Raw genomic sequence first — 57671 nt, 5'->3', positions numbered from 1 at the left:
GAATATTGGCGATCTGCGAGCCCAGATGAAAGTGCAGTAATTGGAAAGCGTCGGTCATGTTGGCGGCTTTCAGTGCATCGACCACGCGCAGCACTTCGGCAGCGGTCAGCCCGAACTTGGATTTTTCGCCCCCGGTGTTCTGCCAGTTACCCTTGCCAATGGATGACAACCGGGCCCGCACGCCAATGCGCGGCCGCACGTTCAGCTCCTGAGCGATCTGAATCACCCAGTCGACTTCGCTGGCTTTCTCCACCACCAGAAACACCCGGTGGCCGAGTTTTTCAGCCAGCAGCGCCAGTCGAATGAACTCGCGGTCTTTGTAGCCGTTGCAAACAATGGTGGTCTCACCTTTATGGGCCTCGGCCATCACCGCCAGTAACTCCGGCTTGCTGCCGGCTTCCAGCCCAATGCGACCATTGCAGGCTTTTTGCTGGCCGTTAATGATTTCCTCAACAACCCGGCGTTGCTGGTTCACCTTGATCGGATACAACGGCTGGTACTGGCCCTGATAGGCTTCACTGGCGATGGCCTTGTGAAAGGCATCCACTATGGTGCCAACCCGGTCATGCAGAATATGCGGAAAACGCACCAGCAGTGGCATTTGCAAACCCTGGGCTCGAGCGGCGTCGACAATACGCGTGAGCGGAACCGGCTGGGCGGCGTGGTTGACACTGACTCGACCATCACTGGTAATGCCAAAGTAGTCTTCCGACCAGCGGCTGACGTTATACAGTTCAAGAGCGTCGGCAACGGACCAACTCATAGTAAGCGTTTTCCTTATGATCAAATAACGGCAATCGGTAGTGGTAGCCTAGCAGCATTCACCGGGATGTTCGAAAAGAGGCGATTGTAGAACGTTGTGCTCAGCGCGCAATCAATCATAATGGCGGGCTGCGTAAATTGATGAAATGGAGTGACCGAGCATGAACAAGAGCATCATCAGCACCGATCAGGCCCCGGCCGCCATTGGCCCCTACTCACAGGCTGTTAAAGTGGGCGATACCGTCTATCTGTCCGGCCAGATCCCGCTCGACCCGGAAACTATGGCGCTGGTGGAAGGCGACATCGCAGCCCAGGTGCACCAGGTGTTCAAGAACCTGACCGCGGTCTGCGAAGCGGCTGGTGGCAGCCTGCAGCACATTGTTAAGCTGAATATCTTCCTGACCGACCTTGGCCATTTCAACACCGTCAACGAGATCATGAAGGAGTATTTCGAGGCACCGTATCCGGCCCGTGCGGCCATAGGTGTGGCTCAGTTGCCGAAAGACGCCCAGGTTGAGATGGATGGGGTGATGGGGCTTTCCTGAAGCAGGGATCTTATTAATTAAGCGTTGTGAATTGGCAACCATGTGAGTGACAGGTGCCGTGTGAGCCTCTCCGGGGGAGTCCGCAGGAGGGATCCTGCGGTCTAGCCTCCATGGATGGATTCACGGCGACCCCGGAGAGGCTCACCCGGTGCCTGTCACGGACTCATGCCACGTCACTTGCCCCTCTTGTGTTTGGCCTTTAGCGCGCTGCGTGCGTCTTTGTAGCCTTGCCATCTTACCTGCATGGCAGCCAGCCAGCTTAATAGCTTGTGGGCAGCGCGGCGGCGAGTTAGGAATTTGGGCAATGCTTTGGCCATGTTGGCGAATCCTTGACGGGAATTGTTCGAAGGTTAGTGGAAAATTTTGATAAACTGCCGGTCCATTTAACGATTCATGAGCCCGATGCGTCAAGCGAACCCCTCATCACCGACCCCGCCCAAGCGTCCGGGTCGCCGTCAGCGCGATTCGCGCGTTACCGAAGGCACTCAGTATAGCGACTTTCTGGCGCCCAAATACTGGGGAGCCTGGCTCTTCATCGGCTTTATGTACGTGATTGGGTATGTACCCGGTAAGGTTCGCATTGGCTTGGCCCATATGCTGACGCCCGTGGCCATGCGCCTCGCCCGTAGCCGGCATCACGTTGCCAAAACCAATATCGATCTGTGTTTCCCGGAGAAAACCGAAGCCGAGCGTAAGAAACTGGTTCGGGATACCTTTTTCGCCAACGTACTGGGCTTTTTCGAAACGGCCGATTCCTGGGTACGCCCGATAGAGCGAATGCGCTCTCGCGTGCACTGGGAAGGCGTGGAACATCTGGATGCGGCCGAGAAAGACGGCCAGGGCGTTTTGCTGGTCGGGGGGCACTTCGCTATTCTGGACATGGCCGGTGCGCTGTTCGGGCTGATCAAACCCTACGATCTGGTCTACCGCAAACACGACAACGCCCTGCTCAACTACTTTATGACCCGCTCGCGCGAGCGCTGGTGCGAACGCACCCTGGCCCGCCGCGACATGAAAGGCCTGATCCGTTCATTGCGCGAAGGCCGCATCGTCTGGTACGCACCCGACCAGGATTATGGCCGCAAGGCGAGCGAGTTTGTGCCCTTTTTCAATGTTCAAACCGCAACCGTCACCATGACCAGCAAGCTGGCCAAATCGGGCAATGCTCGGGTGATACCGGTGTTTTTCTACCGCAACCCGTCACTGCTCGATTACGGCGCCCGCTTTGGCCCGCCACTGCCGATCCCCAGTGGAGATGACATCGCCGATGCGGCCTGTTTTAATGCCTGGCTGGAAGGCTGTGTACGGGAAGCGCCAGACCAGTATTTGTGGTTGCACAAGCGTTTTAAAACCCGGCCTGAGGGCGAGCCTTCAGTGTACTGATGTCATTACCCGGCGTTCGGCCCGGACGAATGACAACCCGGTAAACCATACTTGAGCAATCTCAATGACAACGATTACCGCAGCCCTCTGAGGCTCCCAACCAGGGTGACTATGAAAGCCTTCGATTATCCCGTTTTTGATGTCCAAATCGCCGCCGAAGTGCCAACCGACAGTGATGCCGTGCTGGAATGGCGTGAACGCAGTGTTTTGACCGTCATGGCCGACCGAAACCGGGAGCGGGATCAGACGCTGGCGCCGGTTGAAGCGCCAAATGGGCAGTGGACCTTTGTTAAGCTGGCGTCGGCCAGTTCGGTATTCGAGCGCCTGACTCAGGCGCGCAAAGCACTGGCAGGGGCCTGGCAAGTGGGTGATCAGCATCTGACGCTGGTGGCCGACAGTACCGAAGCATTGGACGCCTTGCTCAGCGCGGCATTGGCGGCTTTGTCTGTGTTGCCTACCTTCAAGCAGGACCCCGCCCCCGCCCCGACGGTAACGCGTATTACGCTGGTTGGGCCGATCGCCGATGCTGACGTGCGCATTCGCTGTGCCGAGGCCGAAGGCAATGCCCTGACCCGGTTTTTGTCAACGATGCCTGCCAACGAGCTGACGCCCTGGTCCTATCGAGACTGGGTGGAAGACCTGGCTGAAGCCGAAGGCTGGGGTTTTCGGGTATACGATTACAAAGAGCTGCAGCAAATGGGCGCAGGCGCCTTTCTGGCCGTAGCCCAGGGCTCGGAAAATCAGGATGCCTCCATCGTGCGGGTGCAGTATCGCGGCAAGCCGGAATCAACCGACACCCTGGCCCTGGTTGGCAAGGGCGTTTGTTTCGATACCGGGGGCTATAACCTGAAAATCAGCGGCAGCATGTTTGGCATGCACGGTGATATGGGCGGCAGCGCGGTAGTACTGGGCAGCCTGCTGACGGCTACCCGACTGGGTTTGCCGTTCAACATGACCGGCTGGCTGGCACTGGTAGCCAACCACCTGGGGCCCAATGCCTACCATGCCAATCAGGTGGTGCGGGCGTTGAACGGCACTACCATTGAAGTGGTGGATACCGATGCCGAGGGCCGTATGATTCTGGCCGATACCCTGACGCTGGCGTCGCGCGAACGGCCAAAATGGGTATTTGACTACGCAACCCTGACCGGCACCTGCATTGCTGCCCTTTCTACCCGATACAGTGGCGTTTTTACCAACCATGATGCCTGGTGGATGCCGCTGATCAGTACCGGCCAGCGCAGCGGAGAGCGGGTCTGGCCTTTCCCGATCGACCCGGATTACGACGACCAGATCAAAAGCGACATTGCCGATATTCAGCAGTGCAACCCGGGCAAGTCGTCCGACCATATTGACGCAGCGCGGTTTCTGAGCCGGTTTGTGGAGGCGGGCGTACCCTGGGTGCATGTCGACCTGGCGGCCGATAACCACAAAGGAGGCCTGGCCCATGTTCCAACGGATGTGACGGGCTTTGGTGTTCGCCTCACCCGGCAGTGGCTGCAGGACTGGTCGTCCGGTGCAGACTGAGTCGGTCAGAAATCGTCATCGGGCTGTCATCTGGCCCCCGGGTTGACTGCGTACAACCCGGTAACCCCACCTAATTGCAAAGAGTGCCCTCCCATGTTGAGTAACGAAGCCGCAGCTGTCCGTGAAGCACTGGTGCACCAGGGTCTGGAGACCCCTATGGTCGACAATGGCCTGAGCAATGAACAAAAACGAGAGCGCATCACCGGGCTGATGGCGGAAGTGGCAGGTACCCTCGGGCTCGATTTAACCGACGACAGCCTGATGGAAACCCCGGCGCGTATCGCCAAGATGTACGTTGAAGAGATTTTCTCCGGTCTCGATTACAGCACCTTCCCGAAGATCACCCAGATCGAGAACAAGATGGGCCTGCATGAGGTAGTTAAGGTGCGCGACATCGGCGTGCTCAGCACCTGCGAGCACCATTTCATCACCATCGATGGCTGCGCCCGTATCGCCTACATTCCCAAAGACACCATTATTGGCCTGTCGAAACTGAACCGCCTGGTGCGCTTCTTCGCCCAACGGCCTCAGGTGCAGGAACGTCTGACCCGTCAGATTATGGTATCGCTGCAAGTGCTGCTCGGCACCGATGACGTGGCCGTGCATATTGATGCGAAGCATTACTGTGTAAAAGCACGCGGCGTAATGGATGAGCAGTCCCAGACCGAGACTATAGCGCTGGGTGGGGTATTCAAAAAAGACGCCGGGTTGCGCACTGAGTTTTTAAGTTAAAACCCAGGGTTCGAAGATTGCCCAAGATTCCAGCGGCGGGTGCCGGGTAGGCCTCTGTGGGGTAGTCCGCAACATGGATGTTGCGGGCTAGGCTACATGGACGTATCTACGCCGACCCCACAGAGGCCTACCCGGTACCCGGCGCGGACCACCACCTCCCAAGTGACCCCAGCAAGGGTAAAACCTGGCGCAGTCAAGACGCCAGGCAGAAAGATAACTGTTCATTCTCAGTGCAGTTTCAACCGCGGCCGAATCGCATGATTTAACCGGTCGATTACCGTCAGCAGTGCCGTTCTGGCCACACCATGCAGCGCCACCTGATGCTGCCGATACAGGCTGATGTAGACCATCCGGGCAATGCGCCCTTCGATCATCATACTGCCCCGGGTAAGATTGCCCATCAGTGAGCCTACGGTGCTGAAGCGGCTCAGGCTGATCAGCGAACCATGGTCCTTGTACCGGTACTCAAGCAGAGGCTTCTGCTGGCGCTGACGCAGCATGTTCTTATAAACATGGCTGGCCATCTGGTGTGCCGACTGGGCGCGGGGCGGTACCCAGCGATCGCCCGGTTGCGGGCAGGCGCTGCAGTCGCCAATGGCCCAGATGCGGTCGTCTCTTGTTGTTTGCAGAGTCGCACTGACCAGCATCAGGTTGTTGCGGGTGGTTTCCAGCCCGGCCAGATCTTTAAGAAAACCCGGGGCACGCACGCCGGCCGCCCATACCATGATCGACCCTTCAATGCGTTCACCATCGTCTGTTTCCAGCGCACCCTCATGGCCTTTGACGACCTTGGTCTGGGTGCGCACGGTAACGCCCAGTTGACCCAGTTCGTGGGTGACCGTCTGGCTGATGCGATCGGGCAGGGCGGGCAAAATGCGCGGCCCGGCTTCGACCAGGGTGACGTCCAGATGTTCCGGGCCTACGTGGCCGAGGTCGTAGTCTTTCAGTACGCTGGCGGCGTTGTACAGCTCGGCCGATAGCTCAACCCCGGTGGCGCCACCGCCGACGATGACCAGCTTCAAGCGTTCATCCAAACCCTGGGCCCGAGCCCGGTCGAGTCGCAGAAAGGCGTTGAGCAGGTGCTGGTGGAAGCGCTCGGCCTGGGCCGGGGCGTCGAGCACCATGCAGTGCTCCTTGATGCCGGGAATGCCGAAATCGTTGGTGACGCTGCCCAGAGAAAACACCAGTTGATCGTAAGGGACGCGGCGTTCATTGAGCACGGTGGTGCCTTCGCTGTCGACCAGCGGCGCCAGAATCACCTCGCGTTTTTCCCGGTCCAGATCGCAGACGGTGCCCAGCGTAAAATGAAAGCCGTTACGGCGCGCCTGGCCCCGGTAGTTTACCTCATCGACACCCGCATCCAGTGAGCCGGCGGCGACTTCGTGCAGCAGCGGTTTCCACAGGTGGGTGTTGTTGCGGTCGATCAGCGTAATGTGCGCTTGCTTGCGCCGCCCCAGCTTTTTGCCCAGGCGCGTGGCCAGTTCAAGGCCACCGGCACCGCCACCGATGATGACAATGTTCTCCGGTTGAGTGGTTGTGTTTTGAGTCACACTGGACTCCTTTGGTCATGAATAATCGGTTCGGGGCCGGTCTCAATTCAGGAGGACTGGTCATCCTGCTCCCATATATCGAACCCGTTGCCCCGGGGATTCAGTGTTAGTGCCGTGCCGTAGGGTACTGGCCACTGCCAGGTGTGCTCAAACGGCTGCCCGAGCAGCGTTGCTGCCAGTGCGCGCAGGCTGCCCGCGTGGGCTATCACGATGCTGCGCTCATCAAATGAGGTCTGCAGCGCCCAGGCATGCACCCGGTTGAACAGATCACGGCCGGATTCTCCGCCCGGCATGCAGTAGTCGAGCGGTTGTTGTGCCCAGTCGTCCAGAGCGTCGCGATCAATATCGGACCAGGGGCGTTGCTCCCAGTCGCCAAAATTCAGTTCTCGCAGCGCCTCTACTTCCATTATCTGATCAGCCGGGGCCAGGGCCCGGGCAATGGCCAGACAGCGAGGCGACGGGCTGCAATACAAGGGCCCTGGTCGCTGCGCGAACCTGGCAGGCAGCGACCGGGCGGTCTGTTCCGCCGGCTCTGCCAGAGTCGGGTCGCTGTGCCCGTAACAGACACCGGTTTCGGCCGGTGCGCCGTGTCGAATCAGTATCACCGGTATCCTTCCATGATGACGGTTAGGGTTTCTATCCCTGCTCAGGCAATGAACGCCAGCAGGATCAGCACGGCCAGCGTTTCCTGCAGTTGCTGGGCAGCGCCCAGGCAGTCGCCAGTGTAGCCCTGAATGCGGCGCATAAACCAGCGGTTCAACAGGGCGCGAAGCAACAGGGCTCCAAGCGCTAGGCCGAGCAGCTGCATTGGGCTTAGCCACCAGACTAACCCCATTACGGGCACCAATGCCAGCACCGAGGCGCCTGTGTCAAAGCGGGTGGCCAGGGGTTTGCTTTTGCTGTTGTCGTCGCGGGCGTAGGGGAGCGTCCAGAGGGTTGAGATGGCCCAGAACCGGCTCCAGGCAGCGATCAGTGGCAGCGCCCACCAGGGCGATAGGCCTTGCTCGAACAGGGTTGTCCAGGCTAGCCAGCGAATCAGTAGGGTGACTACAAGGGCCGCCGCACCGTAAGTGCCCAGGCGGCTGTCTTTCATGATGGTGAGCACGGCCTCGCGGGTGAAGCCACCGCCAAAGCCATCGAAGGTGTCGGCCAGGCCGTCTTCGTGAAAGGCGCCGGTCAGCAGCAGGCTGAAAGCCAGCATCAGTGCAACCGCCACGGGCCAGGTCCATAAGGTGCCTGCGGCCATCACGACCAGGGCCAACATCAGGCCGAGAATCGCCCCGACCCAGGTAAAATAACGGCTGCTGTGGTTCAGCAGCGCGTCGTCAAAGCGGATACCCGGGGGCGGGGGCAGGCGGGAGAAGAAGACCCAGGCGTTGAAGAAACTGTGCCACTGGGTGACGAGCCAGGGTTCCGTTCGGGGGGTATCCGGTGATGGCATTGCGCTCAATCACCCCCAGCGGTATCGACGCCGGCACTGTCGAAGCTGGCCATTTCATCGAGCATGGCAACGGCGGCCCGAATCAGCGGCCAGGCCAATACCGCGCCGGTACCTTCGCCCAGACGCAAGTCGAGCTGCAGCAGGGGTGTTACGCCCAGAGCAGTGAGCATGCGCTGGTGACCCTGCTCGCCGGAAACATGGCTGAACAGGGCGTAGTCGAGGATCTCGGGGTGATCGCACCAGACGGTCAGCAGTGCGGCCGTTGCCAGAAAGCCATCGACAATAAAGGGTTTACCCAGCTCTGCCGTAGCCGCCATGGCCCCGGCGATCATCGCCAGTTCAAACCCACCCAGATGCTGCATGATGGCGCGACCCGAGGTCAAACCTGCCTGGTGCAATGCCAGCGCCTGGCGAACAACCTGGGTTTTGTGTTCAACAAGTGTGGTGTTGGCGCCGGTTCCGGCACCTACGCAGTCGGCGGGGTCGAGCTTCAGGCAGGCGGCCATCAGAGCCGCGCCGGCGGTGGTATTGCCAATGCCCATTTCACCAAAGCTGAGAATGTCGGCGCCTTCGGCCAGTTGCATTTCTATGATGTCGGCCGCTTTGTCGACGGCTAGCTGGTAGTGCTCGCGGCTCATAGCAGGCTGGCGCATAAAATTCGCGCTGCCCTCGCCCAGCCTGGCGTCAATCAGGTTTGGGTGGGCGGGCAGTGGTTCACCCTTGAGCCCGGCATCGACCACGGTCAAGCGAACGTCCTGCTGCCGGCAAAACACGTTGATGGCGGCGCCACCGGCCATAAAGTTCAGCACCATCTGGCGCGTTACGTCACTGGGGTAAGGGCTTACACCTTCCTCACAAATTCCATGGTCGGCCGCAAACACACAATGATTCAAGCGGCTGAGCTGCGGGCTTAAACTGTGTTGAATACGAGCGATCTGCGCCGCCACCGCTTCCAACTGACCCAGTGATCCGGGCGGCTTGGTCTTGTTATCGAGCGTATTCTGGATAACAGCATCAAGACTGTTGTCTACAGCGGTGATGGTAAAGCGGTCCTTGGGCATGGGTTGCTGTTCCCTCTGGTGGGTGAGTTTGGGCCCCGGGTTGCCCGCCGGGTTTGCTTCGTTGGCGGTCGTTCGTGTCAGCTACCGGATAGGCCACTCCGGGGTCGGCGTAGATCCATCCATGGAGCCTAGACCGCAACATCCCTGTTGCGGACTACCCCGGAGAGGCCTACCCGGCAGCTAACACTTGAATTGTTGCCATCTTGAAAATTTACTGAACCATTCAGTTATTTCAATTTTTGCGGTAACCCAGCCACAACCCAGGTGACCTGATAAGCCTGTTCTGCAATAGCCTGATGTAGCCAGCCGGCCTCATCAACAAATCGTCGGTTCAGTGCGCCTAGGGGCACAATGCCCTGGCCGACTTCATTGCTCACCAGAAGAACATCAGCCTGTGTTTCTCGCAATTGGCCTAACAGGGCTGCACGCCTCTCAGCCCAGGAATCAGGTGTGGTTTGCAGGCAATTGCTAAGCCATAAGGTCAGACAATCTACCAGAAGAGTGTGGCCAGGTTGATCTCTTTTGGCCAGTTCCTCGGGTAGCGTCAGCGGGCATTCACAGGTTTCGAATCGGGGAGAGCGCAGGGTCTGGTGTCGTTCCAGGCGGTCTGCCATTTCTGCATCGCCGGCTTCGGCTGTGGCCAGATAGTGAAGTGGGCCGTCGGCTGCAAGAGCAATGCGTTCGGCATAACTTGATTTACCGGAACGGGCTCCGCCGAGGATCAGGTGCACAGTCAAATGAAATCTCCGGTTTTGAACGATAGACCACACATGCCGAGATACCTTTGATGTGGGCAGTTAATAGTTGGTAAATCTATAGCCTTTGGAGGCAATCTAAAAATCGATGCTGAGCGAGCGTTGGCGATTGGGTGTCCCTGTCTGGGGCAGTCCGCAACATGGACTAAAACGCCAGGAGCGTTTTAGCATGAGCGAAGCGAGCCCGTATGGGTGAATCCCATGGAGGGGATTCATATCATCCGGTCTAGGCGCGAAGCGTCGGACCGCCATGGAGAGATTCACGCCGACCCCGGACAGGGATACCCGGCCGGGAACACGTACTCAAGGCACTCAAGCCGGAGTAGCCGTCAAACGGAGATGTCAGCCAGATTACCCTTGGATTCCAACCAGTTTTTACGGTCACCGGAACGCTTTTTAGCCAGTAACATGTCCATCATCTCGACAGCGACGTCGTTGTCGTCGATGCGCAGTTGCACCAGGCGCCGGGTGTTCGGGTCCATGGTGGTTTCGCGCAGTTGCAGCGGGTTCATTTCGCCCAGGCCCTTGAATCGGGTGACCTGAACTTTGCCGCGTTTTTTCTCGGCCTTGATGCGGTCGAGAATGCCGTCGCGTTCATCGTTGTCCAGGGCGTAATAGATCTCCTTGCCGATGTCGATCCGGTACAGCGGAGGCATGGCGACATAGACGTGGCCGTTGTCGACCAGGGCGCGGAAGTGGCGCATGAACAGGGCGCACAGCAGGGTGCAGATGTGCAGGCCATCCGAGTCGGCATCGGCGAGGATGCAGACCTTGCCGTAGCGCAGGCCTTCGAGGTTGTCGGTATCCGGGTCGACGCCCAGGGCGATGGCGATGTTGTGGATTTCTTCGCTGGCCAGCAATTCATCGCTGGCGACCTCCCAACTGTTCAGAATCTTGCCGCGCAACGGCATGATCGCCTGAAAGGTCCGGTCGCGGGCCTGTTTTGCAGAACCGCCAGCGGAATCACCCTCCACCAGAAACAGTTCGCTGCGGCTGGTTTCGCTGCCGGAACAGTCCGCCAGTTTGCCGGGCAGGGCAGGGCCCTGGGTGACTTTTTTGCGCGCGACTTTCTTGGCTTGCTTGAGGCGGCTCTGGGCGTTGCTGACCACCAGTTCGGCGATCTGTTCGGCGATGTCGGTGTGCTGGTTCAGCCACAGGCTGAAGGCATCTTTAACCACGCCGGAAATAAAGGCTGAGGCCTGGCGTGACGACAGCCGCTCTTTGGTCTGGCCGGAGAACTGTGGATCGCGCAATTTGAACGACAGCACGTAGTGGCATTTGTCCCAGACGTCTTCGGGGCTGAGTTTGACGCCGCGCGGCAGCAGATTGCGGTATTCACAGAAGTCACGCAGGGCGTCGAGCAGGCCCTGGCGCAGGCCGTTGACGTGGGTGCCGCCGAGGGCCGTCGGGATCAGGTTAACGTAGCTTTCTTGTACGCCTTCGCCACCTTCCGGCAACCACTGCACGGCCCAGTCGACCGCCTCGTCCTCGCTGGTGAAGGTACCAGTGAAGGGTTCAGCGGGAATCGGGTCGTAGACCACGGTGGCGTTGTGCAGGTAATCGCGCAGGCCGTCGGCGTAGTGCCAGGTGTCGGTTTCGTCTTTTTCTTCGTTGTAGAAAGTAACTTTCAGGCCGGGGCACAGCACCGCCTTGGCGCGCAGTACATGGCGCAGACGGCTGGCGAGAAATTTGCCGCTGTCGAAGTATTTGGGGTCGGGCATAAAGCGCACGGTGGTGCCGGTGTCTCGCTTGGCACAATTGCCGATCTCTTCAAGCTCGGAGGCTTTGTCGCCGTTGGCGAAGCCCATGCGGTAGAGTTTGCCGTCGCGTTTTACCGAGACTTCCAGCAGCGTCGACAGGGCGTTAACCACCGAGATGCCTACGCCGTGCAAACCGCCCGAGAACTGGTAGTTCTTACCGGAAAACTTACCCCCGGCGTGCAGCCGGGTCATGATCAGTTCGATGCCGGGTACGCCGTGTTCGGGGTGAATATCCACTGGCATGCCGCGTCCGTTATCGGCCACCGAGAGCGAGCCATCTTTATAGAGCACCACTTCCATGCTGGTGGCATAGCCGCCGATGGCTTCGTCGACGCTGTTGTCGATGACTTCCTGGGCCAGGTGGTTGGGGCGGGTGGTGTCGGTGTACATGCCGGGGCGTTTGCGCACCGGGTCAAGGCCGCTCAGGACTTCAATGGCGTCGGCCGAATAATTGCTCTGACTCATGCTCGGGAGTGCCTCATCAATCTGTCTCGCAAGGTGCTTGCTGAAAGTCAGCCAGGAAGGGGCTGAAGAATGGGGTTAGGATACTGGCTAAGCGGCACTGGCGTCGAGTGCCAGGGGGTATTGCGCGCATGGCGGGCATGAACCAAACCGCTACCAGGCGGGCTACAGACCGGCAATACCGGGCCAGTCAGTAGCCTTTGACGGAGTAGTCGATCTCGAAGTCGACCCCTTCAACGCGGGTGAGGCCGGTGTCTATGCTGCCATCGGCATGCAGGTCGAGCCAGCGGTAGCCGGGGCCTTCTGTGTCGATCGAGAAGTCTTTGCTTTTCGGTTCGAACTGAACGCAGGTTGAAGGCGTGGAGATGTATCGCAGGCCATCTCGCACTTCGTCGCTGCTCTGATGTACATGCCCCCACAGTAGGGCGCGCACGTTGGTGTGGCGGCCCAGCACGGCCATCAGATCCGCTTCGTTGTGAATGCCGATTTTATCGATCCAGCGGCTGCCCATCGATTTGGGGTGGTGGTGAAAGGTCACCAGAGCGTGTTTGTCGCTGTGTTGGGTCAGGGCGCGGTCGAGCAGGGCGAGCTGGTCAGTGGCGAGGTGCCCGTAGACCTTACCGGGCACGGTGCTGTCGAGCAGTACAATGACCCAGTCGTCGGTGGTAAAAACGCTGCGTGCCATGGATTGCCGGCCGGTCAGTGCCAGGGCCTGGCTCATGTGCTCTCGGTCGTCGTGGTTGCCTGCGGTCCAGAAAACGGGGGCGCCAAGACGATCCATCCGCCCGATGAAGGTGGTGTAGGCGCCGACGGATCCATCCTGTGCGATGTCCCCGGTGGCGAGCACAACGTCGATCTCCGGGCGCTCCGCGACCACGCGGTCGAGCACCAGGTCCAGGCTGTTCAGGGTGTTCATGCCCAGCAGAGTGCCTTCCTGGCTGGCATGAAGATGGCTATCGGTGATTTGCACCACACGTACTGTCTGCTGTTTCAACATGTCAATCCGCAGTCAACGGTTATGATTCCATTTTTACACAAAGTCCAGGCTAAATGTAACACGCCCTGTGCATTTCGCGACCTGGCTCTCATCAATGAGTGGTTTTAGGCCTATTGCTCCGGCGACGCAGGCTGCCAGCGCTCTTCAGTAACGCCGTGTTGCATCAAATGCGCGAGCCATTCGCCCAGGTACTGGTTGGCCTGGGCTTTTTCATCGATCTGGTACATCTGTTCGTTCGGGTAGGGGTATACGCCCGACATCTGCTTGCCCTTGGCCCAGGTGACGACTTCAGCCATGCGCGCATCGTGGTACATGCGCAGCGTCAGCTGCACCTGGTTGAGCGGTTCGGGCAGGGCGGGGTTGTCTTTGCTCAGGGTGAGGGTTGTGGTGAACTTGAATCGCTCCTGCACATCAATTTGCACGCGCACCGGTGCCTGCCCCTTCTCGCCGCCCCATTGAAAGGCGTAGTGGCTTTTGCTCATATCACCGAGCAGCCGTTCCAGGCGCAGGAAGTTGGCCTCAGACAGGGCATTTTGCTCCGGCAAATCCGGGATGTAGCGTTTATTGATCAAGGTGGCGATGGCCTCCGGGTGGTACGGGGTTCATTTAACTTACGGACCAGTGGTCTCTTAACCAGGTCAGGTTCAGTTGCACCCATTGCAGGGCGATCAGGCTGGCGGCATTGTTGATGGTGCCGTCTTTACACCAGGCGAAGGCTTGCTCCAGCGGCACCCGGTGGACGCGAATGTCTTCGCCTTCCTCGTCGAGGCCGTGTACGCCGCCGACCCCCTGGCTGTCGACTTCGCCAACGAACAGAAACACCCGTTCATTGGTGCCGCCCGGCGAGGGCAGATATTCGGTGATGGGGTGTAGCCGACCCAGTTCAACCCCGGCTTCTTCCTGGGCTTCACGGTGGGCAACCTGCTCGGGAACCTCGTCTTTATCGATCAGCCCGGCCACCAGTTCCAGTAACCAGGGGTTGGCCAGGCGCAGGGCGCCGACCCGAAACTGCTCGACCAGCACCACATGGTCGGTGGCCAGGTCGAGCGGCAGCACGCACACGGCATCGTGACGGTCCATCAATTCGCGCTGTATGGTCAGGGTCTGGCCCGCGAATGTCTGGTGCGTCAGAGTGTAGCGGTCCATGCGGTAGAAGCCTTCGTAAAGATGCTCAACCTGGTCAATGGTGTGGCGGAACGTCAGGGTGTCACGGCTCATGGGCATCCTCTGGGTCAGCGTCGTGATTCAGGCCGGTAGGGTCGGCACGCGTATGGCGCGACAGTATGGCACAGTCAGCACCGGCGTCGAGTTGGGTTCCTGGCAGATGGTGACTTTTGGGGCTTCTGATTGTCGGGAATTCGAGTCACACTGGCGCAATAATCCGTAAAGCCCGGGCCGATGACTGTAAACCTTCACCCCAGGCGGCATAATGACGGTTCGATACCAGAACAGTACCGGTCACGGCGGTGTACCGGCCTATTACCGGGTTCGCCGACACACGTTTAACCAAGAGACAGGAACAATGGCAGTGAATCGATTTGTAGCAAGCATCACCCTGGCGCTGGCCTCCGCCGGAGCCTGGGCCGAGGTGTCGCTGATGGATGTTTATCAGCAAGCGCTCGAGAACGACCCGGAGCTGGCAATCCAGTCGCTCAACCAGCGAGTATCGGCCGTGCAGGTAGAGACGGGCTTCAGCGAACTGTTGCCGAGCGTTAATGCCTCGGCGGGTTACACCGTATCGAGCACACCTGGCAATGGTGTCGGCCCCGATTTCGACAATGGCCAGAGCGTCAGCGCCCGGGTGACCGCGAGCCAGAATATTTTTGCACTGGCGGCGATTGACGCCTATGAAGCGCTGAAGTTGAATGCGTCACGGGTTGAAATAGAATCCGTGGCTGCCCAGCAGTCGTTAATGGTGCGTGTGGCTGAGGCTTACATCAGTGTGTTGCGCGCCAAAGAAGGCCTCGATTCAGCCCAGACACAGCTGCGCGCTGTAGAGCGTCAGGCCGAACAAACCGAGCAGCGCTATGAAGTGGGTTTGGTGACCGTGACGGACGTGCTGGACGCGCAGGCAACATTGGACCAATCCCGGGTGGCCCTGATCAGCGCCAACAGCGAGTACGACATCGCCCTGCAGAACCTCTCGGTATTGACCGGCGAAGTGCCGGATTCCGTTATGGCCATTGGTACCCGTCTGCCGATCAACATGCCGGTCGAGAATGGGCAGGATCGCTGGATCGATTACGCCCTGGAAAATCACCCGAGCATTCTCGCGGCCCAGAAAGGCCTGGAATCCGGCGAACGCGAGTTGCAGGCTCGGCGCAACAACCGACTGCCCGTGCTCAGCGCCAGTGCATCGGTCAATTACCAGGACAACGCGAGCGATGGTATCGACTTTGACGACCGGCTGGGCAGTTCAATCGGCCTGTCACTGTCGGTGCCGCTGTACACCGGTGGCGCTACCTCGGCACAAATCGTTTCAACCGGTTTGCAAAACAACATTGCGGAACAGCGCCTTGAACAGCTGAAGCGCAATACCCGCATTCAGGTGGGCACTTATTACCGTCAGCTGCGCACGGCGGCGCAGAATATTGATGCTCAGGCACGCGTTGTGGAATCCCGCGAGAGTGCTCTGCAAGCGACTGAGGTAGGCTACGAAGTAGGAACCCGAAACATCGTTGAAGTACTGAATGCCCAACAGGCTGTGTTTGCCGCCCGGCAGGATTTCGCCAATGCCCGTTACGATTATGTGATCAGCGGGTTACTGTTGAAGCAGTCGGCCGGTCAGTTGTCAGTGAGTGATCTGGAGCAAATTGAGTCTTATCTGATCAGTTTTTAAGGCAGACCCGGTTCTTGATTGGCCTTTTCTGCCTTCAACTCCTTTCCGACACAGAGTACCGTTGTTAAGTTAGCCAGCGTCCGCTGGCTTTTTTGTGTTTAACCAGTATCAGGCAGGAGTCCCTGAATTATGTTGACGGTTCATCACCTGGAAAAATCGCGCTCGCACCGGGTGCTGTGGTTGCTTGAAGAATTGGGGCTGGAGTACGAGTTAAAGACTTACCAGCGAAACCCAAAAACCATGCTGGCTCCGGCTGAGTTGAAAGCCGTGCATCCGCTCGGTAAATCGCCGGTGATTACGACGGGCGACATGACCCTGGCAGAGTCCGGCGCCATTCTGGAGTGGTTGACGGAGCAACATCCGCAAAAGGCGCTATCAATACCAGCGGCCGAGCCCGCCCGAGCCGATTATCTGTACTGGTTGCATTATGCAGAGGGCACACTGATGCCCTTACTGGTCATGACGCTGGTGTTTCGGCGCGTGCCCAAATCCCGCATGCCGTTTTTTGCCAAACCGGTGGCGAAAAACATCACCCGTCGCGTAATTGGCAGTTACATCCAGCCCCAGGTGGACACCCAGCTCAAGGTGTTGAACGATCACTTGCAGCAGCGTGACTGGCTGGTTGCCGACCGCTTTACCTGTGCCGATATCCAGCTCAGCTACCCCTTGGAAGCGGCAGCTGGTCGCTACGGGTTGGGCGATGCCTACCCGGCGCTATCGGCCTACCTGGAACGGTTGCGGGCACGCCCGGCGTATCAGGTGGCTATCGACAAGGGTGGCCCGGTCACCTTGTGAGCGGTGCACCGCGAAAGTGCTGTGGAAATGGGTTTGCATCAAAATCAATCACTTTCCGATTGATGATTGGTTCACGCTATGACGTTGATTGCAATAAGTCGATTTCTTCGTTACCGGAATACCCATAACATTACTCCTGTAGTCGGCGCATCGCCGAAATGTTTCTAACCGTTACATTCACAGACTAGGGAGTCTTGACACATGGCACGTTACATCAATTCCGAATTGGCCCCGTTTACCGCTCAGGCATTTCACAACGGTGAATTTGTGGAAGTCACTGAAGCGACGCTGAAAGGCAAGTGGGCCGTATTGTTCTTCTACCCGGCCGACTTCACTTTTGTTTGCCCGACTGAACTGGGTGACCTGGCCGACAACTACGACGAGTTCCAGAAGCGCGGCGTCGAAGTGTACTCAGTGTCTACTGACACTCACTTCACCCACAAGGCCTGGCACGATTCGTCAGAAACCATCAACAAGATCCAGTACCCGATGATTGCGGATCCGACGGGCAAGCTGACACGCAGCCTGAATGTCATGATCGAAGAAGATGGCATTGCCGATCGCGCTACGTTCGTCATTGACCCTGAAGGCATCATTCGTGTGGTGGAAATCACCGACGGCGGCATTGGCCGCGACGCTAACGAACTGCTGCGCAAGATCAAGGCGGCTCAATACATCGCTGCACACCCCGGCGAAGTATGCCCGGCCAAGTGGAAAGAAGGTGAAGAAACACTGGCTCCGTCACTGGACCTGGTAGGCAAGATCTAAGCACAGCCCTTTGGCTGAATAACCAGATCGACCTTCAAGAGGGGGCGGGCTCGCCCCTTTTTTTATCGCGCACCCGCCCCTCGTTTCTACTTTTCCAAACAAACAGGACACACCGATGTTGGATGCCACGTTAAAACAGCAATTGGACACCTACCTGCAAAAGATTGTGACCCCAATCGAAGTCAGTGTGTCCACCGACGATACTGCCAAATCCAAAGAACTGGACGCGCTCGCCACGGAGATCATTGATCTTTCGGGCAACATCAGCCGCGGCCAATTCACCGGCCAGCGGACACCGAGCATGGGCATAGCTCCGGCGGGCGAAACCCCCCGGGTGAGCTTTGCCGGCATTCCCATGGGCCACGAATTTACCTCCCTGGTGCTCGCCTTGTTGCAAGCCGGCGGTCACCCGTCGAAAGCCGACCCCGAGGTGCTCGATCAGGTACGTGCACTGACCGGCGAGTTCCATTTTGAAACCTACATTTCGCTGTCGTGCCAGAACTGCCCCGATGTGGTTCAGGCCCTGAACCTGATGGCGACGCTGAACCCGAACATCACCCACGAAATGATCGACGGTGCCCTGTTTCAGGACGAAGTCGACCAGCGCCAGATCATGGCCGTGCCGTCTGTCTATCTGAACGGAGAGCACTTTGGCCAGGGCCGGATGACACTGACCGACATCGTCGCCAAACTCGACACCGGCGCCGCCGAGCGCCAGGCCGAAGCACTGAACGAGCGCGACCCCTACGATGTGCTGATTGTTGGCGGTGGCCCGGCGGGCGCAGCCGCCGCGATTTATGCCGCACGCAAGGGCATCCGCACCGGGCTGGTGGCTGAGAAGTTTGGCGGCCAGGTCATGGATACCGTGGGCATCGAAAACTTCATTTCAGTGCCTTACACCGAAGGTCCGAAACTGACCGCCGGTCTTGAACAGCACGTGAAAGAATACGGCGTTGATCTGATTACCGGGCAGCGTGCCGCCGAACTGAAACGCGATGGCCAGTTGCAACTGGCGCTGGAAAGTGGGGCCACCTTGTCGAGCCGCTCCGTGATTCTGGCCCCGGGTGCCCGCTGGCGCGAACTGGGCGTGCCGGGTGAAGCCGAATACCGTAACAAGGGCGTGGCCTATTGCCCGCATTGCGATGGCCCCTTCTACAAGGGCAAGCACGTTGCCGTGATTGGCGGCGGCAACTCCGGCATCGAAGCGGCGATTGATTTGGCGGGTATTGTCAGCCACGTGACCGTGCTGGAATTCGCTGACACCCTGCGTGCCGATGACGTGCTGCAACGCAAGGCGCGTTCGATGAGCAACATAACCATCATCACCAATGCGCAGACCACGGAAGTCGTCGGCAATGGCAAGACCGTTACTTCGCTGAAGTATACTGACCGCGCGAGTGGCGAATCGCACTCTGTCGAACTGGCCGGTGTTTTTGTTCAGATTGGCCTGGTGCCCAACACAGAATGGCTCAAAGACAGCGACCTGGCATTGACCCGCTTCGGTGAAATTGAAATCGACGCGCGCGGTGAAACCTCAATGCCCGGTGTCTTCGCCGCCGGCGATGCCACCACAGTGCCGTACAAGCAGATTGTGATCTCAATGGGCGCTGGTGCCACCGCTGCCCTGAGCGCTTTCGATCACCTGATTCGCTCGGATGTGCCAGCTGCGACGGTCGAAGAAAAGGTTGAGGTGGCGGAACCAGCCTAAGCCACAAACTTCGGAGTTTGGGTTACTCTGGTGCCCGGCGTGGACCAATGCCTCTCAGGCAACCCGAACTCCGGAACTTGAATTTAAAAACCCGCCGAGGCGGGTTTTTTAGGTTTGGGACTCGGATGAAATGATCGGCTGGGTCATCAGTTCATCGCGAATCATCTCGTCGATCAGCCCTTCGCGAATGGCTTTGAACGACAGTCGCATGCTGTCGATATCGAAGGCATGGAATACCCGGTGCAGAATCACATAGCCGGCGGCGAAGACCGCAATTCGACGCGGGTTCAGTTCGAGTAGTTGTGATAACTGATGTTGGCTGTCGGCCTGTGTCAGCACCGGGTGCAGTCGGTCGAGCTGCGCCCGGCTGATGCTGCCGTCGCGGGTCAGACCGAGATTGCTGAGTGCCCAACTGATCGCCTTGATGCTGCCTGAAGACCCCATCACATCGGTCCAGTCGTGGCCCTCGAAGCGGGGTTTGACGGCCGCGATCTGTTCATCGACATAAGCCTCACAGGCCGCCAGGTGCTTGGGGTCGAGCCGGTCGTGATCCAGAAAGCGGGAGGTCAGGGTGACACAACCGATCTCCAGACTGGCCACCACTTCAGGTTGTCTGCCATGGCCAACGATCAGCTCGGTACTGCCACCGCCAATGTCCAGCACGAAACGTCGGTCTTGTTCGGGTTGTCCCTGAGAGACGCCCCGGTAAATGTAGTGAGCCTCGTCTTCGCCGCTGAGAATTCGTATGGGTTGGCCCAGGGCTGACTCGGCCCGTTTAATGAACTGGGGGTCGCCACTGAGGTGGCGAAAGGCACTGGTGCCGACGGCGGTGACCTGAACGTCGGGCAGGTTTTTGAGGGTATTGCTGAATTGAGCCAGACAGCGCAAGGCCCGGGTTTTGGTATCCCGGTTGAGACGGCCGGTGCTGATGTCGACGCCCGCGGCGAGGCGCACCAGCTGGCGTTTGCAATCCACCGATTGCAGCGAGTGTCCATCCGACTTCATGATCACCAGATGGAAGCTGTTCGAGCCGAGGTCAACCGCGGCATAGAGTGCAGGTGCGTTCATGGGACAACTGGGGTTTTTATTATTACGGAAATATAGCGGGTATCTCGCCAGATTGACACTCTGGCAATGAAAAGTTCAGTCAGGCGGGGCGTACGGCAAAGCTGTCAGGGCGTTCGAACACCTGCCGGGAGGCAGGTGTTCGGTTCGATAACCGGGTTCAATCCAGACGGGCAGCGAGGAAATCCTGCAGCGCTTCCCAGGAAGCCCGATCGGCGTTCAAATCGTAATCGCCACTGCCAAATACCGTAAAGGAATGGCGTGCACCGCCGTGAATTTGGGCAGAATGCTCAACGCCTGCGGCTTGCAGATTATCGAGCAGGGCCGCGACATCGGCCATGCCCGACACCGGGTCGGCCGAGCCATGCTGTACCATCACTGGGGCAGCAACCTGGCTGTAGTTCTGGCCATCGGGTAAGCCAAGGCCGCCGTGAAACGATACAAAGCCTTCGGTGTCCGCACCAGTGCGCGCCAGTTCCAGAACACCGGCACCGCCGAAGCAATAGCCAATGACCACGATGTCGTCAGTCGCACCGGGAATCCACTCCGCTTCTGCCAGAGCGCCCTGCAGGCGCTTCTGAAATTCTGCCCGGTCGGCATACATCTCGCCCGAACGTTGCTGGTTTTCTTGCATTGACGTTGGGTTGCGGCCGGCCCCGTATACATCGATGGCGAAGGCGGTGTAACCCTCGGCGGCCAGCATTTCGGCGCGGCGTTTTTCGTAGTCGGTTAGGCCGTCCCAGTCGTGAATGATCAGCACGGTGCCACGAGATTCTTCCAAATTGCTGTTGTGAGCCACATACCCTTCGAATTCCATGCCATCGACGCTGTAGGTATGGGCCTGGCCCATTACTTCGGCCTGGGCAGACAGCGTAAACAGAGCTGTACCCACCAGGGTGGCGAGACTGTGGTGCAGTTTCATATCGCGTCCTCTCTTTGTTGTGGTTACTGAAGCGTGAAGAGTGTCCGGCCCGGTCCTCGCGTACTGTCAGGCCAAGGCGCCGGGCCGCGCCTTATTACCTACGGCCAGGCTGCCATACTGGACCGATTCGTTCAGTCAGATCGCACTTAGGGTAGTACAGGAATTCCCGGAGGCACTGCGAGGCGTGAGACAAGCCGGTATACTCGGCACCTACATGAATAATCGATTGAGGCTCAGTGAGATGGCATCTTCACCTGAACAGGCAGCCAAGCTGTTACCGGCACTGGAAGTGGAAACGGGCGATCAGCCGGATGCGACCGTTATCTGGTTACACGGATTGGGAGCCGACGGTCACGATTTCGAACCCATCGTTCCGGAGCTGCAGTTGCCGGCATCGATGTCGGTGCGGTTTATCTTTCCGCACGCACCCCAAATTCCGGTGACGATCAACGGCGGCTTTGTGATGCCCGCCTGGTACGACATTCTGGAGATGTCGATAGACCGCAAGGTCGATACCCCTCAGTTGGAAGCCTCAGCGTCGGCGATCGACGCGTTTATCGAGCGCGAACGCAGCCGCGGTATCGACAGTCGACGCATCATCGTGGCCGGCTTTTCCCAGGGCGGAGCCGTGGCCTACGAATGTGCTCTGCGGCATGCCGAGCCCCTTGGTGGATTGATGGCGCTATCGACCTATTTCGCGACTCAACATACCGTAAAACGGTCTGAGGCGAATCAGTCAGTGCCCATTCTGGTGTGTCATGGGGTGATGGATCCGGTCGTGCCCGAGGTATTGGGTCGACAGGCTGTGATGGCGCTGACCGAAAACGGGTATACACCTGAATACCAGACTTACCCAATGGAGCACAGCGTGAATGCGGCCGAGATCAAAACGATCTCGGCCTGGTTGCAGAAAGTGCTAGCGGTCCATGAGTGACGTTCTGTTGCTAAGGAACGAAGCTCTGAGCTTGCTGGCACCGTGAACAGTGACAGAACCTTGCGCATGGACCACTAGACGCTACTTCAGTTTGAAGTACGACACCGAATGCAATAGGTCTTTACTCAGCTGATTCAGCGACTCGGTTGAGCCCACCGACACCTGAGCACGCCGGGTGTTGTCTTCGGTGATCTGGTTTATGTCGTTGACGGTGTCCGACAGGGTGCTGAGGGTGACGTTTTGTTCCTCGGCAGCGGCTGAGGTTTGCAGTGTCCAGTCGCGAATTTTTTCGACGGCCACAACAAAGCGTTGAATGGCCTCACCGGCCTCGCTGACCTTGTCGACCGACGCGATAGACTGGTCGTGGCTGTCGTTGATGACGCTCACGGCGGCTTGGGTGCCTTGGCGCAGCTCCTCCAGTGTTTTCTGGATTTCCTCGGTCGACTGTTGGGTTCGGTGTGCAAGCTGGCGCACCTCGTCGGCAACGACGGCAAAGCCTCGACCCTGCTCACCGGCGCGAGCGGCCTCGATGGCGGCATTAAGCGCGAGCAGGTTAGTTTGCTCGGCAATGGCCTGAATGGAGGTGATAATAGTCGTGATGTTTTCCGCCTGGCCGTCCAGTTTTTTGATCACATCCACGGATTGTTCAATGTCACCGGCCAGCTTCTGAATGGCGGCAATGGTCTGGGTAACCGTCTCGTTGCCTTCGGCAGCGGCTTCATTGGCGCTTTCCGATACGTTGAGCGATTCGACCGCCGCTTCGGATACCTGCTGTGAAGCGGTTTGCAGTTCACCAATGGCATGGGCCAGATGCTGCATCTTCTCCTGCTGGTTTTCCGTGTCTTTAAAGCGGGCCTCGGTGTCTTCCATAATGCTGCTGGCTGAGGTGCCCAGGTGTTCGGAAAGCTCCACCACCGAGGTGAATATCTCGTTGAGTTTGGTGTTCATCTGGCTGACGGCCAGTTTTACCTCATCGACTTCATCGCCCTGTTCACGGGCATCGATAACGCCAGTCAGGTCGCCGCTGGCGAGCTGGCGGGTAATATCGACCACCGAATGCAGGTCGCGCTTGAGTTTGCGCAGCACGAAAAACGCCACGGCAACGGCAAGCAGAATGATCAGCGTCAAGCCAATGACCAGGGTTTGCACGGTGCTTTGTTGCGATTTGATCAGATCGTTGGACCGGGTGCTGACCAGGGTGTTGTAGTGCTCGGTAAACAGATCGATGCTCTCCTCAACGGGCAGGGTGCGCTCTTCCAACGCCGTTTCTGCTGCGCGCCGTACGTTGAAACCACCCTTGGTGATCCAGACCTCGGCCGCTTCGTCGAAGGCCTCCGACAGGGCCATCTGACGTTCTTGCAGGGTGCTCATCAGGTCTTGCAGCGGCAGCTCGGTAATGGGCACCAGCACATTGTTCCAGCTTTCAATAAGTGCCGGGTCGAGGTTTTGGGTCGCATCGAGCAGGCGGGTTTGAGTCGCTTGTGCGGCTTGCACCGATGCTTCCAGTTCGGCCAGTGGTATGGCATCGGCAAAATAACGAGGCCCAAGGTCTGAGGTTTCTACATACTGTCGATTAAGGGTTTGCCAGTTTTCGACCAGCTGGCTTTCCAGGCGTCGCAGCTGGGCGTCGGTCTGGCTGTTGGCAATAATGCCGCTGAAGCTGGTGATGAAGAGCCCGGCGAGCAGGATCAGTGCCAAGATAAGTGCACTGACCAGTAAGCTGATTTTGTAGGTAAGCGAAAGTTTGATCATCGGCGATGCCTTTGGCCCTGGGGCGTTAGCTGAGTGGTGATCGCCTCCTCCTTGATGGCAACAACCCGGTGTTGGGTAATGTATCGGCTGTGCCAGCGTAATCTTGACGAAACCGATAGCGAATCGACGGTGGCTGTTGACGATTCGCCATGCGAAATACGTGCCGGTTTGTGCTGTGTTGTCGCCGTTATATGCCTACTGTTTCTCAAATTAAAGCACCGAAACGGTGCGTTGTCAGGTACATTACGCCTTTTTTCTTCCATTCCGGCGCAGTGTCACTGTAAAAGCATTTCACCGAAACGGGTGGGGCTGCTAACCTGAATTTTTAGACAAATACCCGGGAAGTTAGACAATGAGAGAACAGCCCGTTGATTTTCAAACACTGAGTTGTCAGGCCTGCCGCGACGGCAATCTGTTAGGATTTGATTTCAGTATGGCGTTCCAGCCGCTTGTGGATGTATCGCGGCGCGAATTGTACGGTTACGAAGCTCTGGTACGGGGCTTGAAGGGCGAATCGGCCTACAGCATCATCAGCCAGGTTGATGATACCAATCGCTACCGTTTCGATCAGGCCTGCCGGGTGAAAGCCATCACGCTGGCGGCCAGGCTGCAATTGCAAGGCATGCTCAGCATTAACTTTTTACCCAACGCCGTGTACCGGCCCGAGCTGTGCATTCGCACCACCCTGAAAGCCGCAAACGACGCGCAATTTCCGATCGAACGCATCATGTTCGAGATTACCGAAGTGGAGCGGGTTGATGATCAGGATCACCTGGTCTCGATCCTCGATTATTACCAGAAGCAGGGTTTTCTGACCGCGCTCGACGATTTCGGTTCCGGTTATTCCGGGCTCAATTTGCTGGCTAAGGTTCAGCCGGACATCGTGAAACTCGATATGGCGCTGATTCGCGGTATCGATCAGGACAAAACCCGCCAGATCATCGTACGGTCCACCGTGCAAATGTTGCGTGATATTGGCTGCAGGCCTCTGGCTGAGGGCATTGAGTGCGAGGGCGAATTTGCCTTTTTGCGGGGTCTGGGCGTCGATCTGTTTCAGGGCTACTGGTTTGCAAAACCGGGTTTTGAAACCCTGCCCGAGGTCGACTGGCACGGGCTGTAACGGCCCGCCTGGAATGGCCAGGCCTTCGGCCCATGGGCTGTTCAGTTTTTTTGAGCAGTCACTGCAGAAACTCTCGCTATATGGTGGGGCGAACCCGATTTAGCCTGTACCAAACAGCGAGGAGGTTCCCCTATGGCATATGTCAGACCTGCGACCGAACGCGGTCGTGCTCAGTTCGGCTGGCTCGACAGCCATCACACTTTTTCTTTTGGCAATTATTACGACCCTAACCACATGGGCGTATCGGTGCTGCGCGTTATCAATGACGACCGGGTGGACCCGGGCGCCGGCTTTGGCGCCCATGGTCATCGCGATATGGAAATACTGTCGTACGTGCTTGAGGGTGAAATTGAACACCGCGACAGCATGGGCAACATCAAGCGCATACCGGCGGGCGACTTTCAGATCATGAGTGCGGGCACGGGCGTTATGCACAGCGAATACAACGCCTCTGATACCGAGCCATTGCACTTCCTGCAAATATGGCTGTTGCCCAATGCGCGACAGGTGTCACCGCGTTACGACCAGCGGGCTTTCGACCGATTGCCTGGAGGCACGGCCATTTTACACCCGGAAGCCGAGGGTGCCATGCAGGTGCATTCCGATGCCCGGCTATGGCGCTATCAGGGTGGCCAGGACTGGTCATTCCGGCCGCACTTTGGCCAGGTCTATGTGCATGGCGTCACCGGTGAGGTGTATGCCAACGGCGAGCGAGTGGGGCCTGGTGACGGACGAATGATTGTGGCGGCTGACATCGATTTTAGTGGCGAGGGCAGTGCCGAAGCACTGGTGTTCGATTTGCCGGAATAAGGCGCAGTGAGGAAAAACAAGCCGGGCTCTGGAGGTGCAGAGCCCGGCTTTTTGCGTCAGGCGCCGATAACGCCACCGTCGTTGCGGCGAACCGCAATCACGGACGACCGGGGAACGCCGTCACGTGCTGCGTTGGGCCATTGACCGGCCGGGTGCTGAATGCCGACCAGCATGGTGCGATGGTCGTCTGAGAAGGTCAGCCCCGTGACTTCACAGCCCTGGGGGCCAACCAGGAATCGACGGATGTGGCCGGTGACCGGGTCGGCACAGAGCATTTGGTTGTTGCCCTGGCCGGCGAAGTCGCCTTCGTTTGAGTAGTTGCCGTCGGTCTGAATCCACAGGCGGCCGAAGCGGTCGAACGCCAGGCCGTCCGGGCTGTTGAACATGTTGTCGGCGGTGATGTTCTCACTGCCGGCATAGGCGCCGGTTTTAACCACCGGATTTCCGGCGACGGCGTACAGATCCCAGCCAAAACGGCGTGATGCGTGATCGCGGTTTTCCGGTACCCAGCGCACGATCTGTCCGTACTGGTTTTCGGCACGCGGGTTCGGGCCGCCGACCGGTTGCTGGTCGGTGGTGCCGCGTCGGGTGTTGTTGGTCAGGGCGCAGAACACCATGGGTGAGGACGGGTGGCAGGCAACCCATTCCGGGCGGTCCATGGTGGTCGCACCGACAAAGCTTGCCGCTGCACGGGCGCGCACCAGGATGTCGGCTTCGTTTTCAAAGCCGTTGGCTTGTGTCAGGCCGTTCTGGCCGTAGCTCAGTTCGATCCATTCACCGGCGCCACCATCGTGGAATTTTGCAACGTACAGCGTGCCTTGTTCCAGCAAGGTCAGGTTGTGGGCGCGGTCATCGGGCCGGTAGGCATCGCGCGAGACAAACTTGTACAGAAACTCACCGCGTTCGTCATCGCCCGAATACACCACGGCACGGCCGTCCCGGTTGATGGTCATGGCCGCATTTTCATGTTTGAAGCGGCCGAGGGCGGTTCGTTTTTTCGGGCGTGCTTCCGGATTGTACGGATCAATTTCGACGACCCAGCCAAAGCGATTTGCTTCGTTCGGTTCCTTGGCGAGATTAAAGCGTTCTTCGTGCGGCCACCAGTTGTAACCGAAACCACTTTCGCTCAAGCCGTAGCGGCGTTGGGCGTCGCTCAGTTCAGTGCCTTCCGGTGCGCCAAAATATCCGTTGAAGTTTTCTTCACAGGTAAGGTAAGTGCCCCAGGGGGTGCGACCGGAGCCGCAGTTGTTAAAGGTACCCAGCACGCGACGACCGCTTGGGTCGGTTGAGGTTTTAACGTACTCGGAACCGGCGACCGGACCGGTCAGTTCGAAGGCCGCGTAACCGTGCAGCCGGCGGTTCATGGGAGCGTCTTTCAGGTAAACCCACTGACCATTGGGTTTGCGTTCCATTTCCACCAGCGTGACACCGTGCGCGGCGATGCCTTTGCGCACATCGGCCAGGGTTTTGGCGGCTTCACCATGCTCGAAGATGAATTCGTCGTTATAGTATTCGTTGTTGACCGCGAGGATAGCCCGGTCTGGGTTGACGCTGCCGTCGGCGTAAGTCAGATGAAACAGTTCCATGCCGTCGGTGTTGTCGCCAAACTGGCCAGCCTGCGCATCGGCGTCGTTGTTGCGCGCGAAGTTGGGCGCACCGGCCAGCACCGGGTCACCCCAGGACATCAGCACATCGTAGCTGTAGCCAGCAGGCAGCGTAATGGTGTCGGCGGTGCTGGCGGGAATGTTGTCGAAGCTCATCAGGGTGGTGGCCTGGCTAACGGCCATGGCCAGGCTTGAGGTGCCACCGAGGAAGGTCGCCGCACCGGCAGCCGAGCCGATCTTGATCAGGCTGCGGCGTGAAATGGCTTTGCTGATCAGCCGATCGAATTCAACGGGGTTTTCGTTGTAATCAGGTTCCAGGCTGGCATCGGGGGTGTGGTTAGGCATGGGTCAGGTCCTTATTGTCAGGTCGGTTGGTCTGCACGGAAATCGTGTGACAGTTTTGCCAACCGACGTGACAGAGGCGTGACGACGGGATGTCAGTTTGATAGCGATTCGATGACAGGATTGAGTCCTGATCACTCAATGGTTGTCTTCAGTCTAGTGCTCACTGAAGTCAGTCCAGCCGAGATACCAGGGGGTCGTGGCGGCCGGGTTAACGGCGCCGGCGTAGGTGGCGGTTCGATCCCAGAAGGGGTCGTTATCCGGCCAGTCGGTCGAACTGCCCGTTGGCTGGCGGGGTCTGAAGTCCGGTGCTACCGGGTTGCTGGCCTGGTTGCCCAGTAAACCGGGAATTACCTGGCTGATGGGGTTGAAGTAGTCCGGCTCGGCAAAGCCCGCGTCGTTATCCCGATCGCCGGTTTCCGGACGCCAGGGTGACGTTGCTGCGGACTCGCCATCGATGGCCAGATGAGTGAACCTCAGCGCCTCTTGGCGGACCAGGCTCTCGGTCAGCGGATCTCGCAAGTCGATCGGGTTGGTACCATAACCCGAGAGTAGAATGCGGCTGAACTGACCGGCGGTACCGCTGCGCAGCACCATGGCGGTATGGTCCGGTGCGGTGCCGACCAACGTGATGTTGCTGATCTGGGGTTCAGAACGTGGCCGGGCATTGTCGCGTTCAGGGGAATTGTCGCCCTCAAAGGCCCTGTCCCCAACATTGGGGTGTTGTTGTGCGATCAGAAACTGCACCTTGCCGTTCCAGCCCAGATCCCAGTCGAGGCTATCGTCTCGGGCACCGGTAATAAGCAAGTGGCGTGCGTTGGCCGAGCCGCCGAAAAATTCAATGCCATCGTCCAGTGCCTTATGAATCTGCAGGTACTCCAGCGTGGTTTGCGGGCCGCATCCGGCGACGGTGAGACCATTCAGTTCATTGTCGACAAAGGCTTCGTAGCCGGCGTATTCAATGCGAACGTAGCGCAGGCTACCGCAGCTGCCATTCCGCTCTTGCCCGCCGAAGTGGCCGCGAATATCGCGCACGTCGACACCCTCGACGCGGGCAAAGGCTTCGTTGGTGCGGTCGTCCCCGAGCAATACGACGCCACCCCAATCACCGCGTTCGCGCTGCCCAACCGGCTTCGCACTGGTGAAGACGATGGGTGCCGACCGAGTGCCTTCGGCAACCAGTTGACTGCCCCGGGCGATCACAAGTGATGAACCCGGCCGACCTTTGATGACCGTGCCGGGGGCTATGCTCAAGATGGCATCGTTGTGAACGAAGATGTCGGAATCCAGCCGATAGGTTCGGTCGGCACGCCAACGGGTGTCGGTATCGATATCGGTCGCGACGACGACGGTGCCGGTCAGGGTTTCCAGCAGGCGCTCCCATTGGCTGTAAACGCCGGTGGCAATCAGGGCAAGGGCCAGCAGCGCCAGAAGCAGGCGCCGCCAGGGACGTGCAAGCACTGGCTGAAACGCTTTGGGCAGGAGCCCCTGCTGACGGGCCTCCTCAAGCAGAGATTCAGGCATCTCGGTGCGCGCCAGTCGGTGAGCCAGATTTTGAATGCCCGGATCCTCCATCGCTCTGGCCCGGTCAAAAAGACCGTTGCGGTAGTCCGGTTCGCTCAGCAAGCGTTCGAAGTCGGTGTCGACTTGATGGGGCTTGGCGGCGAGGCGTTCCCGGAATGTCCACAGAAGGCCGATCAGATTGCTTTTGGACGCAGGTTGGGCAGGTGATGCGATGAGGGTCATGGTGTGCTCCCGTACAACCAATGGGCGAAGAGCCGGGAGGATAGTGGGCGAATATGACAGTTTCGTGACTCGCGGTATGAACTAACTGATTGTTTTTTACGTATTTTAAGCAACAGCGGCGGGGTGGGCCTGGCATCGGTTTTCCCGGGTCTGTACACAGGCTTGTCCACAGAAGGTGTGGGTAAGATGACCGGCCAAAAAAAACCCGGTGACAGGCACCGGGTTTTCCAGAGGGCGCGCGTTGTGGTTACTGGAAGTAGCGCATCAGGTAGGCATCCATACCCGTGCCATACTGGCAGTAGAGGTTACCGTTGTGGCTGCCGAGCAGTGTACAGGTGAAGGTCTCTTGCGGCTGGTCTTCCCAGGCAGCGTCACAGCTTTCGCGTGAGCGCAGCGCCGTGGTGGTTTGCTCCATGACGTTGCCGTTCTGAGTCCAGGTGTAATCAGCCTGGTACAGGGCGCACTGGCCGTTGTCATCGGTTTCGGTGAACTGGCCAGTACCGTCGCCGTTGATGATTTCAACGCCAGAGTCGTACCAGGTGCAGTCGTAGTCGAGGGTTTCAGACTGGAAGGTACCGGTTGGCACACTGAAGTCTGTATCCATTTCACCCAGAGTCACTTCGAATTTGGCTTCCCAGCCGCGCTCGGTGAGGGTATCCCGGTAGCTGCCTTCCAGTGGCAGAGCCGCCGCTTGCAGTATGCCCGCGTAAGCGTCGACACAACTGCCGGTCGCCATCGCCATGCCCTGGGCATTGCTGGCAACCATGGGTGATTCCAGGGCTACCAGAGCCGCCTCACCGAAACGCTCATAGTTGAACGCAATGGCGGTACTGCCACGCGTATTCAGCGGCTCACTGGCCATGGCATCGGCCGGTGCCTTGGCGGCGTCGCCGGTGTATACCACCAGGTGCTTGCCTTTGATTGCGGCGAATACCGGCTGCGGTGCCATGGGTACCGGAACCTGCACGGCGGTGCCATCGTCGGGAATGGTCACGCCGGCCATGCCGGGGATGCTGGAGCTGATCAGGCCAGCCAGTACGCTTGGGTTATCGGCACTCAGGGTGACCAGGACAGAGCCCGCCAGCCCAAACGGGCTGTTGTCGTTGGCTGTGATGTCGTATACCGCGGCACCCACACCCTTGACGCCCTGCGCCATGGCCGTCGCCATGCCCAGCATGGCCGGGTTGTTCTGACGCAGATCGGCGGTCATGTCACGCAGTGCCGGGCATTTGTATTCCGTTTGTGGCAGCTGTGACCACAGGGCGCTCGCGACCGGTGCCAGAGCATTGACATCGACACCCAGTGCCAGGGCCAGCAACTTGTCGCTGCCATCGGTGGCGTAGGCGGGCAGGCTGCCGGGCAGGCGCTTCAGTTCACTGGTCAGGTCGGTGTTGGTCAGTTCGAGGATCATGCCAACCTGTTGTGACAGGCTGTCGGAGGTAGACGAGATGCTCTCGCTGCCAAAGGCGAAACGGGGCACCTGGCGGGCGAGCGCATAGCCTTCCGGTCCGCACTGGCTGTCGGCCATCTGGGTGTCCATTCGCTCGATTTCGTCCGGGATCAGGGCTTCCAGGTCGCGTCGCAGGCGGGTCTCGGTGCCAGTCAGCAGGGTAGCGGCCAGGCCTTCGAGGTCGATGTAGCCACGCACGGTTTCATCGTAGTCGTACTGGTCGCCCAATGCTTCCCAGTCACCCTGGTCGGCCAGAGAGTCGGACAGATCGGTCAGACCCAGGCGCTCGGCCTGAATCGCGGCGGTGTCGGTATGGTTGAACAGGGTAACGGTGGCAAACCCCTGATCGACGGCGATGGCCAGGTCAAAGCGTTCGTCGTCGCCTTCGGGCGTCAGCTGCCACGTGCGAACTTCAACCTCTTCCACCTGTTTCATCACCGGTGCAGCACCGGATTCAAGAATGGCCTGATTCAGTACTTCGTTGAACGCATCGGGGTTATCCAGGGCAAAGCGGGCAACGGGCATGGCGCCATGGAAATAAAACGCACCGGCGCCTTCATCGGGCAGGCCATAGTGAGCGATCAGTTCGCTGTAGCCGCCGCCTGCAGCGGCGGTGTAATCCACCAGCAAAGCTTCGAACAGGCCGAGTACCGGGCTGTCGTCGCTGCCTATTTCCGCCAGTAGGGTCTGCAGTTCGTCGATATCCGACTGGTTGACCGTAGACCAGGAATCCATGATATCCCGGCCCACCAGAGTATTGTGCCCGCCCACAAAGAGGAGTGTGTCGGCCGGCGTATGGCTGAGCAGGGTGTTGATTGAGTTATCGGCCTGGTCTGAGGAGAACAGACCAAACAGATTAAAGGCGTAGGCACTGCTCACGCTGGCGGTGACCACAGCCAGGGTCAGCAGCACGCGCGTTATCATTCCTTTCATGTAAGGCTCCATCGGTAAGTAAAGTACAGGGTGCTCTGCCCAACAGCGCACCGGGTAGCCCGATCAATCCCTGAGTGCTCAGGCGATTGATCGGGCCGAATAGGCTCGCGATTGTAACAGGCCTGTTTCCCGGCTGTCTGCGTTTACCGGCTTGAACCGACCGTCGATGCCCCCATTGCCATCAGGAATGTGAAAGAGGCCGCAAAATGTGGGATGAACGCTATGCCGGGGACGACTATCTCTACGGCACCGAACCGAACGATTACCTGAAAGCCCAGGCTGACCTCTTCGCCACCGGCGCCCGGGTACTGTGTCTGGCCGAAGGCGAGGGGCGCAATGCCGTTTACCTGGCGGAACAGGGGCTGGACGTGGTGGCAGTGGATGCATCGGCCGTTGGATTGTTAAAGGCGGAACGCCTGGCACAGGCCCGGGGAGTGTCCATTGAGACGCAAACGGCGGATTTGGCCGATATTGACCTTGGCCAGGGGCAATGGGATGGCATTGTTTCAATATTTTGTCATTTGCCGCCTGACGTGCGCCAGTCACTGCACCAAAAGGTGTTCGACGCGCTCAAGCCCGGCGGGCTCTTCGTGCTGGAAGCCTATCGGCCGGAGCAACTGCTGTTTAAAACCGGTGGGCCACCCCGCGCCGAGTGGATGATGACCGCCGAGCAATTGCAGGAGGAACTGGCACCGCTTCATTTTGAGCAATTGCAGGAAATGGACCGGCCGATTCATGAAGGGCGAGGCCACACCGGCCTGGGTGCGGTGGTTCAGGCGGTAGGCATCAAGATATGACGGTTGCCCCGCCGATGAGCACATAGCGACAGGGTTACAACGTCATGGATGACCTGTCATCGTCCTGAAATCTCCGGAAAAATCGGCCTAAAAAGTACTTTACATACACAAGTGCTGGGCTAAAGTAGAGGTGTTAAAGATTTTCGCAATACTTATAAGCAAGACCAGTTAGACGCTATGAACCTTGTGCTTGCCGGGCATCATTGACGTATCAATGTGTCGTGGAGGGTACAACCAGGCAGTTCCTGAACAGGTTGCGCGTAAGTAGACGTTATGATCTTTACCCGGCAGCGTTGGCCGGGAATGACCGGCACGACGCAGGCTATTTGCAATCGCATCCGAAGCAGGAGAACAACATGGCGACACAAACCGGCAAGGTGAAGTGGTTCAACGAAACCAAGGGTTTTGGCTTTATTGAAGTCGAAGGCGGCAAAGACGTCTTTGTGCACTTCAGTGCCATCAAGGGCGACGGGTTCCGCACCCTGGCGGAAGGACAGGAAGTGCAGTTCACCATCACCGACGGCCAAAAGGGCCCACAAGCCTCCGATGTCGAACTGATCTGAGCTCGAATCGCTGATCTGGTACCTAATTAAGCATGAGAAAGGCCGCTGTCTAGCGGCCTTTTTTGTGGGTGCAAGTATATCGTCGGTCAGCGATCCGAGCTGATTTTGGGTGGCAGGGCGTGGCGTGACGGGTCGGCATTGGGGTCGACCAGGTTCAGGTGCCGGTCGAGCCAGTGTTCCAACCGTTGCAGGGCGCCTTGCTGGTGCTGGTAAAACACATAGGCGCGCTGGCCAAAGGTGTCGCGTAGATCCTGGGATTTGAGCAATCCGAGCAGGCGTTTTTCCAGCGCTTCCAGCGTCTCGGTGACGATAATCCCCTGTTCTTTCTGCATGGCGCTGATGATCGACTGAAAATTGGTGAAGCTGGGGCCGACTAACACCGGCTTACCCAGCGCCGCCGGTTCAATGGGGTTGTGGCCGCCGCCGTCATTGAAGGTATTGCCCATCACGGCAACCTGGGCAGCGCCGAAGAAAATCATCAGTTCCCCCAGCGAATCGGCCAGGTACACCTGGTCTTTGTCGCGTGGCTGACTGCGTTGGCTGCGGCGGCTGTAACGCAGGCCCGATGTGGCGACGATATCGGAGACGGTTTCGAAACGGTCCGGGTGGCGGGGTACGAGAATCATCAGGGCGTTTGGTAGCACCGTGGTGATGCGCCGCTGTACTTCCAGCAAGCCTTCCTCTTCGCCGCCATGGGTGCTCGCCGCTACCCAGACAGGCCGGCCTTTGATACCACGGGCAAAGGCGGTGATGTCGCCGGTCAGTTTGCTGGAGATGCTTAAATCGAATTTTATCGATCCGGTAACCTCAATGTTCTCTGCCGGTACACCCAACGCCTGGAAGCGTTCGGCGTCGGGCCAGTGCTGGGCGGCGATGCCGGTCAGTTGTTGCAACATGGGCCGGGTCAGCGCCCGGAAACGGTGGTAGCCCCGAGCCGAGCGTTCCGAGAGCCGGCCATTGACCAGAAACACCGGCACCCGGTGCCGGTCGCAAGCGTTGATCAGGTTGGGCCAGAGCTCGGTTTCCATGATCACCAGGGCTTTTGGGTTCAATCTGGGCAATAGACGTCGATAAACGTGCGGGTAATCCCAAGGCAGATAGGCGTGGTGAACTTTGTCGCCAAACAGTGCCTGTACCGTTTCGCTGCCGGTCGGCGTCATGGTGGTGATGATGACTGGAATGTCTGGATGGCGCGTCAGCCAGCGTTCGACAAAAGGCCGGGCGGCAATGGTTTCGCCCACACTGACGCTGTGCAGCCAGAGCGCACCTTCTGGCATGGTGGGCCAGTGCCCGAAGCGCTCGCGCCAGCGTTGCCGGTAGCCCGGCAAGGTGCGCCCGCGCAGCCACAGCCGCAGCAGCAGGGCCGGCGTCAGGCAATACAGCAGGGCGGTAAACAGCAGTCGGGTCATGTCAACCAATGCGCCAGTAGGTCATTCAAGTATAGGAAACCCTGGTCGGTTGTGCGCAAGGATCCGCCTTCCCATTCCAGCAGGCCCTGATCACGCAAGGAGATCAGGGTGGGCTCAATCTCGGCCCAGGCCAGGCCAGTGAGCCGGCTGAACTCGTTGGCCGGGCGGCCTTCGACCAGACGCAGGGTGTTGATGAAATAATCGAACGGCCGGTCTTCAATGGCAACCCTTTCTTCGTGGCGAATCAGTAATCGGTCGCGGTTCAGATAATCTTTCGGCAGCCTCGTTTTGCGAGTGCGTAGGATATCGAACGGGCTGGTTCGGGTGACTTTGCCGTGGGCACCCGGGCCGATGCCGATATAGTCGCCATAGCCCCAGTAATTGAGGTTGTGCTGACAGCGCTTGCCCGGTTGGGCGTAGGCGGAGACTTCGTATTGGCTGAACCCCGCTTCAGACAGCCTTGCCTGGCCAGCTTCCTGAATGGACCAGAGGGTGTCGTCTTCCGGCAGTGCCGGTGGCTTGCGGTAAAACTCGGTGTTCGGTTCGATGGTCAGCTGATACCAGCTGAGGTGGCTGGGGTTCAGGGCGATCGCCTGGTTCAGGTCGGCCAGGGCGTCGGCTTCAGTCTGGTCGGGCAGGCCGTGCATCAGGTCCAGATTGAAATTGTCGAAACCGGCAGCGCGGGCCCGGTCACCGGCGTGCAGGGCCTGGTTCCGGTCATGAATGCGGCCCAGGCGCTGCAAGTGGGCATCGTTGAAGCTCTGGATGCCAATCGACAGCCGGTTGACACCGGCGTCTCTGAAGCCGCGAAAGTGCGATTCGTCGACCGTGCCCGGGTTGGCTTCGAGGGTGATTTCACAGTCGTCACTGAAGCCGATGCGGCGCTCCAGCTCTGCCAGAATCTGACCGATGGCTGAAGGTGACAGCAGACTCGGCGTGCCGCCGCCAAAGAAGACACTGCGCAGCGGCCGGCCCAGCGCCAGTGAGGCATCCTGTTGCAGGTCTTCAAACAACCTCGCCAGGTACTCCGTTTCCGGAATCTGCCCGGGGTCGAGCGCATGCGAGTTGAAATCGCAATAGGGGCATTTGCGCACGCACCAGGGTACGTGTACATAGGCAGACAGCGATGGCAGGTGCGTTCTGGGGGTCGTGATCTCGGTCATTGCGCCAGCAAGGCTTGCAGCCGCGGCATAAAAGCAGCCATGGCCTGTCCGCGGTGCGACAGGCGGTTTTTCAGGGTCGATTCCAGCTGGGCGGCGGTGCAATTCTGGTCAGGCAGATAAAACACCGGGTCATAGCCGAAACCACCGGTGCCGACCCGTTCGGTCAGGATGCGACCATCCCAGCGGCCTTCGGCGATCAGGGGGGTAGGGTCGGTGGCGTGGCGAACGAAGGCCAGCAGGCAGTAATAATGGGCGCCGCGGTCCGGTTCGGGCACGCCGGCTAGCCGCTCCAGCAGATAGTCGATATTGGCGCTGTCGCCGGATTCACCGCCCGCTCTGGCCGAAAAGCGGGCGCTGTAAATGCCCGGTTCGCCGTTCAGGGCGTCGACCACGACACCGGAGTCATCGGCCAGGGCCGGCAGACCGGTCGCAGCCGCGGCATGGCGTGCCTTCAGAATGGCGTTTTCAATGAAACTCAAGCCGGTTTCATCGGCGTCGCTGACGCCGAACTCGCCCTGGGGGCGCACGGTAATCGACAGCGGTTCGAGCAGACGGCTGAATTCAGCCAGTTTGCCGGCATTGCCGGAGGCGAGGACCCACTGGCTCATGCGTCTTCCTCCCAGAGTTCCTGGCTGAAACTGTATTCAAAGTCGCGCTCACCGGGAATGCTGACTTCGATGTCGAACCAGAGCACTTCACGGTCATCAAAGGGCACCGAGCCGATGAAGTAGCGCGCGTTCTGTTCTTCGATCACGCGCATCTCGAGCCGGTTGCTTTGCCCCAGCAGGTTGCGCACCCGAACAGACACTTCGGCATTCGGCACTGGCACAGCAACGTCGTTGCGGCGTTGCTCCAGTACCGACAGGTTCACTATTGCACGCTGCCCTGAACGCGTCAGGCCATATTGCCCGGCGATTTCCGGCGTCAGCATGGTGCTGTTGAAGGCAATGTAATGCAGTTCATAGCCGTTGAAGGTGACTTTCTGGTCGGCCTGGGCGGTACTGAACAGCAGCGCCAGGCCCAGCATCAACGTTGTGGTGTATCTGAATAACATGGGGTCACCGTGTAATGTGGTAGAGCGCGATTTCGCCCATCAGGTTGGGCATCAGACTGATTTTCCAGTTGGCCTGGTGGTTGCGGTCCACCACCGTGCGTTCCAGTATTTTAATGTTTCGCTCCCGACATAACACCTCAAAGTCGCGAAAGGTGAAGAAGTGAATGTTGGGGGTGTCGTACCAGGTGTATGGCAGGTTTTCGGATACCGGCATGCGCCCGTGCAGGGCCAGATAGGAGCGCACCGTCCAGTGCCCGAAGTTGGGAAAGGTGACGATGGCCTGTTTGCCGATGCGCAGCATGTCTTCAACGATGCGGTCCGGCTTGTGCGTTTGTTGCAACGACTGGGTCATGATCACGGTGTCGAAGCTCTGGTCGTCAATGTCGTCCAGCCCTTCGTTCAGGTCCTGATGAATCACGTCCACGCCCTGGCGCACGCAGGACAGAATGTTTTGGGTATCGATCTCCATGCCGTAGCCGGTCACCTGTTTGCGCTGGCGCAACAGGGCCAGCAGGCTGCCATCGCCACAACCGAGGTCGAGCACGTGGCTGCCGTTGGAGATCCAGCGTTCGATGTAGTCCAGGTCCGGGCGCATCAGGCTGTCCCTCCGTTGGCCAGTGAACCGAGAAAGCCTTCGATCAGTGCCACGTATTCGGGAATGGGAAACAGAAAGGCGTCGTGGCCCTGGGGCGCATCAATCTCCAGATAGCTGACCTGGCGGCGGGCCCGGGTGAGGGCGCGCACCAGTTCTTCGCTTCGTTCCGGGGCAAAACGCCAGTCGGTACTGAAAGAGGCGACCAGAAAGCGGCAGTGGGCCTGGCTCAGGCAGCGCGCGAGGTCGCCGTCGTGGTCGCCGGCCGGGTCGAAATAATCGAGCGCCTTGGTCATCAGCAAATAGGTATTGGCATCGAACTGGTCCGAAAAGTTCTCACCCTGATAGCGCAGGTAGGACTCGACCTCGAAATCGGCATCGAAATTGAAATTCAGTTTGCCGGTGCGCAGGTCCCGTCCAAACTTCTCGCGCATGCTGCTGTCGGACAGGTAGGTAATGTGCCCGAGCATCCGCGCCAGCATCAGACCGCGCTTGGGCCGGGTATCGTGATCGAAATACCGGCCCTGATGGAAATCCGGGTCGCTGACGATGGCCTGGCGAGCCACTTCGTTAAAGGCAATGTTCTGGGCGCTCAGCTTGGGTGCCGAGGCGATGACAGCGCAGCCTTTCAGGCGGTCCGGGTAATCGATCGACCAGCGCAGTGCCTGCATGCCGCCGAGGCTGCCGCCGATCACAGCATGCCAGCAGTCGATACCCAGGCGATCAGCCAGCCGCGCCTGGCTTTTAACCCAGTCGCGCACGGCGATGATCGGGAAGTCCGGTCCGTAAGGGCGGCCCGTCTCCGGGTCTTGGCTCATTGGGCCGGTGGAGCCGTGACAGCCGCCCAGATTGTTCAGGCTGACGACAAAGTAGCGATTGGTGTCGATGGCCTTGCCGGGGCCGATGCAGGCATCCCACCAGCCGGGTTTGCGATCTTCAATGCTGTTGTAGCCCGCCGCATGGTGGTGTCCGCTCAGCGCATGGCAGATCAGAATGGCATTGGACGCATCGGCATTCAGGGTGCCGTAGGTCTCGTACACCAGGGTGTAGTTCGACAGGCTGCGTCCGCAGCGTAAGGGCAGCGCGTCTTCAAAAAAGGCCGACTGGGGCTGTATCAGCCCGACGCTGTCAGCGGGTATGTCTGTTGGCATTTATGATGTCCCGGGAGACCGGCCAGCCAGGCTGGCCGGTAGTGAGTCAGCAATTCGGTGTGTTAAACCCAGATTCACAGCCCCAAAATCGGGCTGATGCCACCGACGGTGGAATACCCGGTCTGGGGCAGAATCATGCCGCCGAGAATAAAGTCGCGCAGGATAATCAGCACCAGGAAGGCGATGATGTACGACAGATCAAGCATGCCAATGTTCAGGTTCAGCCGTCGGAACGGGCCAACAAAAGGCTCGACCAGTTGTCCGAGGAAACCCAGCAAGGGGTTTTGCTGGCCCATGGCAATCCAGCTGCCAATGGCGACGATGATCATGCTCCATTGCAGCACGGTCAGCAGAATGCCGGCCACACCGAGCAGTGACCACACCACCAACTGGCCTCCCAGCGCCAGGGGGTTTACGCCCATGGCGGCGAAGATCAGACTACCCAGAATGAATTGGCCGATCCAGATGCACAGCAATGACGCCAGGTCGAGCCCGCCAAGGCCGGGAATGATGCGGCGCATGGGTTTAAGCACCGGGTCGGTGATTTGCAGCACCGTCATCGCCAGCGGGTTGCGCACATCCGCCCGGGCGATCTGTGCCAGAAAGCGGGCAACCAGGCTGATCAGTAAAATACCAAACGCCGTTTTCAAAATAAGTACGATAAGCGGGCCCAGCATTCGGACACTCCTTAGATGAGTCTGTGTTAATCATACCCTGTGGTGCAGGGTGATGCCTGTTGTGATGTGATTAATCCGCCAGTTCCTGCGATAACACCCGCGACCGGTCCATGCAGGCTTGCATCGCACGGGCTACGACGGCATCGAGGTCGTCGCGCTCGAAACTGAAGATGGCCTGCTCGGTGGTGCCTTTGGGTGAGCATACCTTCTTACGCAATTGTGCCGGGGATTCACCGGTCTGCTCAACCATGCGAGCCGCGCCCATGGCCGTTTGTACAATAAGACGCTTGGCGGTGTCTGCATCCAGCCCAGCGTCTTCGGCGGCTTTCTGCATGGCCTCCATAAAGCGGAAGAAGTAGGCCGGGGCACTGCCGCTGGTGGCGGTTACCGAGTGCAGGTCCTCTTCGTCTGCCACCCAGACCGCAACGCCAATGGCACTGAAAATGGCCTCAACGGCTTCTCGTTCACTGTCTTCCACCGCTCCATTGGCATAGAGGCCGGTGGCGCCGGTCATCACCAGTGAGGGCGTGTTGGGCATGGTGCGGATGACGGCAAAGCCGCCGCCAAGCCAGCGATCGATGGCTTCAGCCGTCACACTGGCGGCCACACTGACGACGAGCGGTTTGCTCGCCTGAAAGGCGTCGCGCAGCGGTTCCAGAACCTGCTTCAGTACCTGGGGTTTCACGGCCAGCACGACCGCTTCGCAGGTTTCGATCAGGGCATTGTTGTCATCGGTGGCTTGCAGACCTTTGGCGGCGAAGGCATCACGCTTGGGGGCGTTGCGGTCACACACCCAGATACGATCGGCCGGGTAGCCACTGGCCAGCATGCCATCGATGATGGCTCCGGCCATGTTTCCGGCGCCGATGAATCCGATGATGGGCTGCTGTTGCATGGTATCTCCTTGTCGTATCCGTGTGGTGTGGAACTGCGGTTCTGTCAGTGCTCCGTCGGGTAGCTGCGCTGACCGAACAGAGCGCTGCCGACGCGAACGTGGGTGGCACCGCATTCGATGGCCAGTTCAAAATCACCGCTCATGCCCATCGACAGTGCTTTGCAGTCCGGATAAGTGGTAATAAGGGTGTCGCGCAGTGTTTTCAATTCACCGTATTGCTGGCGCAGCGTAGATTCGGTGAGATCCACCGCTGGAATGGCCATTAAGCCGGCTACAGTCAGGTTCTTCAGCCCGGCCATGTCGGCGAGCAGACCCGCCACGTCGGCGGGTGCCACACCCGCCTTGGCCGGGTCGTCACTGATGTTGACCTGAATGCATATCGACAGCGGCCCTTTGGCGGGTGGGCGCTGCTCGCTTAAACGACGGGCAATTTTCAACCGGTCGACACTGTGCACCCAGTCAAATAGCTCGGCGACCTGGCGGGTTTTGTTGCTCTGCAGCGGGCCAATAAAGTGCCAGACCGGGGCTGGCCCCTGCCAGTGGGTGATCTTGTCGACCGCTTCCTGCACGTAGTTTTCACCCAGGTCCGTTGCGCCAGCTGCCGTGGCGGATTCCAGGTCGGCCAGTGGCCAGGTTTTGCTGACGGCGACCAGGGTAATCTCTTCTGGCGAGCGGCCACTGCGGGCACAGGCGGCGGCAATGCGGGCCTTTACTTTGGCCATCCGGTCACTGAAGGCCGTATTTTGGGTGGCAGTCATGGTGTCCTCGGGTTGAATCGGCGTGGTGGCGGGCACGACCCGTGTCTGTTGCTCGCAAAAAACCGACGTTCGGTTACACTGATTGCAGATCAGCCAAACGGGCGACTGTCGAGTTCGACGGCGTCATTTTGAAGGCTGAGTCTCAAAAGCCGACAGCATACCTATTTTGGCACCGTCTGAATAATGTATCTTATGGCCTGGCAGGCGCCTTGAGCGTGACCTGACCCTACGAACGATAGCGCCGGTATGCCACCCCGGCCGCTGTGACAGACTGGCAGTGAGGAGTCTCATGGATATTACAGAATTACTGGCGTTCAGTGCCAAGCAGAACGCATCCGACTTGCACCTGTCATCGGGCTTGCCGCCGATGATCCGGGTCGATGGCGATATTCGCCGCATCAACCTCCCCGCTCTGTCTCACAAAGAGGTCCATTCGCTGATCTACGACATCATGAACGACAAGCAGCGCAAGGATTTCGAAGAATTCCTGGAAACCGACTTTTCCTTCGAAGTACCTGGTGTGGCCCGTTTCCGGGTGAACGCTTTCACCCAGAACCGGGGCTCCGGCGCGGTATTCCGGACCATTCCGTCCAAAGTACTGACCATGGACGACCTGGGCATGGGTCAGGTGTTCAAAGACATCGCCATGGTGCCCCGTGGCATCTGCCTGGTGACCGGTCCGACCGGCTCGGGCAAATCGACCACCCTGGCGGCGATGATCAACTACATCAACGAAACCAAATACGAACACATCCTGACCATCGAAGACCCAATCGAATTCGTGCACGAATCCAAAAAATGCCTGGTCAACCAGCGTGAAGTGCACCGCGACACGCACGGCTTCTCGGAAGCCCTGCGCTCAGCGCTGCGGGAAGACCCGGACATCATTCTGGTCGGCGAGCTGCGGGATCTCGAAACCATTCGTCTGGCACTGACGGCCGCAGAAACCGGTCACCTGGTGTTCGGCACCCTGCACACCACCTCGGCTGCAAAAACCATCGACCGGGTGGTCGACGTGTTCCCGGCTGAAGAAAAATCCATGGTGCGATCGATGCTCTCGGAGTCGCTGCAAGCGGTCATCTCCCAGACCCTGCTGAAAAAGAACGGCGGTGGCCGGGTCGCGGCCCATGAGATCATGATCGGCACACCGGCGATCCGGAACCTCATCCGTGAAGACAAGGTGGCGCAGATGTACTCCGCCATCCAGACCGGCGCACAGCTGGGCATGCAGACGCTGGATCAGTGCCTGCAGAACATGATGCAACGCGGGCTGATCAGCCGTGAGGTTGCGCGTGAGAAAGCGAAACAGCCGGATAATTTTTAGAACAAAGTTCGTGGTTTCCAGGTGACCAGCGGCGGATGCCGGTGACGCCTCGGCGGGGGAGTCCGCAACATGGATGTTGCGGCCTAGGCTCCATGGATGGATGAGTGGGCGGCATTCCGCCCGACCCCGACGAGGCGTCACCGGTAGCCGTCGCAGACCACTGCCACCCCGACCAACCCGATAAGTGCCAAGCCACAACAGGATTGAGTATGGAATTTGATCGTTTATTGCGTCTGATGGTCGAAAAAGGCGCCTCTGACATGTTCATTACCGCTGGCGTACCGCCCAGCATGAAGGTGAATGGCCAGGTGGTGCATGTCACCAAAAACCCGCTCAGCCCCGAGAAGACCCGCGAGCTGGTGATGTCGGTAATGAGCGACAAGCAGCGAATCGAGTTTTCAGATACCCAGGAATGCAACTTCGCGATATCGGCACGCGGCATTGGCCGTTTCCGGGTAAGCGCCTTTCACCAGCGTAACCTGGCGGGCATGGTACTGCGGCGCATTGAAACCCAGATTCCACGCCTTGAAGACCTAGGCTTGCCGGATATCATCAAAAAACTGGCCATGACCAAACGCGGGCTGGTGTTCTTTGTTGGCGCTACCGGCACGGGCAAATCGACCAGCCTGGCGGCGATGATTGGCCACCGGAACCGCAATTCGCGCGGGCACATCATTTCCATTGAAGACCCGATCGAATTCATTCACCAGCACGAAGGCTGCATCGTGACCCAGCGCGAAGTGGGGCTCGATACGGACAGTTTTGAAGTAGCCCTGAAAAACACCCTGCGTCAGGCGCCGGATGTGATCATGATCGGTGAGGTGCGGACCAAGGAGACCATGGACTACGCCATGGCGTTTGCCGAAACCGGTCACCTGTGTCTGGCAACACTGCACGCCAACAACGCCAACCAGGCGCTCGACCGCATCATGCACTTCTTCCCGTCCGACCGGCAGCGCCAGTTGTGGATGGACCTGTCGCTGAACCTGAAAGGCATCGTCGCCCAGCAATTGATTCCAACGCCCGACGGTAATGGCCGCAAAGCCATTATCGAAGTGCTGGTCAACACCCCGCTGGTGTCCGACCACATCCGCAAGGGCGAGGTACATCTGCTCAAGGATCTGATGTCCAAGTCCACAGAGCAAGGCATGCAAACCTTCGATCAGGCGCTGTTCAGAGCCTATTCACGCGGCGAAATCACCTACGAAGATGCCCTCGGCTACGCAGACTCCGCCAACGACCTGCGCCTGATGATCAAACTGGACCAGGAAACCGACCCGGGCCATCTCACTGGCCAGGCCGCCAAGCTTTCCATTCAGGGTACAGACGACTACTGATCGCTGGTTGTACTTGCTTCGGTGGCTGGAATGCGTGCCGGCCACCGGGTAGGTCTCTCCGGGGTCGGCGTGTACCCGTCCATGGGGCCTAGGCTTCGGCATCCATGCCTCAGACTTCCCCGGAGAGGCCTACCCGGCAGCCGGCACTTGGTTGGGTGCTAACCGCTGCTTTACATCTTCAGGAATCGAAGTTTTCCACGCGAAGTGTTGGTTACCTGGTAAAAGTAACCTGAGTGTTGTGTCATGAGTTGGAAATTCGCGTTTATTTAACCGCTCATTATCCAAGAAGTGTTAGGTACGCCTGGTGAAGGTCGTTAGACAGCATGGATGCTGTCTTCGAGCCCCCATGGATGGGTTCACGGCGTACCTTCAGCAGGCGTACCTGACAGTCCGGCTGGCACTGGGGAATGGTTGAAACCTAAGTAGATTGAGCGGCGAATTTCCAACTTATGACACGTGCTCGTGCCACTAATGAGTCTTAGCCGACACAGCATCTTGCATTAAACGTAGGTCGCGGTAGTTGCGCAGGCCGCCGTACATCATGGTCTGGAACTTCTGGGCGGTGAGTTCTGTTTTTTCTTTGTAGTCGTTGATGTCGTAATCGCGGACCACATCGGTTTCCGGGGCGCTGCCGGGTTGGCCGGTGCGCAAAACGAGGCGGGTGAGGTGGTTGCCGACCTCCTCGCGAATGGCTTTGACCAGGTCGAGACCGGCGCGGTCGGTTTCCATGACCACATCGATGATTGCCATAGCGAGTTCTTCGCCCAGCTCATGGGCGATGGCCAGGGCTTCCTGACCGCTGGAGGCTGTATGGACAACGAGGGGTCGGTCTTCAAAGGTAAAGCGGCGCAGGGCCAGACGGGTCACCGCATGGACTTCGGGTTCGTCATCCACGACCAGAACTTGCCAACCAGCTTTCGAGGGTTCGTCGCCGTTTCTGGTCTTTTCGTCTAGCCAATTCATCGATGCCATTGAAGCCTCGTCTCTGCTATGCCCCCGCTACTGAATATCAGGCAGGCAGGGGCTACCATCCTTAGTCGTTACCACTAACGATAGTGCTTTTTTTGAACAATGCAAAGGCAATTTGACGATATTCAGGGTTTATCTCTGGGGAAAATTGCGGGCTCGGTTGAGCCCGCGTGCGGGATCAGCGTTGAAAGGGGTAAATGGGGCCGACGCCGGTCAGGCGGGTCAGCTCGTCCAGTGCGGTGCGGCTCTCGATCAGCAGGTTTGGATCCGCCAGGTCAGCCTGGCTGAGGCGATCGCGGTAGTGCGCGTCAACCCAGTCGTTGAGCGAGTGGAACAGTGCATCGGTGAGGATAATGCCCTGATGCATGGCCTCGTATTCGGTCTGGGTCAGCGCAACGCGCAAACGCAGGCAGGCCGGCCCGCCACCGTTTTGCATCGATTGTTTCAGATCGAATACTTCCACCCGGTTGATCGGGTTGCTGGTGTCGGCCATCAACCGGTCCAGAAAGTCGGCTACCGGGCCGGTTTCGCGGCATTCGCCGGGTACCACCAGCATCATGCTGTCGTCCGCCAAGCTCAGTAGCTGGCTGTTGAACAGGTAAGAACGTACCGCATCCTGAATGGAGACTTCAGCCGTCGGAACTTTGACGGCAATCAGTTTGACGTCGCCCAGCTTGCGTTGCAGTTCGTCCAGCACTGCGTCGGTATCGGCAAAGGCTTCCTCATGATAGAAGAGCACGTTGCGGTTGCCCACGGCGATCACGTCGTTGTGGAACACACCGGCATCGATGGTCTCTGGCTTCTGCAATGCGAAAACCGCCTGATCGTCACCCAGACCATGCAACCGGGCCACGGCCTGGCTGGCTTCGAGCGTTTGACGCGCGGGAAAGCGCTGTGGGCGCGGTGCGTTCTGGTTGAAGGCTTCCTGGCCGTAAACGAATAACTCGACACCGGCGCTGTCGTACTGGCCACAGAACCGGGTGTGGTTGGCGGCGCCTTCGTCGCCGAAGAAGCTGACGGCAGGCAGGGCATCGTGGTGGGCGAAGTAGCGGTCATCCCGAAAAATCGATTTGAGCATCCGGGTCGTGGTCGGGTGCTCGATCGAGCGGTGAAACTTGGCGTTCAGGTTGGCCGCGGTGAAATGCACACGGCCATCAACGGTATCGGCGCTGGGCGATACGGTGCCGGCGTTGGCGGTCCACATGCAGGAGGCCGAGCTGACCGCGCTTAAAATCGCCGGGTTCTGTTTGGCGACTTTCTCCAGCACCTGGGCGTCTGTTCCGCTGAACCCCAGTTCACGCAACGCCCAGATGGCAGGGCGCTCATGCGGCAGCAGAATGCCCTGGCGCAAGCCGAGGTCCGACAGCGCTTTCATTTTGCGCAGCCCCTGTTTGGCGGCTTCTCTCGGGTTGGACGCCTCGCTTTCATTGCTCAGCGAGGCGATGTTGCCGTAAGACAGGCCTGCGTAGTTGTGGGTGGGCCCAACCAGGCCATCCAGATTCATTTCAAAGGCGGTCATAGGTTCATTCCCGGCGCAGTGGTTTCGGGTTTGGTCAGCGTCGGGCTTTCCATCGAGGCGACCGGGTAGGCGCAGTAGTCTGCCGCGTAGTAGGCAGAGGCGCGGTGGTTGCCGCTGGCGCCAACACCGCCGAAGGGGGCACCACTGCTGGCGCCCGTGATCGGCTTGTTCCAGTTGACGATGCCGGCGCGAATTTCGTCGATGAACTGCTCATAGCGGGCGCGGTTATTCGACAGTAGGCCGGCCGACAGACCGTAGCGGGTGTTGTTGGCCCCGGCGATGGCGTCGTCGAAGCGGTCGTAGCGGTAGATGCTCAGCAGCGGGCCAAAGTACTCCTGATCCGGCACGTCTTTGGCCTCGGTCAGGTCGACAATGCCCGGTGTCAGCAGGGCTGTGCCTTCCTCGAAGCGGGTCATTTCCAGCAGGCTGCGGCCGCCCTTGCTGATCAGCATTTTCTGGGCCTCCAGTAAAGCATCGGCGGCCTGCAATGATACGACAGAGCCCATGTAAGGCTGGTCGTCGGCGTCCCAGTGGCCGACCTTGAGGTTGCGAGTGGCTTCGATCAAACGTTCCAGAAAGGCATCGCCCTGTTCGCCGTTGGCGATGAAGACGCGACGCGCACAGGTGCAGCGTTGCCCGGCTGAAATGAAAGCACTGGTAATGACATGGTGCAGCGCCGCTTCAGTATCAATATCGGTATCGACAATCAGCGGGTTGTTGCCACCCATTTCCAGCGCCAGAATTTTGCCCGGCTGGCCGCCGTATTGCTTGTGCAGTATCTCACCGACGGTCGAGGAGCCGGTGAAGAACAGACCATCGATGCCGGGGTGTCCGGCCAGTGCCATGCCGGTGGATTTCGCACCCTGAACCAGGTTGATAACGCCCTTGGGTAAACCGGCTTCGTCCCAGATGCGAACGGTTTCCTCGCCCATTTTCGGAGTCATTTCACTCGGTTTGAACACCACGGTGTTGCCCGCAAGAAGGGCAGGCACAATGTGGCCGTTGGGCAAATGCCCTGGGAAGTTGTAGGGGCCGAATACCGCGACAACGCCGTGTGGGCGGTGGCGCAACACGGCTTCGCCGTCGGGCAGTTCACTGCGAGTGACACCCGTGCGCTCGTTATAAGCCTTGATCGAGATTTCGATCTTGCCAACCATGGCGCCCACTTCGGTGCGCGCTTCCCACAGAGGTTTTCCGGTTTCGCTGCCAATGACCCGGGCCAGTTTTTCCTGGTTTTCTTTCAGGCCTTCGGCAAAGGTGCGGCAGATGGCGATGCGCTCATCGAGGCTGCGGTGTTTCCACTCGGCAAAGGCAGTGCGGGCCGCTTTTATCGCCTGGTCAACGTCGTCGGCGCTGGCGGTATTGCCTGCCCAGACAACCGACTGGTCGATCGGGTTAATGGAGTCGAGGTGGTCGCCGTGGCCAGTATGCCACTGGCCGCCAATAAAGAGTCTTGCATCAGTCATCGGAGGGTCTCCGGGGTCTCAGCGCGACGGCGCGGACAGAATCGCCTGCAGTCACCTGCAGGTTGCTGGCCTGGGCCGTGCTTAGGTGAAGGGTGGTGCCATCGATGGCCGCGGTATTGATCAAACTGACCCGGTAGTCGTCGAACCGGCGGTTCGACACCAGGGTTAAGCCGTCTTTGCGGGTCAGGTCGGGTGCCGGTGTTTCATCCTGCACGGCAACGGTATACAGCTGGCTGTCTTTAACGGCACGAACATTGGCAACGCGGGCCGAGACGGTGGGCCCACCGTCGAAAATATCCACATAGCCGTTGAAGTCGAAGCCTTCCGCTTTCAACATCGCCAGAGCAGGTTCGGTATCCGGGTGGACTTTGCCGATGGCTTCCTGGGCGTCTTTCGACAGCATGGGGACATAGATCGGGAACTTGGGCATCAGTTCGGCAATAAAGGCTTTGTTGCCGAGGCCCGTCAGGTAGTCCGCATCGGAGAATTCCATCTGGAAGAAGTGCCTCCCCAGGCTTTCCCAAACCGGCGATTTACCCTCTTCGTCGCTGAAACCGCGCATCTCGGCGATGATGTCCCGGCCAAACAGTTCCTGAAATTCGGCCAGAAACAGATAACGGCTCTTGCTCAGCAACTGGCCGTTCTGGTTCTGGCGGTAATCCGGCATCAGAAACAGGGTGCAGATTTCGGAACTGCCGGTCAGGTCGTTGCTCAGATACAGCGTTTTGGTGATCTTGTGCACGCCAATGTCTTTGGAGGCGTGCACGGTTTTACCAACGTGGTAGTTGTACCAGATGTCGTCATGCCCAATACTGGCTTCGAGTGCGCAGATGCCGGCAATCTCATCGTTGCTCGGGTCGATCATCGCAAACAAATATAGCCGGTCCTTCTCGGGGAGTTCTTTCTTAAAGGATGCCACGGCTTTATCGAGCTTGGCCTGCATTTTCTGGCGGTTATCCGGCAGGGTGGTGACACCCACTCCGGAGTTTTTGGCCATGGTGCACAGCGCATCGATATCGGTTGGCGCTACCGGACGAATGTACATAGTCGTATTCCTTCCTTATAGCGGCGCGTAGGCGATGGGGTCGCCTTCTTTGACGTTGAGGGCCTCGGCGACGTTTTCGGGTATGCGAATGGTCTCGCCAATGCCGTCTACCAGGGTGCCAATGGTGCAGCGGAAATCGCTCAGTGAACGATTGCTGATCAGGTATTTCAGGCCGCCGACCACATCGCTTGGCCGCGCTTTTTTGTGACGCACCTGCTTCAGCGTGAACAAGTTGTTCAGCTCGCCGGTCAGCACCGGGCCACCATCGAACGGGTCGATAAAAACGGTTTTGCTGAAGCCTTCCCGATAGAACAACTGGCAGGCGCGATTAGCCGCTTCATGGTTCTGACCGATATTGCCCTGCGCCACTTCCGGCAGCAGCGGTACGTAAATCGGGTGCTGTGGAATCAGTTCCGACATAAAGGTTTTGCTTTTCACACTGCAGTAGTAATCGGCCGTATTAAAGTCGATGCCAAAGAAGTGTCGGCCTACGGCATCCCAGAATGGGCACTCACCCTTATCGTCGAATATGCCCTGAATCTCGATAATCACTTCGCGGTGAAACCGCTCGGGCAGACAGGCCATGAACAGCAGCCGCGCGCGAGACAACAAATCAAATGCATCGGAGTTTTTATGGTCCGGGTCGATGGCGAACGAGCGCAGCAGCGTTTTGCCGGTCAGCTCATGCGACAGAAACAAGACCGGTACCTTGGAACTCACGTCCAGGTGATGCGATGCATGAACCACGGCATCCATCCGGTAGTTAAAAAACGGATAACCGCCGCCGGCTTGCGAATCAATCCCCGACGTGCCCATCAGCGTCTGGCTGTCGGTGTCTTCCAGCACAAACAGAAACGAGGCCGGACCATCCTGATCAATGCCACTTTTGAAGGCATCGTCAGACTGACCGATTTTTTCCGACAGCTTGTCCCTGTCTTTCGGCAGGGTTGTCACGCGGGCATCGGTGGCATTCAGCAATCGTTCGATGCTGGTCAGGTCCACGAAGTTACTCGGGCGAACAACGAGCATGGTGAATCCTCTCATTAAAGGCTTATAGCTCAAGTTTCGGAGGTCAAATTGGCTTTATACCTTGAACCCGCGACGGATGACCGGGCTGCTCTTGCGGGGTCGCCATGAATACATCCATGTAGGCTTAACTTCGGGATATGAATCCCATCCATGGGATTCACCCTCCGGGCTCTCTTCGCTTGTGCTAAAACGCTCCCGGCGTTTTAGTCCATGCCTCAGATACCCCCGCAAAAGCAGCCCGGCCACCCGTCGCTAGCCCATTGCGAACTCAAGTATAGGAGTTCGCAACCAATTGAGTGTCAGGTGCCGGGTGTACCTATCCGGGGAAGTCTGCAGCAGGGATGCTGCAGTCTAGGCCCCATGGAAGGGTTTACGCCGAGCGATGTGTCGCACCACCCGGATCAGTACACCCGGTGCCTGACACGGACTCCTGGCACCAACGTATACCCGAACTCCGAACTTGAGGTGTTACTTAGCTAACCAATTTGGCTACAGCTTTTTCAAAACGCGCCAGGCCTTCGTCGATGTCTGCATCCGGGATGATCAGCGACGGCGTGAAACGCAACACATTCGGGCCGGCGATCAGCATCATCAGGCCTTCGTCGAGTGCCGCGCCGAGGAAGTCCTTGGCGCGACCAGCCCAGTCTTCGGTCAGCTCTGCGCCGAGCAACAGGCCCATGCCGCGTACTTCCTTGAAGATGCCGTACTGGTCATTGATTTTTTTCAGGCCATCGCGGAACCGCTGTGATTTGGTTTCAACCGCATCGAGTACGCCTGGTTTGGTGATTTCGTTGATCACCGCCAGAGAGACCGCACACGCCAGTGGGTTGCCGCCGTAGGTGGAGCCGTGGGTGCCAATGCCCAGGCTTTCTGCACATGCGTCGGTAGTTAACATGGCGCCGATCGGGAAGCCGCCACCGAGGGCTTTGGCCGTCGACAGAATGTCGGGTGTGACGCCGTATTTCTGGTAGGCGTAGAGTTCGCCGGTGCGGCCAACACCGCTTTGTACTTCGTCGAAGATCAGCAGGGCGTTGTGCTTGTCGCACAGAGCGCGCACGCCTTCGAGGTATTCTTTCTTGCCCGGGGTAACGCCGCCTTCACCCTGAATCGGTTCGATGATGACGGCCGCCGTATTGTCGGAGATCTGAGCGGCCATGGCGTCCAGGTCGTTGTAAGGTACGTGGCTGATGCCACCCGGCGTTGGCTCAAAGCCTTCCTTGTACTTGGGCTGGCCACCGACCGATACGGTGAACAGGGTGCGGCCATGGAAGGAGCTCAGGGTGGAGATGATCTCGTTTTTCTGGGGGCCATACTTCAGGAAGGCGTGACGACGGCCCAGTTTCAGGGCGGCTTCGTTCGCTTCGGCGCCGCTGTTGCAAAAAAAGACTTTGTCGGCAAAGGTCAGCTCGGTCAGGCGTTTTGCCAGGGCAATGGCCGGTTCGTTGGTCATTACGTTGGCCAGGTGCCAGAGGTTCTGGCCCTGTGTCGTCAGTGCTTCTACCAGTGCAGGGTGGGCGTGGCCCAGGGCGTTCACGGCAATACCGCCTGCAAAGTCGATGAATTCGCGGCCGTCCTGATCCCAGACGCGCGAGCCTTTGCCCTTGACGGGAATGATTTTGCCCGGGGCGTAGTTCGGGACCATGACGTCATCAAATTGTGCTCTGGTAATATCGCTCATCTCGATTTCCACTGGTTGAGGCTGGCGCCCTCTGTGTCGGGCGGTGCAACCGATTATCGGGTCCGTTCTCTCTGCTGACCGGTTTGGGTCGGCGGGAACGCTATGGTGACTATCATAGAGAAAGTCGGGGCTGAAAGGTTACGGGGGTGCGACACGGGGTTATATCGTCCGAACTGCTCTGGTGCCTGTCGGACAGCCGGGTACGTCTACTGGGGGCACGCTGTAAATACCTCCCTGTAAGCTCGGAGACCGCATCCATGCGGTGTAACGGCCCCCAGTAAACGCACCCGACTGTCCTTGGATGCTCAGTGGTTAAATAACCACGAAGTTCGGATTCTTTTTGTTGAACTGACAAGATTATTTATCAATCGACATCTTCTGATGCAGGCTTCGGTCTTCGGATGGGGTAAGACCGTACTGGTTGCGATAAGCCGTGGAAAAGTGGGCACCCGAAGAGAAACCACAGCTCAGGCCTATCTCCGCAATGCTTTCCGAGCAGGAAAGCAGCTTGTTCCGGGCTTTTTCCAGTCGAATTTGCAGGTAATAGCGGCTTGGCACGGCGTTCAGGTGCTTTTTGAACAGGCGTTCCAGCTGGCGACGGCTGATTTTGACGTGGAAGGCGATGTCGTCAGTGGTTAATGGTTCTTCAATATTGGCATCCATCAGCTCCAGCGCTTCAGCCAGCTTGGGCTGTTCGGCGCGGGTGCGTTCGCTCAGTTGCTGCGGCACGGTGTCGGATGGGATACCGAGGCGTTCGTTGACGAAATGGCGGGACACGGCTTCGGCGGTTTCGGCGCTGATGTTGCGGGCGATCCACATCAGCATCATGTCCAGGCTTGAGCTGCCGCCCCGGCAGGTGAGCCGGTCGCGGTCGATGCAGAATTGTTCGGAAGCCAGCAGGATGGATTTGTGCTCTTTCAGCAGCTCGTCGTAACTCAGCCAGTGCACCACGGCCCGGTAGCCGTTCACCAGGCCTAACCGGGCCAGTACGTAGGTGCCGGAGGCGAGCCCGCCCAGGGAACAGCGAGTGGGCAACGCTTGCAGAAAGTCATCCAGCCCCGGCGTGGCTGGGTGGCGGGCGGGCGACGTACCGGCGACGACCCAGACATCGGCGTCCGGTGCGTTGTCGAGGTTGAAATCGGTGTCCATGCGGTTGCCGAGACTGGAGAAGGTCTTATTGCCGGAAAGCGCCACAGTAAAGGTGCTGAAGGCGTCTTCACCGGTCAGTTCGTTGCACACCAGCAAAGGTTCCATGGCGGATACGTAGGCCATAGAGGAGTATCCGGGCAGTAAGATAAAACCAATGCGTTGTGTCACCTGTTACTCTCCGCGGTGGGGCGTTGTTGTAGGGAAGCCAGAATTACTGATTAAACCGTCGGTTAACGATCAAACGTGCCTTTTTTGAGGGTTTCCCCGTCGGCCAGGCACCAGTCGCCCTTGGCCATAACGCGCCGCAGCGCCAAAGTGTCTTTATCCAGTAACAACAGATCGGCGTCGCAGTCGCGAGCCAGTCGGCCTTTTTTGGGCAGTTTCAAGACGCGGGCCGGATTGGCAGTAACGGCTTTCAGAGCGGTACTGTGGTCAATGCCCTCTTCCAGTACGGCATCGCGGTATTCGTTCAGCATGGCATCCATGGCACCGACCTTCAGGCTTTCCAGTATACCTTCCTTATTGAAATGAGGCAGGCTGGCGTGCCCATCGGTACTGAAGGTCAGGCGGTTTTCATCGGCGCCCCGGTCCAAAGCGTATTTCAGGGCATGGGCGCATTTGATTTCGCCGGCGTCCAGAATCTCGGGCGTATGGCTGGCGGTGAAGTCGATGCTGCCACCGCCTTTGATGAAGCGCAGGCCGTCTTGCAGCAATTCGGGCGACCGATTCATGTGCGTTGGGTAGTATTGGCTTAGGGGTATGTTCGACTGGTTGGCGACATCAAACAACAACGACAGCTGTTCGCTGGCCTCGCCGACGTGAATGCTGACGATCCCTGCCTTGCCACTGAGCAAACCGCCCACCCGGGCCTCGGCCCCGATGCGCGCCAGTTCCTGCCAGCTAGGCTGGCTGCCGCGGTGGTCTGCTATCGCGACTTCGCCGACACCAACAAACCGCTCGATCAGCATGATGTCTTGCTGGATGCTGCCGGTCAGCGTGCGCACCGGTACCTGGTATGAGCCTGTGTGACATACCACGGTGAGGCCTTCCGCTTCGAGTCCGGCGGCCTTGGCGAGCAGGTCGGGCAGTGTTCGGGAGATGGCGTCTGTGCCCAGAACACCGGTTACGGTGGTCACGCCCCCGCCAATGGCGTCGCTGAACGTCATGGCCGGGGTGCGGGTGTGAAAGCCGCCTTCGCCGCCGCCGCCGGTGATGTGGGTGAGGGTGTCGACCAGGCCGGGCGTCAAGTATTGGCCACGGGCGTCGATAACCTCTATATCAACGGTGCCCGACAGGTTCAGATCTGTGCCGATGGCGATGATGGAGCCAGCGGCGATCAGTACGTCCTGAATGCCCAGGTCTTCCGGTGCCAGAAGGTGGGCGCCACGGATCAAAGTCAGCATATCGAGTCGGTGTCCTGTCCTGAATGTTTTTGTAGGAATGCGTCGGGCCATCATACGTGGCTGCCGCCCTTGCACCAAGGCAAGGCAGCGCCTCAGGCCGCAATGATGAAAACGAGGCGCCTGTTTTTAAAGTTATACTGAGATTCGTAAATACACCCCCGCGCCTTCAGGCCGGCGTGCCATTGGAGTTGAACGATGTCCCTAATTGCCAAGGCCAACCCCCGTAACTGGACGCTGTTTGTGCGCACGCAGCTGCTGGTGGGCGTGTTGGTCATATTGCTGTTGCTCGGTTTTGCCTTTGTGATGGCCGGTGTTCAGGATCTGGTGGCGCAGAGCGAGAGCCAGGCCGACTTGGTAGACGAACAGCGCACCACGCTCACCCGGCAAAGTGAGGTGTTGCAGCAGCAAAAAAGCCAGCTTGAACAACAACAGGTAGCCCTGGCAGACCAACTGCAGGCGGTTCAGGTGCAGCAGCAAACAGCGGTCGCGCTGGAACGCTACCCGGCCTTTTTGTTCTGGCGCCTAGCTTCTACCGCCTCGCTGTCATCCACCGATATTGGCGAAGGTGACCGGGCCGAGGTGCAACTGCGCGACGCGGTGCAGGCCCTGGGGGAGCTGGATGAGGAACTGGCCGAGGCCATTGATGTGTTCCTGCTCGATCTGGATGATTTTAACAGCAACATTGAGCGCGCGCTGGAAGCCTTCGAACAGGGCAATACCGAGCTGGGTCAGCGCATTGTGCAGAGCACCCAGACTAACTTCATTTCAATGAACACCATGATGGAAGTGGTGGCCATGCTCTCATCTGAGGCAGTGGTCGCGGCCAATAGCAGCGTGACCGATGCACTGAACAGCCTGGAGGTTTCAGTGCTGGACGTTGAGCGCGCAGCGGCCGGAGTGGCCGACGGCAGCGAAACCCTGATAACCGGAATTGAAACCATGGTCGATCGGGGCCGGTCCACCCAGCGGCAGGGGTGGCTGACGGCGGCGGTGGTAAGCGTGCTGTTCATTGTGGTCGGCTTTATCCTGTCCCGCTCGGTCAGCCAACCTGTATTGCAACTCGAGAAAGCCATCAAACGCATTGATGAAACCGCCGACCTGACCCAGCGCGTGCACCTGAAGCGCCGCGACGAAGTGGGCCGCATTGCCAAGAGTTTCAACAACATGCTGACCAGCTTCAGCAACATTGTTCAGGATGTGCGCAGCAGTGCCGAGTCAATGGCTGAAAAAGTTTCGGAGAATTCTCAGGCCAATGAATCCATCCGTCAGATACTCGACCGTTTGAATACCGAGGTGGATCTGGTCGCCGCCGCCATCAACGAGCTGTCAGCCACCGTGCGCGGCATTAACGAACACACCACGGAAGCGGCCAACCGCGCGTTGGATGTAGAGGCGGCCTGTCGCAGCAGCAGCGACCAAGCCGTCGCCAGCGGCGAGCAGGTAACGGCGCTGGAGCAGGAGATTCGCACCGCCTCTGGCAACCTGAACGCCCTGGCCGACCGCACCAAAGACATTCACGCCATGGTTGATGTGATTCATGGCGTTTCCGAACAAACCAACCTGCTGGCCCTTAACGCTGCCATCGAAGCTGCGCGCGCCGGCGAGCAGGGTCGGGGCTTTGCTGTCGTGGCCGATGAGGTACGTACTCTGGCGCAAAAAACCGAGCAATCATCCGAAGAGATTAAAACGATGGTGGCGCACTTCTCCAGCGAAGTGAACACTACCGTGGCGGCCATGCAACGAGCCGTGGAGTCCGCTGCCTCCGCCGGTACGCTCAGTGCCAGCGCCGGTGACGCGATGCGTTCAGTGGTAACAGTAGTGGGCGACATTCGCGCCACCAATGAACACATTTCCCAGGCGACGCAGGAGCAGGCGGAAGCAACCGACTCCATCGACAACAGCGTAACCAGCATTGCGAGCCTGATTGCTCAAGTGGCTGAACAGGCGCAGCAGACAGTCGCGGGTGTGCACACCATGGCCGACGACGCCGAGCGCCTACGGGAACAGGCAGACCGGTTCAAAGTCTGACGGGCAGGAATCGTCAGCCTGCCACTACCAAAGCCCGCATATCCGGCGCGTGAGCGCGGTCTGAAAAGACTCCGTTCACGCCCTTGTCCAGCAACCGCTGGAAGGTGATAGGGTCGTTCACCGTGTAACAGTACAGCGGGTACTGTGCCCGAATATCCGCCGCCAGCTCAGGTGTAAGCGTTTCGAAATCGGTATGAATGCTGTAGGGCGTAAAGTCAGCCAGGCTCTCGGCCCATTGCTCGGTGACGCCTTCATATAGGGCTCCCAACGCCCACTCCGATTTCTGCCGGGCAACCTGTGCCAGAGCAGTATGATCAAAACTGGAAATCACCAGCCGCTCACCACGGTTCAATGCATCCAACCCCTCAGTCGCGACGACGGCATTCACCAGCGGCTCTACTGGAAGATCCGGGTTTACCTTGATCTCCAGGTTCAACCCCAGCCCCAGCGTCTTCACCAGATCCAGCGCCTCTTCCAGAAACAATAGCGGCTCGCCTGCGAAGACCGGCGAGAACCAGGTACCGGCATCTACCTGCTTCAGAGCTTCCCGGTCCATTTTGCTGATGCGCTCGGTGGGCTTGCGAAACCGTTCCAGGGTTTCATCGTGCATCATCACCAGACTGCCATCCCCGGCCTGGGTGACATCCAGCTCGACCCACTTGATGCCGAGCGCCTTGCAGCGCTTCAGGCCAATGGCCGTATTCTCCGGCGCCTCACTGGCAACGCCCCGGTGACCGATTAAAGCTGGCATAAGGTATGACATGGGGTGGGCCCTCGTGACGGTAAGTTGATTGGGGCTATTTTCCTCTTCTGGTAGGGTGGTGCAAGGGTGAGTTGCTCAGGGGCTCACCAACAACGTTCTCTTTTCTTTAATGTGAGTATAGACTCTGAGGGTCAGACGAGACTTGAGCTCGTGCAACCATCATCAATAGTGCGATCGACAATGAATACTAACCTTACGCAACAGACAGCCCGAATTATCATCATTCCATAGGAATGGTGGGTTTTTGATGCGTTCGTGATTGATCAAACCCGCCCAAGAGGCGGGTTTTTTGTGTCTGCCTCATGGGTTTAGTCTCATTTAGTGGAGGTAGAATGAATAAAATAGCCGTTTTCGGTAAGCCTGGTAGTGGCAAATCCATTTTAAGCAAACGTCTGGCTTCAGCTACAGGCATTAAATTACATGCCTTGGATTCAGTTTTATATAAACAAGATGGTGGCCTGGTAGATCGAAAGACCTATGACGAAGAGCATGAATCCATTTTGTCTTCCGATAGCTGGATCATTGACGGCTTTGGGCCAATCGAGTCGTTCTACAAGCGACTGGAGGCTGCGGATACCTTGATCTATATAGACTTGCCCTATTTCGTCAGTTACTGGCTGGTCACAAAGCGGTTGTTGAAAGGGCTGGTTGTAAAGCCTGAAGGTTGGCCGGCTGGTAGTTCGATAGTAAAGGGAACCGTGCAAAGCTATAAAATGCTTCGGCTTTGTCCGAAGTTTTGGAACGATGGTTTTGTCCAGAAGTTGGAAGAAGTGACGGCCAATAAATCACTCTATGTGATTCGTTCAGTGTCACAATTAAATGGCTTTGCTGACGAAAATATTAGGGGATTTAAGTAACCCGGTATGGCTGCTCGATGCCGGGTACCACTTAGCCCCCACTCAGTGCCTGGAAGATGTAGACGGTTCCGCCATCCGGGGCGTGGTCTGACAGTGTTTTTCTGTCGACCACCAGGGTGTTATTGATGGCCAGGTGCACATGGCGGCGCAGTGCACCCTGGTCGTCGAGTACGTAGTCGGTGAAGCCCGGGGCGATGTCGTTGACCGCCCTCAGAACGGTTGCTACCGGACCAGACGGTACTGTGACCGTCTGGTTTTCCAAGTGCGGAAAGTACCGGTAGA

Annotated in this window: 53 protein-coding genes (2 of these 53 running past the window's edge); 18 read left to right on the top strand and 35 right to left on the bottom strand. The window is 58.6% G+C overall.

Annotation, left to right across the window (positions count from 1 at the left end; translation table 11 throughout):
• Positions 1-763 carry the 5' portion of a biosynthetic arginine decarboxylase gene (speA, locus tag EP166_RS10840; protein WP_127556825.1) on the bottom strand. Its footprint begins 1148 nt before the window's first position, so the window shows 763 of its 1911 coding nt (coding positions 1-763); its start codon is at positions 761-763; the stop codon falls past the left edge of the window.
• Positions 764-923: 160 nt separating this feature from the next.
• Here speA and EP166_RS10835 point away from each other — a divergent pair, with 160 nt between their 5' ends.
• The 4 genes from EP166_RS10835 to folE all read left to right on the top strand — a co-directional run bounded on the left by EP166_RS10835 (position 924) and on the right by folE (position 4949).
• Positions 924-1307 (top strand): RidA family protein, encoded by a 384-nt coding sequence (locus EP166_RS10835; protein WP_127556824.1) that lies wholly within the window; start codon positions 924-926, stop codon positions 1305-1307.
• A 402-nt stretch (positions 1308-1709) separates the two neighbouring features.
• Positions 1710-2690 (top strand): LpxL/LpxP family Kdo(2)-lipid IV(A) lauroyl/palmitoleoyl acyltransferase, encoded by a 981-nt coding sequence (gene lpxL, locus EP166_RS10830; RefSeq protein ID WP_164743903.1) that lies wholly within the window; start codon positions 1710-1712, stop codon positions 2688-2690.
• A 111-nt stretch (positions 2691-2801) separates the two neighbouring features.
• Positions 2802-4217 (top strand): M17 family metallopeptidase, encoded by a 1416-nt coding sequence (locus EP166_RS10825; RefSeq protein WP_127556822.1) that lies wholly within the window; start codon positions 2802-2804, stop codon positions 4215-4217.
• Positions 4218-4310: 93 nt separating this feature from the next.
• Positions 4311-4949 (top strand): GTP cyclohydrolase I FolE, encoded by a 639-nt coding sequence (gene folE / locus EP166_RS10820; protein ID WP_127556821.1) that lies wholly within the window; start codon positions 4311-4313, stop codon positions 4947-4949.
• Between the two features lie 227 nt (positions 4950-5176).
• Here the strand turns inward: folE and EP166_RS10815 are convergent, their stop codons facing one another.
• The 9 genes from EP166_RS10815 to EP166_RS10775 form a co-directional block, all read right to left on the bottom strand.
• Complete coding sequence (locus tag EP166_RS10815) at positions 5177-6499, bottom strand: NAD(P)/FAD-dependent oxidoreductase (RefSeq protein ID WP_127556820.1); 1323 nt, start codon at positions 6497-6499, stop codon at positions 5177-5179.
• Positions 6500-6546: 47 nt separating this feature from the next.
• Positions 6547-7104 carry a histidine phosphatase family protein gene (locus EP166_RS10810; RefSeq protein ID WP_164743902.1) on the bottom strand — a complete coding sequence of 186 codons (558 nt, stop codon included), beginning with the start codon at positions 7102-7104 and terminating at the stop codon, positions 6547-6549.
• A 41-nt stretch (positions 7105-7145) separates the two neighbouring features.
• Positions 7146-7940 carry an adenosylcobinamide-GDP ribazoletransferase gene (locus EP166_RS10805; protein ID WP_127556818.1) on the bottom strand — a complete coding sequence of 265 codons (795 nt, stop codon included), beginning with the start codon at positions 7938-7940 and terminating at the stop codon, positions 7146-7148.
• 5 nt (positions 7941-7945) lie between these two features.
• A complete protein-coding gene (gene cobT, locus EP166_RS10800) occupies positions 7946-9001 on the bottom strand; it encodes a nicotinate-nucleotide--dimethylbenzimidazole phosphoribosyltransferase (protein WP_127556817.1) in 1056 nt (351 codons plus the stop codon).
• Between the two features lie 227 nt (positions 9002-9228).
• Positions 9229-9732 (bottom strand): bifunctional adenosylcobinamide kinase/adenosylcobinamide-phosphate guanylyltransferase, encoded by a 504-nt coding sequence (cobU, locus tag EP166_RS10795; protein ID WP_246026301.1) that lies wholly within the window; start codon positions 9730-9732, stop codon positions 9229-9231.
• A gap of 353 nt (positions 9733-10085) precedes the next feature.
• On the bottom strand, positions 10086-11981 hold the full coding sequence (parE, locus tag EP166_RS10790) for a DNA topoisomerase IV subunit B (protein WP_127556815.1): 1896 nt from the start codon (positions 11979-11981) through the stop codon (positions 10086-10088).
• 187 nt (positions 11982-12168) lie between these two features.
• Positions 12169-12975, bottom strand: coding sequence for a 3',5'-cyclic-AMP phosphodiesterase (gene cpdA, locus EP166_RS10785; RefSeq protein ID WP_127556814.1), 807 nt, complete (start codon positions 12973-12975; stop codon positions 12169-12171).
• A gap of 110 nt (positions 12976-13085) precedes the next feature.
• Positions 13086-13547 (bottom strand): DUF1249 domain-containing protein, encoded by a 462-nt coding sequence (locus tag EP166_RS10780; RefSeq protein ID WP_246026272.1) that lies wholly within the window; start codon positions 13545-13547, stop codon positions 13086-13088.
• A 34-nt stretch (positions 13548-13581) separates the two neighbouring features.
• A complete protein-coding gene (locus EP166_RS10775; RefSeq protein WP_127556813.1) occupies positions 13582-14193 on the bottom strand; it encodes an NUDIX domain-containing protein in 612 nt (203 codons plus the stop codon).
• Between EP166_RS10775 and EP166_RS21150 the strand changes: the two genes are divergently transcribed.
• The 5 genes from EP166_RS21150 to ahpF all read left to right on the top strand — a co-directional run bounded on the left by EP166_RS21150 (position 14192) and on the right by ahpF (position 19085).
• Positions 14192-14362: a hypothetical protein gene (locus tag EP166_RS21150; protein ID WP_164743901.1), complete on the top strand. Its 171-nt coding sequence runs from the start codon at positions 14192-14194 to the stop codon at positions 14360-14362. The two genes, EP166_RS10775 and EP166_RS21150, sit on opposite strands and share 2 nt — an antisense overlap.
• A 141-nt stretch (positions 14363-14503) precedes the next feature.
• Positions 14504-15814, top strand: a complete 1311-nt coding sequence (locus EP166_RS10770) for a TolC family outer membrane protein (RefSeq protein ID WP_164743900.1) — start codon at positions 14504-14506, stop codon at positions 15812-15814.
• A gap of 129 nt (positions 15815-15943) precedes the next feature.
• The gene (locus tag EP166_RS10765) at positions 15944-16609 is read left to right on the top strand and encodes a glutathione S-transferase (RefSeq protein ID WP_127556811.1); all 666 of its coding nucleotides are present in this window, start codon (positions 15944-15946) and stop codon (positions 16607-16609) included.
• Between the two features lie 201 nt (positions 16610-16810).
• The gene (ahpC, locus tag EP166_RS10760) at positions 16811-17377 is read left to right on the top strand and encodes an alkyl hydroperoxide reductase subunit C (RefSeq protein ID WP_127556810.1); all 567 of its coding nucleotides are present in this window, start codon (positions 16811-16813) and stop codon (positions 17375-17377) included.
• Between the two features lie 115 nt (positions 17378-17492).
• The gene (ahpF, locus tag EP166_RS10755) at positions 17493-19085 is read left to right on the top strand and encodes an alkyl hydroperoxide reductase subunit F (RefSeq protein ID WP_127556809.1); all 1593 of its coding nucleotides are present in this window, start codon (positions 17493-17495) and stop codon (positions 19083-19085) included.
• 108 nt (positions 19086-19193) lie between these two features.
• On the opposite strand, the gene EP166_RS10750 is transcribed toward ahpF, so the two are convergent.
• Together EP166_RS10750 and EP166_RS10745 are read right to left on the bottom strand one after the other, a co-directional pair.
• A complete protein-coding gene (locus tag EP166_RS10750) occupies positions 19194-20153 on the bottom strand; it encodes a Ppx/GppA family phosphatase (RefSeq protein ID WP_127556808.1) in 960 nt (319 codons plus the stop codon).
• Positions 20154-20310: 157 nt separating this feature from the next.
• A complete protein-coding gene (locus EP166_RS10745) occupies positions 20311-21072 on the bottom strand; it encodes a dienelactone hydrolase family protein (protein ID WP_127556807.1) in 762 nt (253 codons plus the stop codon).
• A 241-nt stretch (positions 21073-21313) separates the two neighbouring features.
• Here EP166_RS10745 and EP166_RS10740 point away from each other — a divergent pair, with 241 nt between their 5' ends.
• Entirely contained in the window at positions 21314-22006 is a 693-nt protein-coding gene (locus tag EP166_RS10740) for an alpha/beta hydrolase (protein ID WP_127556806.1), read from the top strand.
• Positions 22007-22087: 81 nt separating this feature from the next.
• Here the strand turns inward: EP166_RS10740 and EP166_RS10735 are convergent, their stop codons facing one another.
• Positions 22088-23758: a methyl-accepting chemotaxis protein gene (locus EP166_RS10735; RefSeq protein WP_127556805.1), complete on the bottom strand. Its 1671-nt coding sequence runs from the start codon at positions 23756-23758 to the stop codon at positions 22088-22090.
• Positions 23759-24110: 352 nt separating this feature from the next.
• On the opposite strand from EP166_RS10735, the gene EP166_RS10730 reads away from it, so the two are divergent.
• Positions 24111-24878 (top strand): EAL domain-containing protein, encoded by a 768-nt coding sequence (locus EP166_RS10730; protein WP_127556804.1) that lies wholly within the window; start codon positions 24111-24113, stop codon positions 24876-24878.
• Positions 24879-25010: 132 nt separating this feature from the next.
• Complete coding sequence (locus EP166_RS10725; protein ID WP_127556803.1) at positions 25011-25688, top strand: pirin family protein; 678 nt, start codon at positions 25011-25013, stop codon at positions 25686-25688.
• 56 nt (positions 25689-25744) lie between these two features.
• Here EP166_RS10725 and EP166_RS10720 read toward each other — a convergent pair whose 3' ends face one another.
• The 3 genes from EP166_RS10720 to EP166_RS10710 all read right to left on the bottom strand — a co-directional run bounded on the left by EP166_RS10720 (position 25745) and on the right by EP166_RS10710 (position 31763).
• Positions 25745-27637 (bottom strand): PhoX family protein, encoded by a 1893-nt coding sequence (locus tag EP166_RS10720; protein WP_127556802.1) that lies wholly within the window; start codon positions 27635-27637, stop codon positions 25745-25747.
• A gap of 153 nt (positions 27638-27790) precedes the next feature.
• The gene (locus EP166_RS10715) at positions 27791-29380 is read right to left on the bottom strand and encodes a hypothetical protein (protein ID WP_127556801.1); all 1590 of its coding nucleotides are present in this window, start codon (positions 29378-29380) and stop codon (positions 27791-27793) included.
• A gap of 247 nt (positions 29381-29627) precedes the next feature.
• On the bottom strand, positions 29628-31763 hold the full coding sequence (locus tag EP166_RS10710; protein ID WP_127556800.1) for a hypothetical protein: 2136 nt from the start codon (positions 31761-31763) through the stop codon (positions 29628-29630).
• A gap of 206 nt (positions 31764-31969) precedes the next feature.
• Here EP166_RS10710 and EP166_RS10705 point away from each other — a divergent pair, with 206 nt between their 5' ends.
• Both EP166_RS10705 and EP166_RS10700 read left to right on the top strand, forming a co-directional pair.
• The gene (locus EP166_RS10705) at positions 31970-32560 is read left to right on the top strand and encodes an SAM-dependent methyltransferase (RefSeq protein ID WP_127556799.1); all 591 of its coding nucleotides are present in this window, start codon (positions 31970-31972) and stop codon (positions 32558-32560) included.
• Between the two features lie 356 nt (positions 32561-32916).
• Positions 32917-33123 (top strand): cold-shock protein, encoded by a 207-nt coding sequence (locus EP166_RS10700; protein ID WP_028671638.1) that lies wholly within the window; start codon positions 32917-32919, stop codon positions 33121-33123.
• A gap of 86 nt (positions 33124-33209) precedes the next feature.
• Here the strand turns inward: EP166_RS10700 and waaA are convergent, their stop codons facing one another.
• From waaA to EP166_RS10655, 9 genes are all read right to left on the bottom strand, one after another.
• Positions 33210-34532 (bottom strand): lipid IV(A) 3-deoxy-D-manno-octulosonic acid transferase, encoded by a 1323-nt coding sequence (gene waaA / locus EP166_RS10695; protein ID WP_127556798.1) that lies wholly within the window; start codon positions 34530-34532, stop codon positions 33210-33212.
• Positions 34529-35695, bottom strand: a complete 1167-nt coding sequence (gene hemW, locus EP166_RS10690) for a radical SAM family heme chaperone HemW (RefSeq protein WP_127556797.1) — start codon at positions 35693-35695, stop codon at positions 34529-34531. Before hemW ends, waaA begins: the two co-directional genes overlap by 4 nt.
• A complete protein-coding gene (rdgB, locus tag EP166_RS10685; RefSeq protein ID WP_127556796.1) occupies positions 35692-36303 on the bottom strand; it encodes an RdgB/HAM1 family non-canonical purine NTP pyrophosphatase in 612 nt (203 codons plus the stop codon). Before rdgB ends, hemW begins: the two co-directional genes overlap by 4 nt.
• Positions 36300-36749 (bottom strand): DUF4426 domain-containing protein, encoded by a 450-nt coding sequence (locus tag EP166_RS10680; protein WP_127556795.1) that lies wholly within the window; start codon positions 36747-36749, stop codon positions 36300-36302. Before EP166_RS10680 ends, rdgB begins: the two co-directional genes overlap by 4 nt.
• A 4-nt stretch (positions 36750-36753) precedes the next feature.
• Complete coding sequence (gene metW, locus EP166_RS10675; protein WP_127556794.1) at positions 36754-37344, bottom strand: methionine biosynthesis protein MetW; 591 nt, start codon at positions 37342-37344, stop codon at positions 36754-36756.
• Entirely contained in the window at positions 37344-38492 is a 1149-nt protein-coding gene (gene metX / locus EP166_RS10670; protein WP_127556793.1) for a homoserine O-succinyltransferase MetX, read from the bottom strand. Before metX ends, metW begins: the two co-directional genes overlap by 1 nt.
• 74 nt (positions 38493-38566) lie before the next feature.
• Positions 38567-39169 (bottom strand): YggT family protein, encoded by a 603-nt coding sequence (locus tag EP166_RS10665; protein WP_127556792.1) that lies wholly within the window; start codon positions 39167-39169, stop codon positions 38567-38569.
• 70 nt (positions 39170-39239) lie between these two features.
• On the bottom strand, positions 39240-40064 hold the full coding sequence (gene proC / locus EP166_RS10660) for a pyrroline-5-carboxylate reductase (RefSeq protein ID WP_127556791.1): 825 nt from the start codon (positions 40062-40064) through the stop codon (positions 39240-39242).
• Between the two features lie 44 nt (positions 40065-40108).
• The gene (locus tag EP166_RS10655; RefSeq protein ID WP_127556790.1) at positions 40109-40822 is read right to left on the bottom strand and encodes a YggS family pyridoxal phosphate-dependent enzyme; all 714 of its coding nucleotides are present in this window, start codon (positions 40820-40822) and stop codon (positions 40109-40111) included.
• Positions 40823-41111: 289 nt separating this feature from the next.
• Between EP166_RS10655 and EP166_RS10650 the strand changes: the two genes are divergently transcribed.
• The gene (locus EP166_RS10650) at positions 41112-42146 is read left to right on the top strand and encodes a type IV pilus twitching motility protein PilT (protein ID WP_127556789.1); all 1035 of its coding nucleotides are present in this window, start codon (positions 41112-41114) and stop codon (positions 42144-42146) included.
• Between the two features lie 209 nt (positions 42147-42355).
• Positions 42356-43483 (top strand): PilT/PilU family type 4a pilus ATPase, encoded by a 1128-nt coding sequence (locus EP166_RS10645; protein WP_127556788.1) that lies wholly within the window; start codon positions 42356-42358, stop codon positions 43481-43483.
• A 468-nt stretch (positions 43484-43951) separates the two neighbouring features.
• On the opposite strand, the gene EP166_RS10640 is transcribed toward EP166_RS10645, so the two are convergent.
• The 8 genes from EP166_RS10640 to iadA form a co-directional block, all read right to left on the bottom strand.
• Positions 43952-44455 (bottom strand): response regulator, encoded by a 504-nt coding sequence (locus EP166_RS10640; RefSeq protein ID WP_127556787.1) that lies wholly within the window; start codon positions 44453-44455, stop codon positions 43952-43954.
• Positions 44456-44630: 175 nt separating this feature from the next.
• A complete protein-coding gene (gene astB / locus EP166_RS10635; protein ID WP_127556786.1) occupies positions 44631-45971 on the bottom strand; it encodes an N-succinylarginine dihydrolase in 1341 nt (446 codons plus the stop codon).
• Positions 45968-47437: a succinylglutamate-semialdehyde dehydrogenase gene (gene astD / locus EP166_RS10630; RefSeq protein ID WP_127556785.1), complete on the bottom strand. Its 1470-nt coding sequence runs from the start codon at positions 47435-47437 to the stop codon at positions 45968-45970. The genes astB and astD overlap by 4 nt, the downstream gene beginning before the upstream one ends.
• On the bottom strand, positions 47430-48482 hold the full coding sequence (gene astA, locus EP166_RS10625; RefSeq protein WP_127556784.1) for an arginine N-succinyltransferase: 1053 nt from the start codon (positions 48480-48482) through the stop codon (positions 47430-47432). The genes astD and astA overlap by 8 nt, the downstream gene beginning before the upstream one ends.
• Positions 48483-48497: 15 nt before the next feature.
• Positions 48498-49511 carry an arginine N-succinyltransferase gene (locus EP166_RS10620; RefSeq protein ID WP_127556783.1) on the bottom strand — a complete coding sequence of 338 codons (1014 nt, stop codon included), beginning with the start codon at positions 49509-49511 and terminating at the stop codon, positions 48498-48500.
• A 472-nt stretch (positions 49512-49983) separates the two neighbouring features.
• The gene (locus EP166_RS10615) at positions 49984-51189 is read right to left on the bottom strand and encodes an aspartate aminotransferase family protein (protein WP_127556782.1); all 1206 of its coding nucleotides are present in this window, start codon (positions 51187-51189) and stop codon (positions 49984-49986) included.
• A gap of 357 nt (positions 51190-51546) precedes the next feature.
• Positions 51547-52506: a GlxA family transcriptional regulator gene (locus EP166_RS10610; protein WP_127556781.1), complete on the bottom strand. Its 960-nt coding sequence runs from the start codon at positions 52504-52506 to the stop codon at positions 51547-51549.
• Positions 52507-52568: 62 nt separating this feature from the next.
• On the bottom strand, positions 52569-53741 hold the full coding sequence (gene iadA, locus EP166_RS10605; protein ID WP_181952716.1) for a beta-aspartyl-peptidase: 1173 nt from the start codon (positions 53739-53741) through the stop codon (positions 52569-52571).
• Between the two features lie 195 nt (positions 53742-53936).
• Between iadA and EP166_RS10600 the strand changes: the two genes are divergently transcribed.
• Positions 53937-55769: a methyl-accepting chemotaxis protein gene (locus EP166_RS10600; RefSeq protein WP_127556780.1), complete on the top strand. Its 1833-nt coding sequence runs from the start codon at positions 53937-53939 to the stop codon at positions 55767-55769.
• 13 nt (positions 55770-55782) lie between these two features.
• Here EP166_RS10600 and EP166_RS10595 read toward each other — a convergent pair whose 3' ends face one another.
• On the bottom strand, positions 55783-56520 hold the full coding sequence (locus tag EP166_RS10595; RefSeq protein WP_164743899.1) for a glycerophosphodiester phosphodiesterase family protein: 738 nt from the start codon (positions 56518-56520) through the stop codon (positions 55783-55785).
• A gap of 344 nt (positions 56521-56864) precedes the next feature.
• Between EP166_RS10595 and EP166_RS10590 the strand changes: the two genes are divergently transcribed.
• On the top strand, positions 56865-57389 hold the full coding sequence (locus tag EP166_RS10590) for a P-loop NTPase family protein (protein ID WP_127556778.1): 525 nt from the start codon (positions 56865-56867) through the stop codon (positions 57387-57389).
• Positions 57390-57420: 31 nt separating this feature from the next.
• Here EP166_RS10590 and EP166_RS10585 read toward each other — a convergent pair whose 3' ends face one another.
• Positions 57421-57671, bottom strand: partial view of a ubiquitin family protein gene (locus EP166_RS10585; protein ID WP_127556777.1) — the 3' portion only. Its footprint extends 28 nt past the window's final position; 251 of the gene's 279 nt are visible here — the last part of the coding sequence; its start codon lies beyond the right edge, outside the window — the gene reads right to left on this strand; its stop codon occupies positions 57421-57423.

This window comes from Saccharospirillum alexandrii (assembly GCF_004000275.1).
Taxonomy (GTDB): Bacteria; Pseudomonadota; Gammaproteobacteria; order Pseudomonadales; family Natronospirillaceae; genus Saccharospirillum; species Saccharospirillum alexandrii.
The sequence above is the reverse complement of the archived record's forward strand: the minus strand, read 5'-3'. Positions and strand labels throughout refer to the sequence as shown.

Coding starts and splice junctions, on each gene's coding strand:
- EP166_RS10835 (WP_127556824.1), top strand. CDS start 924: ATGAACAAGAGCATCATCAGCACCGATCAGGCCCCGGCCGCCATTGGC.
- lpxL (WP_164743903.1), top strand. CDS start 1,710: ATGCGTCAAGCGAACCCCTCATCACCGACCCCGCCCAAGCGTCCGGGT.
- EP166_RS10825 (WP_127556822.1), top strand. CDS start 2,802: ATGAAAGCCTTCGATTATCCCGTTTTTGATGTCCAAATCGCCGCCGAA.
- folE (WP_127556821.1), top strand. CDS start 4,311: ATGTTGAGTAACGAAGCCGCAGCTGTCCGTGAAGCACTGGTGCACCAG.
- EP166_RS10805 (WP_127556818.1), bottom strand. CDS start 7,940: ATGCCATCACCGGATACCCCCCGAACGGAACCCTGGCTCGTCACCCAG.
- cobT (WP_127556817.1), bottom strand. CDS start 9,001: ATGCCCAAGGACCGCTTTACCATCACCGCTGTAGACAACAGTCTTGAT.
- parE (WP_127556815.1), bottom strand. CDS start 11,981: ATGAGTCAGAGCAATTATTCGGCCGACGCCATTGAAGTCCTGAGCGGC.
- cpdA (WP_127556814.1), bottom strand. CDS start 12,975: ATGTTGAAACAGCAGACAGTACGTGTGGTGCAAATCACCGATAGCCAT.
- EP166_RS21150 (WP_164743901.1), top strand. CDS start 14,192: ATGGGCATCCTCTGGGTCAGCGTCGTGATTCAGGCCGGTAGGGTCGGC.
- EP166_RS10775 (WP_127556813.1), bottom strand. CDS start 14,193: ATGAGCCGTGACACCCTGACGTTCCGCCACACCATTGACCAGGTTGAG.
- EP166_RS10765 (WP_127556811.1), top strand. CDS start 15,944: ATGTTGACGGTTCATCACCTGGAAAAATCGCGCTCGCACCGGGTGCTG.
- ahpC (WP_127556810.1), top strand. CDS start 16,811: ATGGCACGTTACATCAATTCCGAATTGGCCCCGTTTACCGCTCAGGCA.
- ahpF (WP_127556809.1), top strand. CDS start 17,493: ATGTTGGATGCCACGTTAAAACAGCAATTGGACACCTACCTGCAAAAG.
- EP166_RS10750 (WP_127556808.1), bottom strand. CDS start 20,153: ATGAACGCACCTGCACTCTATGCCGCGGTTGACCTCGGCTCGAACAGC.
- EP166_RS10745 (WP_127556807.1), bottom strand. CDS start 21,072: ATGAAACTGCACCACAGTCTCGCCACCCTGGTGGGTACAGCTCTGTTT.
- EP166_RS10740 (WP_127556806.1), top strand. CDS start 21,314: ATGGCATCTTCACCTGAACAGGCAGCCAAGCTGTTACCGGCACTGGAA.
- EP166_RS10735 (WP_127556805.1), bottom strand. CDS start 23,758: ATGATCAAACTTTCGCTTACCTACAAAATCAGCTTACTGGTCAGTGCA.
- EP166_RS10730 (WP_127556804.1), top strand. CDS start 24,111: ATGAGAGAACAGCCCGTTGATTTTCAAACACTGAGTTGTCAGGCCTGC.
- EP166_RS10725 (WP_127556803.1), top strand. CDS start 25,011: ATGGCATATGTCAGACCTGCGACCGAACGCGGTCGTGCTCAGTTCGGC.
- EP166_RS10720 (WP_127556802.1), bottom strand. CDS start 27,637: ATGCCTAACCACACCCCCGATGCCAGCCTGGAACCTGATTACAACGAA.
- EP166_RS10715 (WP_127556801.1), bottom strand. CDS start 29,380: ATGACCCTCATCGCATCACCTGCCCAACCTGCGTCCAAAAGCAATCTG.
- EP166_RS10710 (WP_127556800.1), bottom strand. CDS start 31,763: ATGAAAGGAATGATAACGCGCGTGCTGCTGACCCTGGCTGTGGTCACC.
- EP166_RS10705 (WP_127556799.1), top strand. CDS start 31,970: ATGTGGGATGAACGCTATGCCGGGGACGACTATCTCTACGGCACCGAA.
- EP166_RS10700 (WP_028671638.1), top strand. CDS start 32,917: ATGGCGACACAAACCGGCAAGGTGAAGTGGTTCAACGAAACCAAGGGT.
- waaA (WP_127556798.1), bottom strand. CDS start 34,532: ATGACCCGACTGCTGTTTACCGCCCTGCTGTATTGCCTGACGCCGGCC.
- hemW (WP_127556797.1), bottom strand. CDS start 35,695: ATGACCGAGATCACGACCCCCAGAACGCACCTGCCATCGCTGTCTGCC.
- rdgB (WP_127556796.1), bottom strand. CDS start 36,303: ATGAGCCAGTGGGTCCTCGCCTCCGGCAATGCCGGCAAACTGGCTGAA.
- EP166_RS10680 (WP_127556795.1), bottom strand. CDS start 36,749: ATGTTATTCAGATACACCACAACGTTGATGCTGGGCCTGGCGCTGCTG.
- metW (WP_127556794.1), bottom strand. CDS start 37,344: ATGCGCCCGGACCTGGACTACATCGAACGCTGGATCTCCAACGGCAGC.
- metX (WP_127556793.1), bottom strand. CDS start 38,492: ATGCCAACAGACATACCCGCTGACAGCGTCGGGCTGATACAGCCCCAG.
- EP166_RS10665 (WP_127556792.1), bottom strand. CDS start 39,169: ATGCTGGGCCCGCTTATCGTACTTATTTTGAAAACGGCGTTTGGTATT.
- proC (WP_127556791.1), bottom strand. CDS start 40,064: ATGCAACAGCAGCCCATCATCGGATTCATCGGCGCCGGAAACATGGCC.
- EP166_RS10655 (WP_127556790.1), bottom strand. CDS start 40,822: ATGACTGCCACCCAAAATACGGCCTTCAGTGACCGGATGGCCAAAGTA.
- EP166_RS10650 (WP_127556789.1), top strand. CDS start 41,112: ATGGATATTACAGAATTACTGGCGTTCAGTGCCAAGCAGAACGCATCC.
- EP166_RS10645 (WP_127556788.1), top strand. CDS start 42,356: ATGGAATTTGATCGTTTATTGCGTCTGATGGTCGAAAAAGGCGCCTCT.
- EP166_RS10640 (WP_127556787.1), bottom strand. CDS start 44,455: ATGGCATCGATGAATTGGCTAGACGAAAAGACCAGAAACGGCGACGAA.
- astB (WP_127556786.1), bottom strand. CDS start 45,971: ATGACCGCCTTTGAAATGAATCTGGATGGCCTGGTTGGGCCCACCCAC.
- astD (WP_127556785.1), bottom strand. CDS start 47,437: ATGACTGATGCAAGACTCTTTATTGGCGGCCAGTGGCATACTGGCCAC.
- astA (WP_127556784.1), bottom strand. CDS start 48,482: ATGTACATTCGTCCGGTAGCGCCAACCGATATCGATGCGCTGTGCACC.
- EP166_RS10620 (WP_127556783.1), bottom strand. CDS start 49,511: ATGCTCGTTGTTCGCCCGAGTAACTTCGTGGACCTGACCAGCATCGAA.
- EP166_RS10615 (WP_127556782.1), bottom strand. CDS start 51,189: ATGAGCGATATTACCAGAGCACAATTTGATGACGTCATGGTCCCGAAC.
- iadA (WP_181952716.1), bottom strand. CDS start 53,741: ATGCTGACTTTGATCCGTGGCGCCCACCTTCTGGCACCGGAAGACCTG.
- EP166_RS10600 (WP_127556780.1), top strand. CDS start 53,937: ATGTCCCTAATTGCCAAGGCCAACCCCCGTAACTGGACGCTGTTTGTG.
- EP166_RS10595 (WP_164743899.1), bottom strand. CDS start 56,520: ATGCCAGCTTTAATCGGTCACCGGGGCGTTGCCAGTGAGGCGCCGGAG.
- EP166_RS10590 (WP_127556778.1), top strand. CDS start 56,865: ATGAATAAAATAGCCGTTTTCGGTAAGCCTGGTAGTGGCAAATCCATT.